The following is a 57,671-nucleotide window of genomic DNA, read 5'->3' on the forward strand; positions in this document are numbered from 1 at the left end:
CGATCTTGTTCTCGGTGGTCGTCATCAGATGTCCTTCCCGTTCTTACGGGAAATCCGAACGCGCTTGCCGTTGTCGTCGGTGCGGTAGCCCACGCGGGTGGGGTTGCCGTCCGAGTCGATGACCGCGACGTTGGAAACGTGAATGGGGGCTTCCTGCGTGACGATGCCGCCCGAGGAGGCGCCGCGCTCGTTGGCCGAGACAGCGGTGTGCTTCTTGATGCGGTTGACGCCCTCGACGAGGACCTTGGAGGTCTCGGGGTAGGCCGTGATGACCTTGCCCTTTGCTCCCTTGTCCTTACCGGAGATGACGAGAACCGTGTCGCCCTTGTGCACCTTCATCTCACAACACCTCCGGAGCCAGCGACACGATGCGCATGAACTTCTTCTCACGCAGCTCGCGGCCGACCGGGCCGAAGATGCGGGTACCGCGGGGATCGTTGTCAGGCTTGATGAGAACGGCAGCGTTCTCGTCGAACTTGATGTACGAACCGTCGGCGCGGCGACGCTCCTTCGTGGTGCGGACGATGACGGCCTTGACGACCTCGCCCTTCTTGATGTTTCCACCGGGGATCGCGTCCTTGACGGTGGCGACGATGACGTCGCCGATCCCGGCGTAACGGCGTGACGAGCCACCGAGAACGCGAATGCACAAGATTTCCTTGGCACCCGTGTTGTCGGCGACGCGAAGCCGCGACTCCTGCTGAATCATGGGTCTCCTAGTGACCTGGATGTACGTACGCGGCGGATACCGACCCGACGCGCGCGGTCTGTGGCCCTGGCCGACGCATGCATCTACCACGGGCAACCGCTCTAGTGTAGGGAACACGCGGACGGGATCCAAATCCCCACCACGCGCGACGGCACAGGGCTCTGTCAGGCGCCGGTGGCACACTGATGTCCGTGGACAGCCTCGCACGGGGGGAGAATCGCCCCGCACCCTCGGACAGCCTCGACATCTCCGTGTCCGGCGCCGCCGTGGACGTCTCGGCACTCCTGCTGAACTCCGCGGGCCGGGTTCGATCGGACGCGGACCTGGTCTTCTTCAACAACCCGGTCGGCCCCGGCGTGACGTACGGCAGCAGCGGGATCCGCGTGGACACCCGTGCGGTGCCCCGCGACGTCGACATCGTGGCCGTCACCGCCAGCCTGGACGGATCGGGCCCCACCACGTTCGGCGGCCTGGAGCCGACCATCTCCATCGGACCGGACCTGTCGTTCCGGATGAGCGGACTCACGAGCGAGACCGCCGTCGTGTGCGTCGAGATCTACCGACGCGGCGACGCCTGGAAAGTCCGTGCCGTGGGCCAGGGCTTCGACGACGGGCTCGCGGGCATCGCGACGAACTTCGGCATCACCGTCGACGACGAGCCCGCGCTGGCCACGACACCGGCACCGACACCGACACCGACCGTCGTCTCCACCACAGCAGCACCACCACCCGTACCGACGCAGGGAGCACTGGCCGTGAGAAGTGAACTGTTCGCCCCCACCCACGCCGAGGTCCAGGGCGTCGGCATCCAGAAGCAGGGCAGCAAGATGGCCCGCGTCGCGATGAACGGCGAGATCATGGCGCGCTCGGGATCGATGGTGGCCTACCAGGGCGACCTGAAGTTCGAGGCACAGGGATCCGGCGGCATCGGCAACATGATCCGTCGCACGGTGACGGGCGAGGGCGTGCCGCTGATGAAGGTGTCCGGTCGCGGCGACCTCTTCCTCGCGAACGCCGCCCAGGACGTGCACATCATCGACCTCGACGGCAGTGACGGTCTCACCATCAACGGCGCCAACGTGCTCGCGTTCGACTCGTCGCTGTCGTACCGCATCGGCCGGGTCCAGGGTGCGGCCGCCAGCAGCAACGCGGGCCTGTTCAACTGCATCTTCACCGGGCAGGGGCGCATCGCCATCACCACCGACGGGCAACCCGTCGTGCTGAACGTCGACCAGCCCACCTTCGCGGATCCGCAGGCTGCGGTCGCGTGGTCGTCGAGCCTGCAGACCTCGGTGAAGAGCAACGATCAACTCAACTTCGGCACCCTCATCGGCCGCAGCACCGGCGAGCGCTTCACCCTGCAGTTCTCCGGGCAGGGGTTCGTCGTCGTGCAGCCGTCGGAGCAGCCGCCCGGCGGGTTCGTCGGCGGCACGGGCGGCGGGCAGCAGGCCGGTGTCGGCGGCGCGCTGGGTGGCCTGCTCGGACGGTGACCCGCGCGACACGGGTTCCCGTCCCCGGGTACGGTTTCGGGGATGGTAACCGACAGGGCAGGCCTGAAGTCGGCCGAAATCGGCCGCGGGGCGGTGGCCGGTCCGGTCGGCCTCGACACCAGGGCGGGGGTGATGACGTGACGACACGCGTCGACACCGCGACGCCCTGGTGGCACGACGCCCCGCTCGACCGGGTCGTACGACTGTCCGGCGCCGCGATGCGCGATCTCGCCGAGTCGGTGGACCCGCTGCCGTCCGATGCTCCGGCCGCACTCTTCTTCACCCTGTCGAACGGCTCCGCGTCGGAGATGGTGGACGCCGTCGTCGCCGCGATCGAGCAGGCCGCGCTCGACCTCGTCCCCTTCCTGCTGCCCGGCGACGTCGGCGACCGCTCGTCGCTGGCCCGCGACGCCGCTCGGGCACGAGCTCACGAGCACGCGTCTTCGAGCGAACACTTCGGCCCGTACCTCGCCCATCTCGCGGGCGCGTCGACGTCGGGACGCCCCCTGCGTGTCGACGCCTTCGCTCGCGAGACCCGAGCCGCCGGTGCCGCCCGCGTGATCGCCGACGTCCACGGGCGAGAGCGCGCCGTCCTCGTCGTGGACGTCCCCGCCGACGCCGACCCGGCAGCGGTGGCGACCGCCGCGGAATGGTGGTGCAGCACCGGGACGGGCGTGTGGTTGACCGGGGCCGGTGCACCCGCCGTGGACAGGTTCCCGGTGCTGACCGTGCGCACTCCGTCGACCCCGGACGACGTCGACACCATCGTCGACCGCTTCCGGCCGCTGAGCTACCCGCCCGTCGAGGGGCGTCCGCACGCGGCCAGCGCAGCGGAGATCCTGCTGGACCGCGTCCTCTCCACCCGCGAGTGGGCGGCGGGCCGACGCCACAACCGGTCCGTCCGGCCGACGACGTTGAGCAGACCGTTCACGCTGGACGTGTCGTGGGTCGATGAGAGGGTCGCCATCGAGATCGACGGCCACGAGCACCGTGCGCGTGCTCAGTTCGCCGACGACCGGTCCCGCGACAACCTGCTGCAGACGCACGGCTGGATCGTGCTGCGCTTCACCAACGAGGACGTGCTCGCGGACCACGAGAGCGTGATGACGATGATCGAACAGGCACTGCACCGACGACGATCGAAGGGGACTCCCACGTGAGCGCGAACGAGTTGACCGGCACCGAGGTGTCCGTGCTGATGGTGCTGATGGCCGAGGCACGCGCGGTGCGCAACCCCGAACTGTCGACACTCGGGCCCGAGTTGAAGAAGCCCCACCGGGACCACCTCGCGTCGCTCGGCCTGATCGAGGTGGGCAAGCAGGGTCGGACGATGACCGTCGAGCTCACCGACAAGGGCTGGAAGCACTGCTCCGACCTGATGGGCACGCAGGCGCCGAAGGGTGCGGCCGGCCCCGGCAAGGCCCTGTTCACCGTCATGGCAGGCCTCGGCCGGTGGTTCCACCGCGACGACGTACGTCCCGCCGAGGTCTTCTTCCCGCGCGACACTCCGACGTCGATCACGGCGCCGCCGACGCCACCCAACGCCATCGTCGCCCCCGCGGTCCGCAGTGAACTGTCCGCCGCGGACGTCGAACAGCGGATCCGGTCGACGTACACGGACCTTGCTCGTGAGCCCGGGGCCTGGGTGCGGCTGTCGCGGCTGCGGCCCGCCCTGTCCGACATCTCGCGCACGGATCTCGACGAGGCGCTCGCCCGGCTGCGACGCGCCCCCGACGTCTCCCTCATCCCCGAGGAGAACCAGAAGACACTGACCGACGAGGACCGCGCCGCGGCCGTCGATGTCGGCAACCAGCAGAACCACCTCTTGGCGATCGAACAGTGATGGGCGGCTCCACGATGACGACCACGAAGTCCGAACAGATCCGCGCTCTCGAGTCGGTGCGGCTGAGCTGGGCCCCCACACCCGACGACGTGTGGCGGTCCCAGTCGGACGTCCACGTGCCCGGGATGCACGAGCGGGTGTTCACCGAGGTCATGAGTGCGTACACCGACGCCGAGAACTCGGACGACGCCAGTCCGCTCGGCGTCGTCGTGCAGGGCCCCGCGGGTTCCGGCAAGACGCACCTTCTCGGGCAGGTCCGCGAGGAGGTGCAGTCGCGCGGCGGCTACTTCTTCCTCATCCGGCTCCTCGACGCCGCGGGTTTCTGGCGCTCGACACTGATGGGCATGCTCGACGATCTCAACCGCCCATCGGGTCGCGGTGACGACAGTCAGCTCCGCCTGGTCCTGCGGCGGCTCTGCGACATCGCCGGCGTGAGCGAGGACCAGCGGCGACAGGTCATGGGGGAGACCATGATCGACGCCGACACGCTGAACGAGTTCGTCACCGGCGTCTACAAGGCCCATCCCCGCCATCGTCGGACCTCCCAGCACACCCTGCGTGCCCTGGTCCTCTCGATCGCACCCGACGCGGCCGTGCAGGACATCGGCGACGCCTACCTGCAGTCGATCGACGACGTGGACGCCGACGAGTTCGAGTCGTGGGGCATCCGCCGCGCGGAGCTCGGTCACCAGGGCATCGCGGAGAACATCTCCCGACTGCTCGCGATCACGGGTCCCACCATCCTCGCCATCGATCAGATCGACACCCTCGTCGCGCAGGCGCGCACCGGCGCCGACAAGGACTACGCGGACGAGCAGGAGGACAAGGTGGTCGAGCAGCTCGCCCACGGTCTGATGACTCTCCGTGAGACGTTGCCGCGCACCGCCTCCGTGTTGTCGGCGCTGTCGAGCGCGTGGGATCTGATCGCCGCTCGCGGGGTCGCACCGATGCGTGACCGGTTCCGGGTGACGCAGCGGCTCAAGCCGATTCCGTCGTCGGACGTCGGCCGCCTGCTGCTCGAGCGTCGCCTCGAGGCGTGCTTCCGCGAGGTCGGCTTCGCCACCCCGCACCCGACATGGCCGGTGGCCGTCGACGCGTTCGACAAGGCGCCGGACTTCACTCCCCGCCAGCTGCTCATCGCCGTCGACAAGCACATCCGCCACTGCCTCGAGACGGGGGTCGCGACGGAACTGACCGACTTCGCCTCCAGCGGAGGGGGATCCGACACACCGTCGCTCCCCACGGCCAAGCGATCCGAACTCGAGGCGCTCGACGAGCGGTACGCGCAGTTGCGCAGCGCCGCGGACGTGTCGACACCGCTCGAGCCCGGCACCGAGGACAGCCTCGTCCCGGCACTGCTCTCCGCCGGTCTCGACGCGTGGATCCACGAACACCAGTCGTCCGACGACAGCCTCGCGCAGGATCCTCCGCCGAGCGGCCGCCCGGCACTGCATGCACGGCTCCGCCACACCGTCGACAGCGACACCGACGACGAGGAACACTGGTGCTTCCGCGCCGTCTCCTCCACCAATGCCCGTGCGGCACTGGCCCGTATCGAGCGGGCCGTCACCGCGGCGGGTCTCCACATCGACATGCCGCGCCGTCGGTTGATCCTCATCCGCAACGCACCGTGGCCCAAGGGCGCGAAGACGGAACAGACCGTGGCGGCGCTGCACCGCGCCGGTGGTGTCGAGGTGCCGCTGAGCGAGGACGATCGCCGCTCGCTGCACGCCCTGGGTGCTCTCCGGTCGGAGAACTCGCCGGCCCTCACGTCGTGGCTGCTCGCTCGCAAGCCGGCGCACGAGATCGCGTTGTTCCGCGAGGTGCTACCCGACGCGAGCGTCGTCGACGACGATCAGGCACTCATCGAACCCGAGGTGTCGCAGGCTCCCGCGGCAACTCCGCGCCGGGAGCAGATCGAGATGGGGACGGAGCTCAGCACCAACGCCGAGGTCCGCATTCCGCTCGAGGCGCTGCGCAAGCACACGGCGATCTTCGCCGGATCGGGTAGCGGCAAGACCGTGCTCATCCGTCGGCTGGTCGAGGAGTGTGCCCTGCACGGTGTCTCGTCGATCGTGCTCGACATCAACAACGATCTCGCCCGCCTCGGGACACCGTGGCCGGAGGACGAACGCACGTGGCCGCCGGGCGACGAGGCGAAAGCTGCTGCGTATCTGCGGGACACGGACGTCGTCATCTGGACTCCGCGCAAGTCGTCGGGGCGGCCGCTCAGTTTCCAGCCGCTCCCCGACTTCGCCAGCGTCGTCAACGACAAGGACGAGTTCGACGCGTCCGTCGAGTCGGGTCTCGCGGCGCTGGCTCCCGCCGCACTGGCGACGGGCACCACGGAGAAGGCGAAGCACCGCCAGGCGGTGCTGCGCGCGGCACTCGACGGGTTCGGGCGGCGCTCGGCCGGCGACATGTCGGACTTCATCGACCTGCTGGAGAATCTCCCCGCCGACGCCAGCGATCTGCGCGACGCCGTGCGCATCGCGGCCGATCTCGCCGAGAACCTCAAGGCCGCGATGACCAACGACCCGATGTTCGCCGGGTCCGGCACTCCCGTCGATCCGGGTGTGCTGCTCACCCCGGCCGAGGGGAAGAAGGCGCGCGTGTCCGTCATCAACCTCTCGGGGCTCACCACCGAGGAGCAGAAGCAGAGCTTCGTCAATCAGCTGCAGATGGGTCTCTTCGCCTGGATCAAGAAGAACCCGGCGGGTGATCGACCGCTCGGCGGACTCTTCGTCATGGACGAGGCGCAGAACTACGCGCCCTCGGACAAAGCGACACCGGCCACGCACAGCACGCTCGCACTCGCGTCGCAGGCCCGGAAGTACGGCCTGGGCCTCGTCTTTGCGACCCAAGCCCCCAAGGGGCTGCACAATCGCATCGCCGGGAACGCGGCCACCCAGTTCTACGGCCTGCTGAACAGCCCCGCCCAGATCCAGGCGGCGCAGGAGATGGCGCGCGCCAAGGGCGGCTCCGTGCCCGACGTCGGACGTCTCCCCGCAGGTCAGTTCTACGCGGCCGTCGAGGGTTCGGAGTTCCGGCGTACGGCCACTCCCCTGTGCCTCACCTTCCACCCGAAGAGTCCCCCCACCGAAGAGGAGGTCCTCGCGCTGGCGCGCGAGTGAGAGGAGAAGTCCTGGCGCCGGCGCGCGAGTAGCGTTGTTCGCATGGCTTACAGATTTCTGGGCAACAGCGGACTCAAGGTTTCCGAGATCACCTACGGCAACTGGCTCACCCACGGGTCGCAGGTGGAGAACGACGTCGCGACCGCCTGCGTGAAGGCGGCTCTCGACGCCGGCATCACGACGTTCGACACCGCGGACGTCTACGCCAACGGCGCGGCCGAGACCGTGCTGGGCAAGGCGGTGGCGGGCGAGCGTCGTGAAGGTCTGGAGATCTTCACCAAGGTGTATTTCCCGGTCGGCGAGAAGGGCCCGAACGACACGGGGCTCTCGCGCAAACACATCTTCGAGGGCATCGAGAACTCGCTGCGACGCCTGGGCACCGACTACGTCGACCTCTACCAGGCGCACCGATACGACCACGAGACGCCGCTCGAGGAGACCATCGCCGCCTTCGGTGACGTCGTCCAGCAGGGCAAGGCGTTGTACATCGGTGTGTCCGAGTGGACCGCGGACCAGCTCCGCGAAGCGCAGACACTGGCCCGGCAGCGCGGTTTCTCCATCGTCTCCAATCAGCCTCAGTACTCCGCACTCTGGCGCGTCATCGAGTCCGACGTGGTCCCGGCGTCCAAGGAACTCGGTATCTCGCAGGTCGTCTGGTCACCGCTGGCTCAGGGCGTCCTCACGGGCAAGTACGTTCCCGGACAGCCGCTTCCCGAGGGCTCGCGCGCGACCGACGACAAGGGCGGCGCGGACATGATCTCGCGCTACATGAACGACGAGACGCTGACGCGCGTGCAGAAGCTGAAGCCGATCGCCGACGACCTGGGCATCACGATGTCCCAGCTCGCCATCGCCTGGGTGCTGGCCAACGACAACATCGCGGCCGCTCTCGTCGGCGCGTCTCGTCCCGAGCAGATCGCCGACAACGTCAAGGCGCAGGACGTCACCCTCGACGCCGACGTGCTCGCCAAGATCGACGAGGCGCTGGGCGACATCGTCGAGAAGGATCCGTCGAAGACGGTGAGTCCCGAGAAGCGTCTGGTCTGAGGTCAAGATCAGGTAAAGGATCGGTCAGATACGTCTGAAGGCGTGCAGGATCCGGGATGCCGGGGTCGAATGAGACATGACTTCCGTACCCCGGATCCTCGCGGCCGACGGTGGCACCCTCACCACCATCGAGAATGCCATCAATTCCACCTTCGAACCCGTCACCGAGGCGGTCACCACCGTCGTCTTCTTCTCCGTCGACATCGGCGGTGCATCGGTACCACTGGTCGTGCTCTGGCTCCTGGCCGCCGCGATCATCTTCACGGTCACCTTCAAGTTCCTGCAGGTACGCGGCGCCACACACGCGGTGGAACTGGTCCGCGGGAAGCACGACGACCCCACCGCACCCGGCGAGGTGAGCCACTTCCGCGCCCTGACCGCCGCCGTGTCCGGCACCGTCGGGCTCGGCAACATCGCCGGTGTCGCGGTCGCGGTCACCCTGGGCGGACCCGGTGCCACGCTGTGGATGATCCTCGCCGGCTTCCTCGGTATGGCCACCAAGTTCGTCGAGTGCACGCTGGGTGTGAAGTACCGCGACGTCCACGAGGATGGCACCGTCTCCGGTGGTCCCATGAAGTACTTGACCAAGGGGCTCGCGGAACGCGGGATGAGCCGGGTCGGAAAGATCATGGCCACCGTCTACGCGGTGATCATCATCTTCTTCGGCATCTCCGGCGGAAACATGTTCCAGGCGAACCAGACCTACGCTCAGGTGCGCAGTGTCACCGGTGGCGACGACGGCTTCCTCGGCTCGGACGGCGCGAAGTTCGGTTTCGGGCTCGTCGTCGCCGTGGTGATCGGGCTGGTCATCATCGGCGGGATGAAGTCCATCTCCGCCGTGACGGCCAAGCTGGTTCCCGCCATGGCCATCGTCTACGTGCTGGGATGCGCCGTGGTGATCGCCGTCAACATCGAGCAGGTCCCCGGCGCCATGAGTGCGATCGTGACGGGCGCCTTCTCCCCCACGGGCGTGGCGGGTGGCGTACTGGGCGTCATGATCATCGGCATCCAGCGCGCCGCGTTCTCGAACGAGGCGGGACTGGGATCGGCCTCCATCGCGCACTCGGCAGTCAAGACGCGTCATCCGGTCACCGAGGGATTCGTGGCCATGCTCGAACCGTTCATCGACACGGTCGTGATCTGCACGGCCACCGCTCTGACGATCGTCATCGCGAACACGCAGTCCTGGCAGGACCAGCGCGCCATCGTCGCGGAGACCGGCGCTCTTCCTGCCGGCGGCGTCACACTCACCTCGGACGCGTTCGAGACGGTGCTCCCCTGGTTCCCGTACATTCTGACCGTCGCGGTGGCGCTCTTCGCGCTGTCCACCGCCATCACGTGGGCCTACTACGGGTCGCAGGCGTGGACGTCCCTCTTCGGCCGCAGCGCCCTCGCCAAGCACAGCTTCAACGTCATCTTCTGCCTCTTCACCGTCGTCGGCACGGTGCTGTCGCTCGGATCCGTACTGGACTTCGCGGATGCGGCGCTGTTCGCCCTGGCCTTCGTCAACATCATCGGCCTGTACCTGCTGCTCCCCGTCGTGAAGCGGGAGTTGCGCGACTACATGGCGCATCGCCGGGGCGAGACGGTGGCGGTCGACGACGTGGACGTCACGGGCTGACCGCGCCTACGCCTCCAACGCCCCCGCGATCCGCTGTTCGATCTGTGCGTACGCAGTCGTCGGCAGCGTCACCAGACCCTCGAGCTCGGTGCGCGCCTTGCGGTACGCCGCCTGTCGCTCGGCGGGGGTCGAGGCGCCGTCCAAGGCCATGCGCAGCAGCGACTGCGCGCGAGTGAGTCGGTTCTGCTCCGCCTCACTGAAGTTCCCGCGGCGGCGACGCTTGGCCTCGGACTCGGCGGCGGTGAACGCCACGGCGTAGTCGTGCACGGCCGAGCGGTAGAGCCGCTGCGCCTCGACATCGCCGACCAGTTCGTCCGCCGCCGACGGCCGGAGGGAGTCGGCTTCGAGCTTGGCTCGGTGGAAGGCCACCGTCATCGGGTCGCGCATGTTCGTCATCATCGGAAACTCGAGCAGGTTGATGACGTCGGTCTCGTAGGCGAACCACCGAGCGTTCACGTCGTCGTGCTCGGCGAGCGCCTTCTCGACGGATCGACGTTGTGTCTCCGCGTCCTGCTTCGTGGACTTCGAGAGTTCGAGCGCTGCGACCTTGGCCTGCTGCTTGATGCGGTACCGCTCGAGGCGACGGTCGGCCCGCCGCTCGTTGGCAGCACCGATCCCCTTCACCGCACCGGCGATGGATCCGCCGAAGACGAACACCAGCCACCAGTACTGCCCGGCGAACTGCATCACACTGTCCATGCCGATCCCCTCTCGTCCGGCCATCGTAGCGAGGACCGGAGAACGCAGAACGACCCCGCACTCACGAGGAGTGCGGGGTCGTCCATGGGTGCTGCAGGTGTTACTTGGCCTTCTCGAGGACCTCGACCAGTCGCCAGTGCTTCGTGGCGGACAGGGGGCGGGTCTCCATGAGCTGAACGCGGTCGCCGACGCCGGCGACTCCGTTCTCGTCATGGGCCTTGACCTTGGTGGTGCGTCGGATGATCTTGCCGTAGAGGGCGTGCTTCACACGGTCCTCCAACTCGACGACGATCGTCTTCTGCATCTTGTCGGAGACGACGTATCCGATACGCGTCTTCCGGCTGTTGCGGGTGGTCTCTTCAGTCACTGTTTCCTCGCTCATGCTGCGTCACCTGCCGTGTCCTCGGAAGGTCCGGCGGCAAGCCCGAGCTCGCGCTCGCGCATCACGGTGTAGATGCGCGCGATCTCGTGGCGGACGACGCGCAGCCGACGGTTGTTGTCCAGCTGGCCGGTGGCCATCTGGAAGCGGAGGTTGAACAGCTCCTCCTTCGACTCACGAAGGCGGGTGATCAGTTCTTCGTCGCCGAGCTCGCGGAGCTCGGCAGCCGGGGTACCGGTAGCCATCAGAACTGAACCTCCCTCGTGATGATGCGTGCCTTGATCGGCAGCTTGTGAATCGCACGCGTCAGAGCTTCACGAGCGATCTGCTCGTCCGGGTAGCTGAGCTCGAAGAGCACGCGGCCGGGCTTGACGTTGGCGACCCACCACTCCGGCGAACCCTTACCGGAACCCATGCGGGTCTCGGCAGGCTTCTTCGTGAGCGGACGGTCCGGGTAGATGTTGATCCAGACCTTGCCACCACGCTTGATGTGGCGGGTGACGGCGATACGGGCTGCCTCGATCTGACGGTTGGTGATGTAGGCGGGCTCGAGAGCCTGGATGCCGTATTCACCGAAGGTCACCTGAGTTCCGCCCTTGGCGGCACCCGAACGCTTGGGGTGGTGCTGCTTGCGGTGCTTGACCCGACGGGGGATCAACATGCGTCAGCCCTCCTTCTGCTCGGTCGTAGCGGGTGCATCAGCGGTTGCGGTCGCTGCGCGGCCGGCCTCGGTGCTGGTCGCCGTGGTGCCCGAGGCACCGCTGCGACGCGGACGAGACGGACGCTCGCGACGGGGACGATCGCCTGCCGGAGCAGCGGCGGCGACAGCTTCACGCTTGCCACCGACGATGTCGCCCTTGTAGATCCAGACCTTCACGCCGATGCGACCGAAGGTGGTCTTCGCCTCGTAGAGGCCGTAGTCGATGTCCGCACGCAGTGTGTGCAGCGGAACGCGACCTTCGCGGTAGAACTCGGAACGGCTCATCTCCGCGCCGCCGAGGCGACCGGAGCACTGAACGCGGATGCCCTTGACGTTCGGCTGACGCATGGCCGACTGGATGGCCTTGCGCATCGCACGACGGAAAGCGACTCGGTTCGAGAGCTGCTCGGCCACACCCTGTGCGACGAGCTGTGCCTCGGACTCGGCGTTCTTGACCTCGAGGATATTCAGCTGGACCTGCTTGCCGGTCAGCTTCTCGAGCTCGGAACGGATGCGATCCGCCTCGGCGCCGCGGCGACCGATGACGATGCCCGGACGCGCCGTGTGGATGTCGACGCGAACCCGATCACGGGTGCGCTCGATCTCCACCTTGGCGATGCCGGCGCGCTCCATGCCCGTGGCGAGGAGCTTGCGGATCTGCACGTCTTCCTTGACGTACTCCGCGTACTGCTTGTCTGCGTACCAGCGGGACTTCCAGTCGGTCGTGATGCCGAGGCGGAAGCCGTGCGGGTTGATCTTCTGGCCCACTACTGAGCTCCCTTCCGGCGACCACGTGTCGAGCCGCCGGTCTTGGGCAGGCTCTCCACGATGACCGTGATGTGAGATGTGCGCTTACGAATGCGGAACGCACGACCCTGGGCACGAGGCTGGAAACGCTTGAGGGTCGCGCCCTCGTCGACGAATGCAGCCGAGACGATCAACGTGCTCGGATCGAGATCCAGGTTGTTCTCCGCGTTGGCCGCTGCCGAGGCAACGACCTTGGCGACGGGCTCGCTGGCAGCCTGCGGTGCGAACTTGAGGATGTTCAGGGCATCCTCGACGCTCTTTCCGCGGACCAGGTCCACGACGCGACGGGCCTTCATCGGCGTCACGCGAACGTGCTTGGCCGTGGCCCGGGCGATCGGGTTGTCGGTGGGGGTGAAGTTGGTCATCGCCGCTTCGCCTTCCGGTCGTCCTTGATGTGACCCTTGAAGGTCCTCGTCGGCGCGAATTCACCGAGCTTGTGTCCGACCATCGCATCCGAGACGAACACCGGGACGTGCTTGCGACCGTCGTGGACGGCGAAGGTGTGACCGATGAAGTCGGGGGTGATGGTCGAGCGGCGTGACCAGGTCTTGATGACCTGCTTCGTGCCCTTGTCGTTCTGAACGTCCACCTTTTTCAGGAGGTGGTCGTCGACGAACGGGCCTTTCTTCAGACTGCGTGGCATCTGCTACTCCCTCCTGATTATCGCTTGTTCTTGCCGGTGCGGCGGCGGCGGACGATGAGCTGATCGCTCGGCTTGTTCTTGCGGGTACGGCCTTCCGGCTGCCCCCACGGGCTGACCGGGTGGCGACCACCGGAGGTCTTGCCCTCGCCACCACCGTGCGGGTGGTCGACCGGGTTCATGACGACACCACGGACGGTCGGGCGCTTGCCCTTCCAGCGCATACGGCCGGCCTTGCCCCAGTTGATGTTGGACTGCTCGGCGTTGCCCACCTCGCCGACGGTGGCGCGGCAGCGCACGTCGACTCGACGGATCTCACCGGACGGCATACGCAGCGTGGCGTAGGCGCCTTCCTTACCGAGGAGCTGAGCACCGGCACCGGCGGAGCGGACCATCTTGGCGCCGCCACCCGGACGAAGCTCCACCGCGTGGATGGTGGTACCCGTCGGGATGTTGCGGAGCGGGAGGTTGTTGCCGGGCTTGATGTCGGCCGTGGCACCCGACTCGATGGGCGAACCCTGCGAGATGCCCTTCGGCGCGATGATGTAGCGCTTCTCACCGTCTGCGAAGTGCAGCAGCGCGATGTTGGCGGTGCGGTTGGGGTCGTACTCGATGTGAGCGACCTTGGCCGGCACGCCGTCCTTGTCGTTGCGGCGGAAGTCGATGAGCCGGTAGGCGCGCTTGTGACCGCCACCCTTGTGACGGGTGGTGATGCGGCCGTGTGCGTTGCGGCCACCGCGGCCGTGCAGCGGGCGGATGAGCGACTTCTCCGGTGTCGAGCGCGTGATCTCCGCGAAATCGGAGACACTCGCGCCACGACGACCGGGAGTGGTCGGCTTGTACTTACGAATTGCCATGTTTGTCTCGTCCCTTGATCCTCGAGGACCCTCTGAGCTCCGGCCGCTTACGCGACCGGGCCTCCGAAGATCTCGATGGGCTTGCTGTCGGCCGAGAGGGTCACGAGCGCGCGCTTGGTGCTCTTACGCGTGCCGTAGCCGAATCGGGTCCGCTTGCGCTTGCCCTGCCGGTTGGCGGTGTTCACGCTGGTCACAGTCACGCCGAAGACCTTCTCGACAGCGATCTTGATCTGCGTCTTGTTCGAGTCGGGGTGCACGATGAACGTGTAGGTCCCCTGCTCGATGAGCCCGTACGACTTCTCCGAGATGACCGGGGCCAGCAGGATGTCGCGGGGATCGGCAATGGTGCTCACTTGTCCTCCTCCTGTGAATCCGTTGCTGCCTTGGCCGGTCCTGCGATGAACGTGTTCAGTGCCTCGACACTGAAGATCACGTCGTCTGCCTCGAGGACGTCGTAGGTGTTGAGCTGATCGGGCGCGATGGGGTGAACGCCGTCGAGGTTCTGGACGGACTTCCATGCGGCCAGGTCTGCGCGGCCGATGACCAGCAGAACCTTCTTGCGATCGGTGAGCTCCGCGAGGAACGTGCGAGCACCCTTGGTGGAGGGCACCTGTCCCGCGACGAGCTCGGTGATCACGTGGATGCGCTCGCTGCGCGCCCGGTCGGAGAGGGCACCGCGGAGAGCTGCAGCGATCATCTTCTTGGGGGTGCGCTGGCTGTAGTCGCGCGGCTGCGGGCCGTGGACGGTGCCACCGCCGACGAACTGCGGTGCGCGGGTCGAGCCCTGACGTGCGCGGCCGGTGCCCTTCTGGCGGTACGGCTTCTTGCCGCCACCGCGGACCTCGCCACGCGTCTTCGTCGAGTGCGTTCCCTGACGTGCCGCAGCGAGCTGCGCGACGACGACCTGGTGCATCAGCGCGATGTTCGCGGTGCGATCGAAGATCTCGGCGGGGAGATCGACGGTGCCGTTGGTCTTGCCACCGAGCTCCTTGACGTCGAGCGTCAGGTTGGCTTCGGTCTTCTTCTCGAGACTGGTCATGCTCGCGCACCACCCTTCACTGCGCTCTTGACGATCACGACGCCGCCCTTGCGGCCCGGGATCGCACCCTTGATCAGCAGCAGACCGTTCTCGGCATCGACCTTGTGCACCGAGAGGTTCTGCGTGGTGATGCGGTCGCTACCCATGCGGCCCGACATGCGCATGCCCTTGAAGACACGGCCGGGGGTCGCGCAGCCACCGATGGAACCGGGGCGGCGGTGGACAGCCTGCGCACCGTGGCTCGCGCCCTGGCCCTTGAAGCCGTGGCGCTTCATCGTTCCCGCGAAGCCCTTGCCCTTGCTGACTCCGGTGACGTCGACGAAGGCGCCGTCCTCGAACTCGGCTGCGGTGAGCTCCTGGCCGATCTCGTAGCCTGCGGCGTCGGCGACGCGCAGCTCCGCGAGATGGCGGCGAGGCGTGACGCCTGCCTTGGCGAACTGGCCGGTGACCGGCTTGTTCACCTTGCGGGGATCGATGGCACCGAAGGCGACCTGGACGGCGCTGTAGCCGTCGCGCTCCTCGGTACGGATCGCGGTCACGACGTTCGGGTCAGCCTTCACGACGGTGACCGGGACGACGCGGTTGTTCTCGTCGAAGACCTGGGTCATGCCGAGCTTGGTGCCCAGAATGCCCTTGGCCGGACGCTTGATGTTGTCAGTCATGGTTGTCTCCGCGCTCACTGAATGTTGACGTCGACGCTTGCCGGCAGGTCGATGCGCATGAGCGCGTCGACCGTCTTCGGCGTCGGGTCGAGAATGTCGATGAGTCGCTTGTGCGTGCGCATCTCGAAGTGCTCGCGAGAGTCCTTGTACTTGTGCGGCGAACGGATGACGCAGTACACGTTCTTCTCGGTGGGCAACGGCACAGGTCCGACCACGCGTGCCCCGGTGCGGGTCACGGTCTCGACGATCTTGCGCGCGGACGCGTCGATCGCCTCGTGGTCGTAGGCCTTGAGCCTGATGCGGATCTTTTGTCCCGCCACGCTTATGTCCTCTTCCTTGCCCTGGTTAACCGTTGGTCAGGTCTCTCGTCTCCGGATGTCGATCCGGAGAACCCGGCAGTGTGCTGACCCGACGCCGGCATGAAGCCGAGCGCGAGGCGCATCCATGAGGACGAACGTGGCGGACTCTCGCATCCACGCACACGCGTGGCCAGGAGGAATCCGTTGCCGCTGTTCATCTGTCATGGTTCTCCGGTCCACGCGGTCGGGCGTGTCGCATTCCCGCACATAATTCTCCCTCGGCCCGAACTCGACCGGCGGGAGAACGCGGACCGGATGCGCCCATCGTGCCGGCGCAATCACTGCATGTCGTTCTCGTCGCATACCTCGACCGCGAGATCACGTCGCAACACGCACGACAGGGATCACCTTGGTCAAGGCAACCCGAACAGTATGACCCACGCCGGGGGTCGAGTTCAAATCGAGGCGGTAGCGCGGCCGGAGCGCACGGTCGATCGCTGCGATCCGTGCAGAATTTACCCATCCGCACGTGATGCAACCAGCGCGGACGACCGGTCAGCGCGCGGATCTACCGCGCCCGACCAACTTACCGCCGAGTAAGGTGCAGCCATGGCAACGGTCACCAGCACCTACGCGCTCTGGCAGCGACTCCCCGGCGGGATCACCCGCTCCCTGGCGTTCTCCGCGGGAATGTGTGTCCGCGTGCCCTTCTTCGCCACGGTCCTCCCCCGCGTACGGGAGCTCGCCCCCGGGCGGTGCGTGGTCTCCGGGCCCACGTGGTTCGGAGTGCACAACCACCTGGGCACCTTCCACGCCATCGCGGCCTGCAATCTGGCCGAGGTGGCGATGGGGATGCTCGCCGAGGCGACGATCCCCACGACCCACCGATGGATCCCCAAGGGCATGAACGTCCAGTACCTGGCCCCCGGCAGATCCGGGCTCACCGCCACCGCGCTGCTCGACGATCGGCCGGACTGGCAATCGGTGACCAGCGGCGTGGAACTCGTGATCCCGGTCAGCCTGCGCGACGCCGGCGGCACCGAGGTCGTCCACGCCGACATCACCGTGTGGGTCAGCCCGCGGTGACTTCCGACCGGCCTCCGGCCTGCCCGCGGTGACTTCCGACCGGCCTCCGGCCTGCCCGCGGTGACGTCCGGTGCTCTGCTGTCGGTCAGCTCCCGGGAGGTGCTTCCGACAGCGCTGCCGGCCGGAACTCCTGGCGACTGACGAGCCGGCGCACCGAGAAGCGCCGCGTGGTCGGATCGTATGCGCGGTAGGGGAACCAGAAGACCGCGTGCGAGAGCCACGTCACAGGCGCGACCAACCAACGCAACGTCCAGTGTCCTCGACCATGGATCTCGAAGCTGGTGATGCCGGCCCGAACGAACGAGGTGTACTGCAAGGGGGGAGTCAACGCTCGCCGAGGAGACACGTCGGCCCACATGTCGGCCGGCTGAATGATCGCGAAACCTGCCTCCCTGAGGCACAAGGCGAAGTCGATGTCCTCGTGTACATCCGCACGCGGGGTGAGTTGGTCCTCGACCGCGTCCCACGCCTCGCGACTGACTGCCATGTTGGCACCGTGCATGTTGGCGATCGTCTTGCCGGTTCCGATGGCTTTCGTGCGCACGAGTACCTCGACCAGCAGCTTCTTCGATCTGCTGAACGGAGAATCGTAAGGAGCGCTGAGCCCCGTCACGCCACCCAACCTCCGAGCCGGATCGGTGGTCTCGAACGCGCGTCGAACGGCGGCGACCCAGTCGGGCGCGATACGCGTGTCCGCGTCGATCCGACCGACGATGTCGGTCGTGGCGGCCCGGAAACCTGCTGCGCGCGAGTGGAAGAGTCCCTTACGGGGCTCGTGCACCAAGCGGATTCGAGGGTCTCGCGCAATGTATGCCTCGACGATCTCGACAGTGCGATCGCTCGACCCGTTGTCGACGACGATCACTTCCGTCACCTCGTCGATCTGGGGCAGCACATGGTCCAGACACGGAGCGATGAAAAGCTCCTCGTTCAGCACGGGCACGACGATCGAGACGGTGGGTCGTCTGTCGGTGTTCACGCTGTCATCACTCCCGTTCTCCGACTGTCTGCTCACTTGTCGAGGCCCAGGGATCCGGCCACCATCGGCCAGGACTCGTGCAGATCGTCCTGCCAGTAGGCCCACGAGTGCGTGCCACCGTTGCGGAAGTTGACAGTTGCCGGAATACCCAGATCGAAGAGCTTTCCAGCGAACGCACGCGTGCAGGAGTCCGTGATGGACTCGATACCGCCGCCGACGAGAACCCTGTTGACCAACGCCGGGACGTCGCCGGCTATGCGCGCACTCGCCAAGGTGTCGTCGAAGCCGGGCAGACCGTTGCCCGTCGACAAGTACAGGGGGGTACCCCGCAGCTTCTCGGCATTGAGAAGCGCGTCGTTGGCGATCCACTCGGGTCCGCCGTCAGGGCCCCACATGTTGGTGGTGTCGCCGCCACCGCGGGCCTCCACCACCAGTTTCACCCACGCACGGCCGAGGTCGTCGGACGTGCTCGCGCAACCACTGAACGACGCCACCGAGGCGTACAGACCGGGGGCGTCGGCCGCGAGCATGAGAACGGCACTGGCTGCCATCGAGATGCCCCCGATCGCTTGGGTACCGGTGGTCCCGAGAGACGAATTGATCACCGGGGGCAACTCTTCCGTCAGGAACGTCTTCCACTTGTTGCGTCCCAGTTCCGGGTCATCTGCGATCCAGTCGGTGTAGTAACTGAATGCTCCGTCCCTCGGAATGACGACATTGACGTTCTTGTCGGCGAAGAAGGATTCGACGTCGGTCTGATCGGGCCAGTTGCTGGAGGGATCCTCTCCGCCACTCGCACCGTTCAGGAGGTAGTACGTCGGTCGGGGCGCGGATGTGTCGGCTGGACGAAAGATCTGCAGCGGGACCACCGTGTCCATCGACGGTGAGTAGACGTCGACGAGGTATCGCAGCCCGCCCACGTGCTCGACATCGACGACGCGTGCTCCGCCAGGCGTCCCGGCGACCACCGCCGGGGACCTCGACGGTCCGTTCTGCGCGCCCGCGACCCCGGCGTTGCCGATGGTCACGAGAGACGCGATGAGAACCCCCGCGATGGACAACCGCGTCGTTCTGGTCAGTTTCGACATCATTTCCCTGTGGTCGTGAGCGCGTGCGTTCATCGGAGTGTAAGGCGCACGACGGCGACCCGTCCTCTCATCCTCCGAGTACCCGTATCAGTCCTCGTTCGAGCCCGCCGTAAAAGGTGTATGGTTTGTTTCGGTTCGGGAAAAAGTCGACAAGCTAGGAGCCGTCGTGTCGAACGGTGCAGGTGGATCGATCGGTGAACCGCTCACCTCGCGGGACGCCTTGAACTATTACTTCGAATCGGCTCGTACGCCGGGCAGCATCGTCCACGGCTACGTGCTCGGAGAAAGATCGCACCGCGGTCACGAAGTCTCGATCGGGGAGGCAGTGTCCTTTGCCGAGTCGGTGACGAGCTTCCACCCGTTGTTCACCCGTCGACTGGTGCCCACTCCCCTCGACCTGACCATGCCGCACTGGGTTTCGTGCGACGTCGACATCGAGCGCCACGTGTTCCTGCATCGGGCCCCCACGGACTCCGGCGGCAGTTACCTCGCGGAGTGTGTCGCAGGGGTCTCGTCCCAGCCTTTCGACTACTCACGACCCACGTGGGAGATCCATTTCGTCACTGGACTGAACGGTGCCGAGGGTGTTCCCGACAATGGCACCGTCATGCTGTTCAAGGTCCACCACTGCGCGATCGACGGTATGGGAACCTCGGCGCTCGCCCACCGCATGCTGGCGCCGTCGGACGCGGATGTCAGCAGATTCCACGACGACGACTTCGTGCGACGGATACGACCGATACCCACGACAGCGGCGGCAGTGGCGCGACTACCGCGGGAGCTGGCTGTCTTCGCGAAGGCGGTGATGGTGCGCCACAGAGCACAGCGGAGAGCTGAGCTCGAGGGCACGATCCCGTCGCGCTCCACCACGACTTTCCCGGCCACCAGATTCAATCGACGGGTCACGCCGGACATGATCTTCGGCTACTTCGTCGCCGATGTCGACGATCTGCGGACAGTGCGCTCCTGTGTCCCCGGTGCCACCGTGAACGACGTGCTGCTGTCGGTTGTCGGTCTCGGTCTGTCGTCCTACCTCGCCACTGTCGACGAAACACCTGACGAGACACTCGGCGTCTCCTTCCCGGTCAACGTGCGCTCCGGAAGCGGGTCCACCACGGCGAATCAGCTGGCGTTCGCCGTGGTGCCCATGCACACCCACATACCGGACCCACTGGACCGTGTCCGTGCCGTCGCCTCGTCGACGTCACGGGCGAAGTCCGAAATCACCACGAGGGTGGGAGCCCTGCCACCGAACGCTGCGTCGGTGGCGCCGGCGGTGTTCCAGCGCATCGCGGCGCGTCTGCAACCGTCCGCGCCTCCTGACCCTGTTCGAGTGAGTATGAACACCATGGTCAGCAACATCCCGTACGGTGCAGCGCCGATGGAGGTGTGTGGTGCACCGGTCACCGGAGTCTTCGCGCCTCTGCCCACCGTCGACGGCGTCAACCTGGCCCATGTCGCCGTCAGTCACGGCTCGCGGATGATCGTGACCGTGTCTTCCCACGTCCAGTTGCTACCGGACCCGGAACACTACGTCGAATGCCTTCGCGCAGCCCTCGACACGTTGCTCGACGCGGCGCAGGGTTTCCGGCGAACACGCATGCTTCCTGCTACCGGCTGAGGTACGCGGAGTCACGATGTCCTGAAGGGACAGCGAGTGCGCCGGGTAACGTTCGAACCGCTGACGAAGATGTCATAGTCAGTGATCGACACCCGAGCGCCGACAATGGAGACCGAATGCCGCAAGTGGACACCGCCGTATCCGTGGAGGACGTACACAAGTCCTTCGGATCGGTCAATGCCCTCCAAGGCATCGATTTCTCCGTCCCCGAGGGTTCGATCCTCGGCATACTCGGCCCCAACGGCGCCGGTAAGACCACCATGGTGAAGATCTTGTCCACTCTGACCCGCATCGACAGCGGGCGAGCGATGGTGGCCGGTCACGACGTGTCTCGCGACCCGGCGGCAGTCCGTCGGTCCATTCTCATGACCGGTCAGTACGCGGCGCTCGACGATTCGCTGACCGGTCGCGAGAACCTCCATCTGTTCGGCCGCCTCATGGGCCTCACGCGCAGGTCAGCGCGTAGCCGTGCCGTGGACCTGCTCGTGGACTTCGACCTCGAGGACGCCGCGGACCGTCGGGTCTCCGAGTACTCGGGGGGCATGCGCCGACGGATCGACATCGCGTGCGGACTCGTCGTGAGGCCCAAGGTCGTGTTCCTCGACGAGCCCACCACCGGCCTGGATCCTCGCAGCCGCAAAGCCGTGTGGTCCCTCGTGTCCTCGCTGCGCGACCAGGGGATCACGACGTTGCTCACCACTCAGTATCTCGAAGAGGCGGACCTGTTGAGCGACGACATCATCGTCATCGACACCGGCCGCGTCATCGCCCAGGGAAGCGCTGATCAGCTCAAGAGTCGCATCGGAGCGAAGACGGTCGAGATCACACTGGACAGCGTCGCCGACCTCGACAGCGCTGTCCGCTCGTTCCAGGGGCTCAATCCGACGATCGCGGCGGCCAATTCTTCCGACGCTCCGGTCGTGTCCCTGCCGGCCGACGACGGGCCGGCCGTCTTGAGCGAAGCGCTTCGTCGACTCGAGATCGCTGGGATCGCCGTCGAGGACATCGCATTCCGTAAACCCTCCCTCGACGACGTCTTCCTCTCACTCACCGGTACCGGTGCGTCCGAGACCACCCAACAGCCTCCTGTCGAACATCAGGCGGGATCTCGGTGACCGGCGTCCTGTCGGCGCGCGACGAGACGCGCGCGTCTCATCGCGCGGTGGAGCCCACGGCGTTCAACCAGTGGGCGAGTCTCTCCGAGCGCAACCTGCGGCACATGGTCAAATCCGGACATCTTCTGGTCGCGATCATTGCTCCCGCGGTCTACACCGCTGGGTTCTACCTGCCGCTCAAATTCGTCATGCAGCTTCAGGGCATCGATTACGCCCAATTCCTCATGCCGATCATCTGCTTGCAGACAATGGCTTTCACCGCGATCTCCGCCGCACAGCGCGCCGCGATGGAGGGCACCTCGGGAATGACCTCGCGTCTACAGACGATGCCCATCAAACTCTGGGTACCGCTCCTCGCGCGGTCCACGGCGAACTTCGTCCACGCTTTCGTGTCACTGGTGGCAGCAATCCTCTACGGCACGCTCATCGGCTTCCGTTTCTCGGGCGGCCTCGCATCCGCGGCGGCGTTCTTCGCCTTCGCGCTCCTCGTCGGATTCGCACTGTCGACGGGTGGCGACGCCATCGGATCGCTGTCGCGCAGCCCAGAGGCCACCAGCCAGGCCCTGACGCTGCCGCAATTGATTCTGGGCATGTTGTCGTCCGGGTTCGTTCCCGAAACAGGCTTTCCGGAGTGGATCAGGCCGTTCGTACGCAACCAACCCATATCCATCTTCGCCGGCGCGATGCGCGACCTCGCCGACACGGGTGTGGTGTGGGCGACCTTGCTGCCCGCCGTGATCTGGGCTCTGGGTCTGATCGCCGTTCTGATTCCTCTGGCAGTGTGGGCGAGCGTGAGACGGTCATGACGGACGCGAGAACGACCGATTCGGCACTGACCCTCCGCCATCTTCCGGAACCCGACGCTGCCCCCAGCGAACGCAGCATTGCTGCGTTGCTGCTGCAGAGCGGTCTTCACTGCGGACGCCTCCTGACACGCTGGCGGCGTGATCCGGGCACGATCATCCAGGCGGTCATCTATCCGGTGCTCTTCCTGCTCATGCTGCGTACGGTGCTCGGAAATTCTGTGACACAGGCCACTGGAGTCGACGCCATTTTCGGCACCGTTCCCTTGATCGCTCTCGTCGCCGCCATGAGCGGTTCTCTCGCCAGCGCCATCGGACTGCGACGCGAGCGCAAGGCCGGTCTCTTGGGACGTTTCTACACTTTGCCGACACATCGAGCCGCGGGCCTGGTCGGACGCCTGATGGCCGAGGCGCTTCGCGTCGTACTGACGACCTGCCTCATCTACGCAGTGGGATTCGCTCTCGGCTTCCGGTTCGATCAAGGAATTGCTGCCGGAATTCTCTCGATGGGTGTTCCGCTCATGTTCGGAACTGCATTCGCGGTGTTCGTCACCTTCCTGGCCATCTCGTCGAGCACGCTCCCCCTCGTGGAAGTGGTCGGAATGACGTTCACCATATTGATGTTCTTCAATTCCGGCTTCGTGCCCACCAATGCTTATCCACCGTCCCTTCGGCCGGTCGTGGAGCACAATCCGATATCGACGTCGGTCGACACCATGAAGGCGCTGACACTCGGCGGCCCACTGCAGTCTCCCGCGATCCAGAGTGTGGTATTCGCCGTAGCGCTGCTCGTGCTGTTCCTCGGACCTGCAATTCGCGGCTATCGAAAGGCCGCAGGGAGCCCCACCTGACTCGGCACGTCTGATGTGATGTGTGTCACTTTTTTCACGAGCTGGACGTTTTTTTCGAGCCGGTTCTCGTGGTCTGCGACCGGTGAAGCGCGGGTTCACGACTCGTCGGACACCCGGACGGCCCTCTTTCCAGTGACCGGCACCGGACCCGCGATCGTGTCGCGGCCTCGCTCCGCACCCGGTCGATCTCTGCCTGAACGGCGAATGATCGACACTCGGTAGGGTCGACAAGTAACGGGTGACGCCGTGCCCGATGGTGCAGAACGCCACGCGACGTCGCCCCGCCCTTGCGGCGTCACCGAACGTGCGGCACCTGAAAGGACGGTCGATTCCGTCGATGACCTCATTGATCTCTCGCCCTCGTGGCGTTCGTCTGCATCCCCGAGACGCTGTGAACATTCTCGCGGAGAGCGAACGAATGGTTGCCAATCTCGTCGAGGTCGTGGTCTTTCATCCCCATCCGGGCACCGAGGCCGACACGCTCGACCTCGGAACGATCGCCGAGTGGCTGGTTCCTCGCATCGAGACCGTTCCCCAATTCCGACGCGTCCTGCGTCGATCGCGGTGGGACCTGGGAGATTCGTTCTGGATCGACTCGCCGAGGCCTGACCACGCGGCAGGGTTGTCCGTGACGCAGGTGAGCGAACCCGGTTGGGCGCCCGTCGAGAACGCTGTCACGTCGATGATGAACGAGCGTATGAACCTCTCGGAGCGCACGTGGGAGATCAGGTTCCTGACCGGCACATCCCACATCCAGGGTGTCCCGGACGGCGCGTGCTTCGCCCTGGTCAAGGTTCACCACTCGATCATGGACGGCCTGGGTCTGGCGGACGCTCTGAAGACGATCTTCGGTGACGACGTCTCGCTCCCCCGTCGTGAGGACGAGACGTGGGGACATCATGCCGCGGAGCGGGTACCGACCTCTCTCCAGAACGCGGTCACGTTGCCTTACGGACTGCTCAAGTACGTGCGCCGCTACCTTCTCGAACGCAAGGACGGTGACGCGTCGGACGAAGGACGCCCGACGCACCCGGCGACACGCTTCGACGGCCGTACCGATCGCGGCACCGTGTGCCGCGTGATGTGGTTCGACGTCGACGACATCAAACGGTCCAGAGCCGCCGTGCCCGGCAGCACGATCAACGACGTTCTCCTGGGCATGGTGTCAGATGCGATGCATCGCTATCTCGAGGAGATCGGGGAGCGTCCTGAGGGTTCGCTGGGCTCCACTGTGCCGATCGCGCTCGACGGGACCGAGTCGGCCAACCGCGCGTCGTTCCTCACGGTGTCTCTGCATTCGGACGTGTCCGATGTGCGAAAACGCCTCGCTGCCATTCAGCGGTCGACGGCCATGGCGAAAGCCGGCATCGCGAAGAAGACGCAGTCTGCGCGGAGGCGTTCCATCGACGTGATCCCGCCGATCGTCGTCAAAGTTTTCATGTCATTGCAATCTCGCAACTGCGCCACGCCCGTCAGTGTCGCGTCGAACACCGTTCTGTCGAACATGATGCACGGCGACAGCCGGCTCGAACTGCTCGGCAGGCCGGCGTTCGGAATCTTCACACCCATGCCGATCGTGGACGGATTCGGCTTGTGCCACCACGCGGGCACCCTCGGTGACACGTTGGCACTGACCATCACGGCCGATGCCTCCATGCTGACCGACCCCGACCGCTACTGCGCGCTGATCGAGGATGCGCAGCACTCGCTGAACTCGCTGGCCAGCTGACCTAGGGCTCGACCTGGTCACGCCGTTCGTCGGCCTCCGCACGCGGACCGACGAACGGCGTCTTCGTCACCGGCGGACGAACACGTCCCTGAGTGCGGGGCCGATGATCGTCAGGGCTCGGTCGCTCGTCATCTGCCAGTGGCTCACATCGACGGGTATGTCCGTGACCACGTCCGCGAACGGCTCCCACGATGCAGCCGGACCCGCTTCGTCCCCACGCCCTTCCACTGCTGAGAACATCACGATCTCACCGTGGTACCTACCCGGATGATGCTCGGCACCCAGCGCACCGTTGACGGTCGCCGTCGTGATCACATTCCGAATGATCTGCGGATCCACCTGTCCCGCGAGAGCTGTGCTCGTCGAGAGATAGTCGACCAGGGCATCGGCCGACTCGGACGCGGACGCGACATCGTCGGGTGCTGTCAGGGACCCGTCGACGAGCCCGGATGCAGCCAGGAAATCGGTCAGATGATCCGCGTCCTCGGCGTCGTTCGTCGTGTCCAGCGAGTGGGCGTAGGAGTCCAGCATCACCAACGACTCGACGACCGCGCCACGCTGTTGCAGCTGAACAGCCATCTCGTGGGCGATCCTGCCACCGAGTGACCACCCGAGCAGACGGTACGGGCCCTCGGTCTGCACGGAGAGCATGGCGTCGACGTAGGTCCGGGCCAAGGCCGCGACAGACGTTGCCTGAGCGTCGACGTCGAGGAGGCCGGGCGGCTGCAGTCCGTACAGCGGAACCTCGTCGAGGTGGGGTGCGAGAGCCCCGAAGCTCCAGGACAGACCGGACACAGGGTGCACGCAGAAGACCGGTCGCCCTTCCCCGCCGGCAAGTGGCAGCACGACTCCCAACATGTCCTGCAGCCCCGTGGTCGACGCGGTGGTCGAGCCGTCGCCGACGCTGCGGATGTGATCGGCGATGTCGGCCGGAGTCGGACCCAGGAAGATCTGCCGCAGCGGAACCTCCACGCCGAGGTCGCGTCGGAGTGCTGCGGTGAGCTCCATGACGCCCAGCGAGTTTCCTCCCAAGCCGAAGAAGCTGTCGTCCGGACCGACGGCGTCGGATTCGAGCACATCGGCCATCGCAGCGCAGATCTGGCGCTCGAGCTCGTCGCGTGGCTCCCGCGACACGAACCTCTGCGTGGTCGGCTCCGGGAGTGCTCGCCTGTCGACCTTGCCACTGGCGTTCAGCGGCAATGCCTCGAGCGCGACTATCCGGGCAGGGACCAGGAAGTCCGGGACCGTCTCCGACAACCGTCGTCTCATCTCGGTCTCGTCCGGGTTCGGCTCACTGGACACGACGTAGCCCAGTAGACGACTGCGCCCACCGGTTCTCCGCACCAAGACCGCGGCGTCGGTGATGCCGTCGAGACCGCGCAGAGCAGACTCCACCTCACCCAGCTCCACCCTGACACCGTTGACCTTGACCTGATCGTCGGTTCGGCCCGAGTAGATCAGTTCACCCTCACCGTCCCACCGCACGACATCGCCCGTGCGGTACATGCGCGAGCCCGGAGTGCCGCTCGGATCGGCAACGAACCTGGTGGCGGTGTCGCCGGGCCGCGAGGCGTATCCACGTGCGAGCTGAGGTCCCGCGAGGTACAGCTCGCCGTGCACCGACGGTCCGACCAGTCGGAGTGTCGTGTTCCTCACCGTCGCCGCGGTCGATCCCATGGGAGGACCGATCGGGACAGCACCGGATTCGGAGCCCGTCGAGCGGTGCCGAGCAACGGACAGTGTCGTCTCCGTGGGTCCGTACTCGTTGGTCGGCCGCACGATCCCGAGCGCCGCGACCGAGGCCACCAGATCGGTCGGGAGTCGCTCGCCTCCACTGACGAGCAGGCGAAGTGAACTGCACCTCCCCGGCGCGATCGCGTCGACGAAGAGACGCAGCACCGAGGGAACGAAGTGCATCACCGTGACCTGTCGTTCGTCCACGACGTCAGCGAGATACCGCATGTCGAGGTGGCCACCGGGTCGTGCGATCACCAGCCGGGCGCCGACCAGCAGCGGCCACCACAATTCCCTGACCGATGCGTCGAAGGTCATCGGCGTCTTGTGGAACACGACGTCGCTCGCGTCGAGCGAGTACTCGTTCTGACGCCATTCCATACTGGTCGACACAGCATCGTGAGGCACGACGACGCCTTTGGGACGACCGGTGGACCCGGAGGTGAACATGACGTAGGCGGGCGTCGAGGGGTGGATCTCGCGCTGGCGCCGGAGGACCTGAGCAAGCGCGGTGTCATCGTCCGTACCGGACATGGCGTCGAGATCGAGACGGGTTCGCCCGTCCGCGACGGAATCCAGTCCGGACTCGTTCATCGATTCTCGGTCCGAGAGAAGGTAGCGCGCGCCACTGTCCTGCACCAGGACCTCGTTGCGGTCCACTGCGTGACTCGGGTCCACCGGAACGTACGCAGCACCGGCCGCCACCACGGCGTGGAACGCGACGAGCTGTCGTGCCGATCGTGGGAGCACGACCGCGACCGTCGATTCCGGGCCTACTCCCGCAGCCATCAGTTCGGACGCCACCGAGACGATCTCCTCGGAGAGCTGTCCGTAGGTCAGTGTGGTCTCGGAGGCGTCGCAGAAGACTGCGACGTCGTCAGGCGCGGCGAGCACGGTCCGACGGAACTGTTCGAACAGAGTCTCGGTACCGCCCGATCCTCGACGATCGAGCCCGCCGAACGCGGTGACCGTTCGGATGTCCTCCTCGGACGGAGCAATGAGGGAATCGATGCGGGCAGTGGGATCGCCGACCGCAGCGTCGAGGACGCTCGTGAACTCGTCCGCGATGCGCCTGACCGTTCCCTCGTCGAACAGGTCGACGGCGTAGATGAACCGTGCGAGATATCCACCGTTTCCGTCGGGATCGTCCGCCATGGTCAATTGCAGGTCGAACTTGGCGATGCCAGGGTCGATCTCGAGGCCCTCGACCGACAGCTCGGGGAGCGTCAGACGCTCGTTCCTCAGGTTCTGGAACGCGAGCATGACCTGGAAGAGAGGGTGCCGCGACGTGGCCCTGGGCAGGTCCATCATCTCGACCACCTGCTCGAACGGGACGTCGGCATGAGCGAACGCACCGAGTGCACGCTCCTTCGCGTGACCGAGAACGTCCGCGAAGGTGGCCGACGGTGCCATCTCGGTTCGCAGAACGAGAGTGTTCACGAACATGCCGATCATCTGATCCAGCTCGGCGAGGCCTCGTCCCGCGTACGGAGTGCCGATCGCCACGTCGTTCTCCCCGGTGAGACGGTGGAGAGTCACAGCGAGGGCTGCGTGCACGACCATGAACGGGGTGGCATTGGCGGCCCGCGCCAGATCCCGCACTCGCGATCCCGTGCCGGCGTCCACTCGCACGTCCACGGTCGAGCCGCGGTTCGACGGTGTGACAGTGCGAGGACGATCGAAGGGCAATCCGATCTCGTCCACGAGGCCCTCGAGCACAGATGTCCAGTAGACACCCTGCGAGGCCAACAACGAGGACGGGTCGTCGGGCGCCCCCAACACAGCACGCTGCCACAGCGTGTAGTCGACGTACTGCACATCGAGCGGTTGCCACGTCGGCCTGTTCCCCAGCGCCCTCGAGACGTAGGCGACAGCGATGTCACGAGCGAGCGGACCGGCACTGAATCCGTCCGCAGCGATGTGGTGCACCACGACCAACAGGACGTGCGACCTCGAGTCGACGGTGAGCACCGCCACCCGCAACGGCGGAGCTGTCGTGACGTCGAAGGGTGTCGAGGCCATCGACGTGACCATTCGAACGACCGCACTCTCGGCGTCGTCCTCGGTCCGCAGGTCGATCTCCGTCACGTCGACGCCTCGACCTGCAGGCAGCACGACCTGTTCGGGCGCCCCACTGTCGGCGGGATACACGGTCCTGAGGCTCTCGTGTCGGTCGACGACGTCGTCGATGGCATCGCGAAGTGCGTCCACGTTCAGATCGCCTGTGAAGCGCACCGCGATCGGAATGTTGTACGAGGACGACTCCGGCTCCAGACGGTTGAGGAACCACATGCGCGACTGCGCGAGCGAGAGTGGCACGTGGGCAGGACGTTCCACGGGCACCAGCGGTGCGCGGGTGTCCGACGTCGACGCCGACTCGGCGCGCGCAGCGAATGTCGCGACGTCGGCCGACTCGAACATCTCGCGGATGCCGATGCGGGTGTTCAGCCGGGCGTTGACCCGCGCCACCACCTGCGTCGCCGACAGCGAGTTGCCACCGAGCTCGAAGAAGTTGTCGTCCATGCCGACTCGCTCGACACCGAGCACCGCGGCGTACGCGGCGGCGACGATCTCCTCGACCGGGGTGGACGGCGCGCGGTACTCCCGCGCCACGTCCAGATCGATCGACGGCAACCGGCGACGGTCGAGCTTGCCGTTGACGCTCAGCGGCAACTCCTCGATCACCACGATGCGCGCGGGAACCATGTAGCCCGGAACCGCTTCGGCCGCAGCGGATCGCACCGAGTCGACGTCGAGGGTGACGTCCTTCTCGGGCACCACGTAGCCCACCAGCAGCTCGCCGCCGGCGGTACGAGCGACGGTGGCGGCCGATGCGGCGACACCGTCGGCGGTGGTCAGCGCGGCCTCGACCTCGCCGAGTTCGATACGGAAACCGCGCACCTTGACCTGGTCGTCGGTGCGGGCGACGAACTCGAGAATCCGTGCGTCACCGCGGGTGACCCAGCGGACCGCGTCACCGGTGCGGTAGAGCCTGCCGGACCCGAACGGATCGGCGACGAAGCGCTCCGCCGTCAGGGTGGTGTTGCCGAAGTAGCCGAGCGCCAGCTGATCGCCCGCGAGGTAGAGCTCACCCGCGACACCGACGGGTACCGGCCGCAGTCGCGAATCGAGAACGTAGACCTGCACGTTCGCCTCGGGTCCACCGATGGACACCGGACCCGTCTCGTCGGACGCGATGTGGTGCACGGTGACCGAGACCGCAGCCTCCGTCGGTCCGTAGAGGTTCACCACCGGAGCGTCGGACAGTCGGCCGAACGCGGTGACCACATCGCGCGGCAGCGCCTCGCCGATGCACAGGACCGTTCGCAGTGACGCGACGTCCTCGGCCGTCGCCACCGAGGCGAACGCACCGAGGAGCGACGGCACGAAGTCGGCGACGGTGACGTTCTGCTCGCGCATCAGTCGCGCGAGTTCAGCGGGGTCCCGGTTCGCCTCGGGCGAACCGATCACCAACCGGGCGCCCGCGGTCAGCGGCCACCACAGCTCCCACACCGACAGGTCGAACGTGGACGGTGTCTTCTGCACCATCGCGTCGTCCGCCGTGAGTTCGAACTCGTTCTGGATCCACCAGAGCTGGTTCGCCACAGCGCGATGCGGCAGCGCGACGCCCTTGGGACGTCCGGTCGACCCCGAGGTGTAGATGACGTACACGGGGTCCTCGGCCGACAGCGGGCGGGTGCGCTCGTCGTCGATGACGGGGGCGTCGGAGAAGTCCGAGAGCTCCGCCGTGAGCACGTCGAGCGTCGGGACGTCGGAGGGCGCGGACAGAGTTCGCCCACCCAGCAGGATCAGCGACGGTCGGGCATCACCCAGCACGTACTCCGTGCGCTCGGCCGGGTGGTCGAGGTCGATCGGGAGGTAGGCCGCACCGGCCTGGACCACTGCGTACATCGCGACCATCGACTCGGTCGACCGCGGCATCGCCACGGCGACGAGATCACCGGTCCGCACGCCGTCGGCGAGCAACCTGCGCGCCAGCCGTGCGACGCGAGAGCCGAACTCGCCGTACGTGAGTGAGACGTCACCCTCGGTCAGGGCCGCGACGTCGGGACGCTCGGCGACCCGATCGGCGAACATCCGTGCGACGGAGGTGGGCGCACCCGCGACACGAGTATCGTTGGTGTCCACCAGGATCGACCGACGCTCGTCCGCGCTCAGGACGTCCGCGGTGTGCACCGGTGCGTCCGGACGGGCGATCAGCGCGTCGACCACGCGGGAGAAGCGCTCGGTGAACGACTCGGCCGTGGCACGGTCGAACAGCGCCTCGGCGAAGGTGAGCACCGACTGCAGCGAGCCGTCCTCGGCTCCCTCACTGACGATGAGGTGCAGATCGAACTGCGAGACCGCTGCCTCGAGCCCGACGTCCCCGACGGTGAGGTCGGGGAGCTCGAACGTCACCGGCGCGAGGTTCTGGAACGAGAAGCCCACCTGGAAGATCGGGTGGTACGCGGTCGACCGACGCGGGTCGACGGCCTCGACGAGCTGCTCGAACGGCACATCCGCGTGACCGAACGCGGCCAGGTCGACCGAGCGGGCGTCCGCGACCAGATCGGCGAACGAGGCATCCGGATCGACGTCGAGACGCAGTGCCAGCGTGTTGACGAACATGCCGACCATGTCGTCGAGTTCGCGCTCGCCACGTCCGGCGATCGGGGTTCCGACGGCGATGTCGCGCGAGCCCGACAGGGCACCGAGCAGCACGGACCACGCCGCGTGCACGGCCATGAACAGCGTGCCCTGACGCGACGCGGCGACGGCGCGCAGTCCGGCCGTCTGCTCGGGGGTCAGCGCGAACTGCACCGAGTGGCCGAGCATGGACTGAACCGCCGGGCGCGGCCTGTCGGTCGGCAGCTCGATCGGATCGTCCAGACCGGCGAGCTGCTGCTTCCAGTACGCGATCTGCTGGGCGGTCAACGACTCCGGGTCGCTCTCCGATCCCAGCACCTCGCGCTGCCACAGCGCGTAGTCGGCGTACTGCACGGGCAGGGGTGCCCACTCCGGGATCGCTCCGGCGACGCGCGCCGAGTAGGCCACCATGACGTCGCGTGCCAGCGGCCCGAGCGAGAATCCGTCCGCGGAGATGTGGTGCACGACGATGGACAGCACGTACTCCGCCGCGTCGCCGGCCGGGTCGACGACCTCGAGCAGCAGACCGCGCACGGGCACGGCGGCCGTGACGTCGAACCCGGACGCGATGAACTCGAACAACGCGCCGGGCACACCGGGGGTCTCGACCGGACGTGGCGCCAGGTCGAAGGGAACGTCGTCCACACCCAGGATGACCTGGTACGGACCCTCTTCCGACCCGGGGTACACCGTGCGCAGCGTCTCGTGCCGGGCGAGGACGTCGCGGACGGCCTCCTCCAGCGCGGCGACGTCGAGCGTGCCGGTGAGGCGCACCGCCAGCGGGATGTTGTACGCGGGCGAGCTGGTGTCGAACTGGTTGAGGAACCACATGCGGCGCTGTGCGAGCGACAGCGGCACCGGATCGGGCCGCTCCCCCGCGACGAGCGCGGGGCGACGACCGACTCCACCCGAGAGTGCGCGCGCCGCGAGTTCGCCCACGGTCGACGCATCGAAGATGTCGCGCACGCCGATGTGGCTGTCCAGTGCCGCGTTGATACGCGCGACGGCCTGCGTGGCCACGAGCGAGTTGCCGCCGAGATCGAAGAAGCTGTCGTCGACACCGACCCGCTCCACGCCGAGAAGATCGGCGAACACCTCGGCGACGGCCTGATCCTCGGGCGTCTCCGGGGCGCGGTACTCGGCCTGCTGCCGCACCAGGGTGGGCTCCGGCAACGCGGCACGGTCGAGCTTGCCGACCGGGTTCAGCGGCACGGAGGTGAGCGGCATGATCACCGCGGGCACCATGTGCGCGGGCAGGCTCTCCTTGACGGAGTCGTGCACGGCCGCGACGTCCAGGGTCGCGCCCGCCTCGAGCAGGGACGCCGCCGGCAGGACGTAGGACACGAGATCGGTGACGCCACCGACGGATCGGTGGCCGACCGTCACGGCGAAGTCCACGTCCGGGTGCGCCGCGAGCGCGGCGTCGATCTCGCCGAGCTCGATGCGCTGGCCCCGGATCTTGACCTGGAAGTCGCTGCGGCCGATGTACTCGACGGTGCCGGCCTCGGTCCAGCGGACCACGTCGCCGGTGCGGTACAGACGGCTGCCCGCGGGACCGTACGGATCGGCGACGAACCGCTCGGAGGTGAGCGTCGGGCGGCCGAAGTAGCCGCGCGCGACACCGGGACCTCCGGCGTAGAGCTCACCGGGAACGCCGACGGGCACGGGCCGCAGCCGACCGTCGAGCACGTACTCGCGGGTGCCCTTGCTGGGACCGCCCACCGTGATCGGATCGCCTGCGGAGAGTGGCACCGACGCGTTGATCATGATCGTCGTCTCGGCGGGTCCGTACCCGTTGACGACGGTGCGGCCGGACGTCGCCCACGCTGCCATCAGATCCGGCGGAAGCGCCTCGCCGACGGGCATGACGGCGCGCACGGACGGCACCGCGTCCGGCTCGACGGTCGCCAGCGCGGACGGCGTGATCACCATGTGCGTGACACTCTCGTCGGTGACGAAGCGCGCCAGATCGGGTCCGCCGTAGAAACCGGCGGGCGCCGGTGCCAGCGGCACGGCATTGCCGGCGGCCAGCAGGATCTCGAAGATCGACGCGTCGAAACTCGTCGACGCCACGGCCAGGATGATCGACGCGTGGTCGATACCCAGCGAGTCCGTCTGCGCCGCCACCAGATTGGCGAGACCGGTGTGCGGGACGACGACACCCTTGGGGCGACCGGTCGATCCGGACGTGTAGATCATGTACGCCGCGTTGCTCATGCGTACGGTGCCGAGACGCTCACCGTCGGTGAGGCGCTCGGGCGAGCGGGAGTCGACGTCGGCCGCGAACTGCTCGTCGTCGAGGACGAGCCACCGCAGCCCGTCGACGTCGGATGGGCGGTCGGCGACCGTCGTGATGCCGAGCGCCGCCGTCGAGTCGTGCACCATGTAGTCGATGCGCTCGGCAGGGTGTGCCGGGTCGACGGGCACGACATAACCGCCCGCCTTGGCGACCGCCCAGACGCAGAGCACGAACTCGGGCGACCGCGGAACCGCCACGGCCACCACGACGTCCGGTCCGACACCCGCGTCGACGAGGACGCGCGCGAGTCGCGCGGCACGAGCGTCGAGCTCCTCGTACGTCCACTGCACCGATCCCTGGCGGACGGCGAGTCTGCTGGGAGCGTGATCCGCGGCGTCCTCGAGGATCCGGACGAGCGTGCGCTCGTCGACGTCGGCGGATCCGTGGCGCGACAGCAGGTCGGCGCGCTCGTCGGCGAGCAGCGTCTCGATGCGGCCGACGGGTGCACCCGGTGACGTGGCGAACGCCGCGAACACGGCCTGCAGGCGACTGCCCAGTGCGGACACGTACTCGTCGGAGAACAGGTCGCGCAGGTAGCGCAGCGTCATGCGGATCTGCGTGTCCGCGAACGTGACCACGTTGATCGGGTAGTGCGTCGCGTCGAGCACCTGAGCGCCGGTGACGGCCATGCCGTCGATGGACGCGGCGGCCTTCAGGCCCTCCTCGTCCACCGGGTAGGACTCGAGAACGGTGATCGAGTCGAACACCGCGCCCGGGCCGACAGCGGTGGTGATGTCCGCCAGCCCCAGGTAGTGGTGGTCGAGCAACGCCGTCTGCTCCTCCTGCAACCGGAGCAGGAAGGATTCGATGCTGTCGGACTCGTCGATGCGCACGCGGACGGGCAACGTGTTGATGAACAGGCCGACCATGGTCTCGACGCCCTCGAGGTCGGCGGGGCGACCGGAGACCGTCCCACCGAACGCGACGTCGTCGCGGCCCAGCTGGCGCGCGAGCACCAGGCCCCACGCCGCCTGCACGATCGTGCTGAGCGTGACACCGAGACGCGACCCCAGATCGGACAGCTCGGACGTGACCTTCTCGTCCATGACGACCTCGACCCGACCCGTGTCGGTCGAGACCCCGGACGTATCAGTGATTCCCGACAACAGCGTCGGCTCCTCAGCGCCGGCGAAAGCGGTGGTCCACGCCTTGACCGAGACAGCGCGGTCGCGGACCGACAGCCACTCCAGGAAGGAACGGTAGGAGCGGACCTCGGGAAGCAGCGACGCATCTCCGCGCAGGGCGTACAGCGTGAGGAGATCTTTGAGCACCAGCGGCATCGACCATCCGTCGATGACGATGTGGTGCGCCATGAACGACAGCGTGACCGCGTCGTCGGCGGTGCGGATCATCCGGAAGCGCACCAGCGGCGCGCTGTCCATCGCGAACCGGCGGTCCCGCTCGGTCTCGAGCTCGAGGCGCAGGTCGCCCTCGATGTCGTCGTGGCCGCGCAGGTCGACATCGACCCACGGGACCTCGGCGGAACTCGGAACCAGTTGCACCGCACGACCGTCCGCGGTGGTGCGGAACGAGGTCCGCAACCCGTCGTAGCGCGCGAGCAGCGCACCGGCCGCGGCGACGAACCGGTCCCGGTCGACGTCGCCGGTCAGATCCATCACGACCTGCATGACGTAGACGTCGGGAGCGCCGGCCGGCTGCATCGACGAGTGGAACAGCAGACCCGCCTGCAGCGGAGCAAGGGACCAGACGTCCTCGAGATGGGACCCGGCATCGGACATCTCGTTCTCGAAGACCTCGATGTCCTTCTGCGACACCGGCACCAGCGGTACGTCCGACGGCGTGAGGCCGCCGGCATCGCCGCTGCCGACGTGCTGAGCGAGTGCCGTGAGTGCCTCGACCCAGTAGGTGCCCAGCGCGGACACGTCCTCCGACGGCAGGATGCCGCGGGGGAACGCGAACGTGGCACCGAGCTGCTCGTCCGCGAGGACTGCGTTGATGTCGAGCACGGCGATCGCCGGCATGTCGGCGTCGAGAGGCACGTCCGCGAGGGTGGTGATGTCGGACGACGGGAGGAAGCCCAGACCCTCCGCACCCTCGGGCAGCTCGCCCGCGGACAGGCGGCCCAGGTAGTTGAAGCTGATCTGGCCGACGGATCGCGCGAGAACCGAGCGTCCCGTCTCGTCGAGGTAACGCAGCATGCCGTAGCCCATACCGCGATCGGGCACCGCGAGCAGCTGTTCCTTGACGGCCTTGACAGCTCGGCCGGCCGCGGCGCCACCGGCGAACGCGTCGTCGAGATCGACGTCGGTGAGGTCGAGCAGCACGGGGAAGATCGACGTGAACCAGCCGACGGTCCGCGACAGATCCGCGAGTCCGGCGTCACCGAGCACGTCCTCCTCGCGGCCGTGGCCCTCGAGGCGCAGCAGCAGCGACGACGTCTCGGTGCCGCGCTCGCGGCGCCACTTCGCCACGGCCAGAGCCAGTGCGGACAACAGTCCGTCGTTCACGCCGCCCCGGAACATCTGCGGCAGAGCGGTGACGACGGCGGTCGTGACGTCCGCCGGGACGGTGACGCGCACCTTGTCGAGCGTGGCCTGCACGTCGATCGACGGGTCCAGATCCCGGTCACCCAGAAGGATGTCCTCGGACCGGACGACGGACGTCCAGAACGGCAGTTCGCCGCGACGCGACGCAGCCTGATCGGTCAGGGCGTGCGCCCAGGTACGCATCGACGTGCCCACCGGTTGCAGAGTCGGCTCGGTCCCGGAGGACACGGCGAACCACGCGGTGACCAGGTCCGGCACGATGATGCGCCACGAGACTCCGTCGACGGCCAGGTGATGGCCGGCGACGACGAGGTGGCCGCCGGTCGACGGCCCCCGGTCCAGCCAGACGAACTGCACGAGACGACCCTCGGCCGTCGACAGGCGATCCAGCGCCGAGTCGAGTGCCGCGCGGGCCACCTTCTCGAGGTCGTCGCCCGTGACGTCGGCATCGACGTCGACTCGGGTGAGCAGCGACGCGGCGTCCACCGAACCCGGTGCTGCGGTGACGACCTCGAAGCCGTCGTCGAGCGACCCGGTGAGGCGCGCGCGGAACATGTCGTGACGGTCCAGCACGGCCTGCAGTGTCGCGGTCATGCCGGGCTCGTCGATACCCGCCGGCAGGTCCAGCACGACGCTCTGCGAGAAGCGCTCGTAGGCGCCGCCGCGGCGGGTCATGAAGTGCTCCACCGGGGTCAGCGGACGCGATCCGACGCCGCCACCCTCGAGCTCGGGCAGCATGCGGACGGCGTTCTCCCCCGACGACACGACAGCCGCCAGCGCGGCGACCGTGCGGCGCTCGAAGACGTCACGCGGGCTGAGGGAGAGTCCGGCGGCGCGAGCACGCGACACCAACTGGATGGAGACGATGGAGTCGCCGCCCAGGGCGAAGAAGTCGTCGTCGGCGCCCACTCGCGGCGCACCGAGGACGTCGGCGAACACGGCAGCGAGGGCGCGCTCGGTCTCGGTGGCCGGCTCGCGGTAGGTGTCGGTGTCGGTACCGAACTCGGGCGTCGGCAGAGCCCGTCGGTCAACCTTGCCCGTGGCACCCAGCGGCACCTCGTCCATGACGACCACGGCGGACGGGACCATGTGCGCGGGAAGTGATTCCGCTGCCCACCCGGTGACGTCCGACTCGCGCAGCAACGATCCCGCGGTGAGCGTGACGTACGTGACCAGCACTTTCGCCCCCGCTGCCGTGGTGAACGGCGTGGTCAGCGCGAACTGCACCTCGGGGTGCGAGGACACGACGGCGTCGATCTCGCCGGGCTCGATGCGGAACCCGCGGATCTTGATCTGCGAGTCGCCACGGCCGACGTACTCGAGTTCGAGGTCACCCGTCTCGGGGCGGCGCCACCAGCGCACGACGTCGCCCGTGCGGTACATGCGAGTACCGGGCTCGCCGTACGGATCGGCGACGAAGCGCTCGGACGAGAGTGCCCGGCGCTCGTGGTAGTGCTGCGCCACACCGGGTCCCGCGGTGTAGAGCTCACCCGGCACACCGACGGGAACGGGACCCAGTCGGCTGTCGAGCACCATGGCGCGACCCCCGCGGATCGGGCCACCGAAGGGCATGGGGCCACCCGGCACCATGGGCTTGCCGATGTGCGAGACGATCGTGGTCTCGGTCGGTCCGTACACGTTGAGCGTGCGACGACCCGGCGCGAACCTGGCGACCAGGTCCTGCGAGTACGCTTCGCCGCCGACCGAGATGGTCTGCAGCGCACCGAGACCCGAGTGGTCGACCGAGGCCAGCGCGGCCGGGGTGATGAACGCGTGCGTCACCGCGTGACGGCGCAGGAACTGCGCCAGCTCCTCACCGCCGTACACGGTGGTGGGAACGATGACCAGCGCGGCGGCAGCGGGCACCGCGAGAAGCAGCTCGAGCAGTGAGGCATCGAAGCTCGGCGACGCGAAGTGCATGACGCGCGAGTCGCTCTCGACGCGGTACTGCTCGCGCTGGGAGACCCCGAGGTGGTTCAGACCACGATGGGACACCGAGACGCCCTTGGGCAGACCGGTGGAACCGGAGGTGTAGATGATGTACGCGCGGTCGGCCGGCGTGACGGCCGTCGGGCGGTCGGCGTCGGTGATCGGATTCGCCGACGCGGCCGAGACCTGTGCCCGGATCTCGTCGGAATCGACGACGAGCCAGTCGATCTCGTCGGGCAGGGACGCCCGGTGCACGCCGAGCGTCAGGCCGACACGGACGCCCGAGTCGGTCACCATGTGCTCGATGCGATCGGCCGGGTAGTTGGGGTCGATCGGGACGAAGGCCGCACCCGTACGGGTCACCGCCCACATCAACGCGACCGACTCCGCGGAGCGCGGGACGGACAGCGCCACGGCGGATCCGGCTCCGATGCCCCGGTCGATGAGCACGCGGCCGAGTCGAGCCGAGAACTCGCCGAGTTCGCGGTAGGACACCGACGTCCCGTCGAACAGGACCGCCGAGTCGAAGACCAGCGCCGGGCCGTCGGAGTTGGTCTCGACAGCATCGACGAGGAGGTCGCCGAGCGTCCGCTCCGCCACCGCGTCGTCCCCGGTGACGGGCGCCAACGCCGCCGCCTCCTCGGAGTCGAGCAGTGGGATGTCGCCGACGGCGCGGTCGGGCGTCTCGATCGCCGCGGCCAGCACGCGCTCGAAGCGCTCGCAGAACAGCGTGACGGTCTCCGCATCGAACAGGTCGGTGGAGTACGTCACCTCCATCGTCATGCCCGCGGCCTGTACGTCACCCGACCGGCCTCCGGCCTGCCCGCCGTCCTCCACCGTCTCGGTGATCTCGATGGACAGGTCGAACTTCGCGGAGTGGATGCCGGCGTCGTACCGGGCGACCTCGAGGCCACCGAGCTCGAACGTCGTGCGCTCGAGGTTCTGGAACGCCAACGCCACCTGGAAGAGCGGGTTGTGCGATGTCGAGCGCTCCGGAGCGAGGACCTCGACGAGCCGCTCGAAGGGGATGTCCGCGTTGCCGAAGGCGCCGAGGTCCACGGTCTTCGTCTCGGCGAGCAGCTCGGTGAACGTGGCGTGCGGCGAGACCTGCGTGCGCAGCACGAGCGTGTTGACGAACATGCCGACGAGGTCGTCGAGCGCTTCCTCGCCGCGACCGGCGATGGGGGCACCGACGGCGATGTCGGTGGTGTTCGACAGTCGGGCGAGTACGACGGCGAGCGCACTGTGCACGACCATGAAGAGGCTCGCGTCGTGGGCGCGTGCGAAGTCTGCCGCGCGAGTGTGGATCTCGGCATCGATCGTGTGGTGGACCGCGGACCCGGACCCGGTGGACACCGCGGGACGCGGGCGGTCCGACGGGAGCGTGAGCACCTCCGGCAGATCGTCGAGCTGCGTCACCCAGTACGACTCCTGCTGCGACGCCAGTGATTCCGGGTCGGACTCGGAGCCCAGCATCTCGCGCTGCCACAGGGAGAAATCCGCGTACTGCACGGTCAGCGGACGCAGCGGGCCGTTCTCGGACCACGCCGGCGTGCCGACCTGACGTGCCGCGTAGGCGGTCATGACGTCGCGGGCGAGCGGGCCCATCGAGAATCCGTCGGCACTGACGTGGTGCACGACGAACGCCAGCACGGCCTCGGTGTCCGACGTCCGCAGCAGTGCGCCGCGCAGCGGCACCTCCGCGGTGACGTCGAAGCCGGAGGTCACCATGTCGAGGACGCGCGCCTGCACGTCGTCCGCGGCGACCTCGGTCACGGCGAATTGTCCGGCGACCCGGTCGGCGGGCAGGATCACCTGGTACGGCGTGCCGTCCACCTGCGGGTAGAGCGTACGCAGAGACTCGTGGCGCTCGAGCACGTCGCCGACGGCCGCGCGCAGCACGTCCACGTCGAGCGCACCGCGCAGCGTGATGACGAGCGGGATGTTGTAGGCCGCCGACTCGGTGTCGAACTGGTTGACGAACCACATGCGGGACTGCGCGAGCGACAGCGGAATTCGCTCCGGGCGCTCCCTCGGCGCCAGCACGGGCCGGGTACGGCCGGTGTGTGCCGCGGCGTCGATCCGGGCGGCGAGCGCGGCCACCGTGGGCTTCTCGAACAGATCGCGGACGCCGATGGAGCTGGACAGCGCCTCGTTGACCCGCGCGACGGCGCGCATGCCGACCAGCGAGTTGCCGCCGAGTTCGAAGAACGAGTCGTCGATGCCGACGCGCGGGGTGTCGAGTAGTGCGGAGAAGACGTCCGCGACGACCTTCTCGGACACCGTCTCCGGAGCCCGGTACTCCCGCGGTCCCGACACGTCGACGGGCTCGGGCAGAGCGCGGCGGTCGAGCTTGCCGCTGGGGCTGAGCGGGATCTCGTCGAGCACCGTCAGGTGCGACGGCACCATGTACGCGGGGACGCGCTCGGCGACCAGGTCGAGGACACTCGCCAGTTCCGGTGCGCGCCCGGCCTCCGGCACGATGTACGCCACCAGAGCTTCGCCGGTGCGCTCGTCGGAGTGGACGATGGCCACGGCGCGGGCCACGTCCGGGTGTGCGGTGAGAGCGGACTCGATCTCGCCGAGCTCGATGCGCAGACCACGGAGCTTGACCTGGAAGTCGGTGCGGCCGAGGAACTCCAGCTCACCGGACGCGGTGACCGAGACGAGGTCGCCGGTCCGGTACATCCGCTCACCGGTCGTGCGGGGATCGGCGACGAAGCGATCGGCGGTGAGGTCGGGCCGACCGAAGTACCCACGAGCCAGCTGCGCGCCCGTGAGATAGAGCTCTCCCGGGACACCGACCGGAACGTCGTGCAGACGCGAGTCCAGCACGCGCGCACCGGTGTTGCGGATCGGGCGACCGATGGGCACGGTACGGACGTCGGCGTCGGTGGTCCGGTGCAGCGTGGACGTGACCGTCGCCTCGGTGGGGCCGTACGTGTTGTCGAGCTCGGCGGCCGACGAGGCCGCGAACCGACGCACCAGATCGGCGGACAGCGCCTCACCGCCCACGGACAGGTAGCGCAGAGATCCCGGCAGGGCCAGACCGGCATCGGACATGAAGAGCTCGAGCATGGACGGCACGAACTCGAGGATCGCGATGCCGTGCGAGCGCGCCTGGTCGAGCAGGTACTGCACGTCGAGGTGGCCGTCCGGACGCGCGACGACGAGGGTGGCGCCGAGCTGCAGCGGGAGGAAGAGCTCCCACACCGACGCGTCGAAGGTGACGGGCGTCTTCTGCAGCATCGTGTCGCCGACCGTGAGGTCGTACGTCTCGTGCATCCAGAGCATCTGGTTCAGGACGGAGCGGTGCGAGACCGCCACCCCCTTGGGGCGGCCGGTCGAGCCCGACGTGTAGATGATGTAGGCGATGTTGGACGGCACGAGCGTGCCCGCCCGCTCCGCGTCCGTCAGCGGCTCCGCGGACACGTCGGCGAGATCGACCGTGTCGACGTCGATCACGTTGTGGTGCTCGGGCAGGTCGCGGTGATCGCGCGTGGTGGTCAGCACGACGACGGGTGCGGCGCTGGACAGGACGTACTCGGTGCGCTCGTGCGGGTGGTCCGGATCCACCGGCACGTAGGCGCCACCGGCCTCGAGCACCGCGTAGATGCCGATCATCATCTCGAGCGAGCGGCGCATGCCGACGGCCACGCGGGCGTCGGGACCGACCCCCAGTGCGACGAGGTGCCGTGCCAACCGGTTCACCCGCGTGGAGAACTCGGCATACGTGAGAGAGGTCCCCTCGTACACGAGCGCGGTCCGACTCGGATCCTGTGCGGCGCCGCGGCGGAACGCGTCGACGAGGGTCTCGGCGGGCAGCGGAGCGTCGATGCCGCGCAGCGCGGCGAGCTGCGTCTGCTCGCCGGAGGTGGTCAGCGGGAGATCGCCGACGGCGGTGGAGGAATCGGCCACGACGGCGGCGAGGATGCCGACGTAACGTTCCGCGATGGTGCGTGCGGTGGGTTCGTCGAACAGATCCGTCGCGTACAGCAGCGACCCGTCGATGGGACCGGGCGACCCGTCGGGGTTCACCTGCTCCATGAGCGTCAGCGTCAGGTCGAGCTTCGCGACCGGCACGTCCGAGTCGAGGAGACCGATGGTGACGTCGGGCAGCTCGATCTCGGTGCGTTCGAAGTTCTGCAGCATGAGCAGCACCTGGAACAGCGGCGCGTAGGCGAGCGAGCGCTGGGGTCGCAGGATCTCGACCAGCCGGTCCAGCGGCAGGTCCGAGTTGCCCAGCGCATCGAGGTCCGCGGTGCGGGTGCGGAGCAGGAAGTCCTCGAACGACTCCCCCGGCTCCAGATGCGATCGCAGGACCAGCGTGTTGCCGAACATGCCGACGAGCGGATCGAGCGCCTGCTCGCCGCGGCCCGCGATCTGCGTGCCGACGGACACGTCGTCGGTGGCGGCCATGCGCGAGAGCAGCACGGCCAGGGCGGCGTGCACCACCATGAACAGCGTCGAGTTGGTGCGTCGCGCGAGGTCGTTCAGACCCTCGACGACATCCGTCTCGAGTCGGAACGGCACCGTCGCACCGCGGGACGACGGCTGCGCCGGTCGCGGCCGGTCGGTGGGGAGTTCGATGACCTCGGGAGTGCCGGCGAGGGCGCGCGTCCAGAAGTCGATCTGCTTGGCGCTCAGCGACTCCGGGTCACTCTCGTCGCCGAGGAGCTCGCGGTGCCACATCGCGTAGTCCGCGTACTGCACCTCGAGCTCGGGCAGCTCGGGAGCCGCACCGGCGCTGCGCGCCACGTAGGCCGTGGTGAGATCGCGTACCAGCGGGGCGAGCGATCCACCGTCACTGGCGATGTGGTGCATGACCACGGCGAGGACGTAGTCCTGGTCCGCGATCTGGAAGAGCTTGGCACGGAAGGGCACCGAGGACGACACGTCGAAGCCGTCGAGCACCACCGGGGTCAGTCGCTCGTACACCGAGCTCTCGTCGATCCGCTCCGGATCGAGCACCACCGACACCGACGACGCGGGCTCGATGCGCTGCACCGGACCACTGTCGGTCTGCGGGTAGACGGTGCGCAGCGTCTCGTGCCGCGTGATGAGATCCTCGAACGCGTGGCTGAGCGCCTCGAGATCCAGCGCACCCGTCATCCGCAGCACGACAGGCTGGTTGTACGCGGGCGACGCCACGTCGTACTGGTTGGTGAGCCACATCCGCTGCTGGGCGTAGGACAGCGGCAGGTCACCCGAGCGATCACGACGCACGAGCGGCGGCCGCTCCGGGGCACCGAGCGAGAGATCGACCCGCGCAGCGAGATCCGCGACGGAGGTCGCCTCGAACACGTCCCGCACCGCGATGCGGGACTGCGCCGCCTGGTTGACCCGGGCGACCACCTGGGTCGCGAGCAGCGAGTTGCCACCGAGTTCGAAGAAGGTGTCGTCCAGACCCACGCGCTCGGCCGACAACAGGTCCGCCAGCACCTCGGACACCGTGATCTCGGTCCGCGTCTCGGGAGCCCGGTACTCCTTCGTCGACGTGCCGATGGTCGGCTGCGGCAGCGCCGCGCGATCGAGCTTGCCGACGGGTGTGAGGGGCACGGCGTCGATGACGATGATCTCGGACGGCACCATGTACGCGGTGAGGCTGCGGCCGACGAAGGCCGTGACGTCGTCGACGTCGATCTCGTGGCCCGGCTCGGGCTGCACGTAGGCCACGAGCACCGTCGAGCCGTCGGGCAGCTGATGTCCGGCCGCCGCGGCGAAGCGGACGTCCGGGTGCGCGGTCAGGGCGGCGTCGATCTCGCCGAGTTCGATGCGGAACCCACGGACCTTCACCTGGAAGTCGGAGCGACCCAGGTAGTCGACCGCGCCGCCGCTGCGCACGCGGGCGAGGTCGCCCGTGCGGTACACGCGCGAGCCGGGTTCACCGAAGGGGTCCGCGACGAAACGCTCCGCCGTGAGCGACGGCCGACCGTGATACCCGCGGGCCAGACCGGGACCCGCCGCGTACAGCTCACCGGCGACACCGGCCGGGACGTCGCGCAGGCGGCCGTCGAGCACGGGCGTGCGGAAGTCGCGGATCGCGCCGCCGATGGAGACGGGCGCGTCCGGGAACAGCTCCGCGCAGTTGGTCATGATGGTGGCTTCGGTCGGACCGAAGCCGTTGAACATGCGGCGGGTGTCGGTCACGAAGCGCGACACCAGTTCCGGCGGGCACGCCTCACCGGCGGTGACCACGACCCGCAGATCGGGCAACTCCGACGGCGTGACCGAGGCCAGCACGGACGGGGTGATGACGGCATGGGTCACCCGCTGCTCGCGCAGCAGAGCCGTCAGATCGTCGCCACCGAAGACGTCGGGCGGCGACACGACCATCGTCGCTCCGGACCCCACGGCCATGAGCAGTTCGAAGACCGAGGCGTCGAAGCTCGGGGACGCGACGGCGAGGGTGCGGGCGGACGCGTCGATGCCGAAGCGCTCACGCTGCTCGGCGACCAGGCTCGAGAGGCCGGCGTGCGTCACCTCGACGCCCTTGGGTCGACCCGTCGATCCGGACGTGTAGATCATGTAGGCCGTGTTCGCGGGGCCGAGCACCCGCACGCGATCGGCGTAGGTGACCGGCTCGGCGGACCGTGTGTCGACGGCGGCGTCCAGGTCGGCGTCGCCCAGGACGAGCCAGCTGGGGCCCACTCCCTCGGGCAGGGTCTCGCGGTGCTCCGAGGTGGTGATTCCGAGAGTGGCCCCCGAATCGGTGAGCATGTACTCGATGCGGTCCGCGGGGTACTTCGGATCGACCGGCACGTATGCCGCCCCGGTCTTGGCGACCGCCCAGATCGACAGGATCGACGCGGCGGACCGCGTGACGGCCAGCGCCACCACGTCCTCGGCACCGATGCCGCGCGCGATCAGCTCACGCGCCAGCTTCGACGACGCCGCGTCGAGCTCGCGGTAGGTCCACTCGGTGGTCGCGCCGGACTCGTCGCGGAACACGAGGGCCACACCGTCGGCGTTCGCCTCCACGGCGGCCGCGAGGATCTGGGGCAGGGTGGCCGCGCGGGGACGCTGTCGGCGACGCGGGCGTTCCCTGGTCGGACGCTCGCGGCGGGGTGCACCCGCGCGTCCCGGACGTTCCGCCCGCGACCGGTCCTGGTTCGAGGTCTCGTCGGGAGTGCCATCCGTCATCGTCGTGCTCCTCGTGAATCGATACCGAGCCTCGCCCGTGGTTGCCCACCGACGATCCCGCTGCGTACTCGCGACACTCCCCGCGGATGCGCGCACGCGTGCTTCATGGGGCAACGCCCCATCTGATCCACCCTATCGAGCAGGGCGGCGCGCGCGCCGCTCACCCGGGTGGTGTGAACGGCGCCCGTCACCGTGGTGTGGACGGATCCCGTCATGAGCTCCGCATGGCGAGCCCGATACCCGTCGAGGTCAACGGCACGACGTCGATCTCGGTGCCGTCGGCGAAGCCGTCACACGACTCGCTGTCGCCCCGGCCCGCGTCGGTGACCACCACGGCGAGATCCTCGAACTCCCCGGCGTCCACCGCCGACAGGTCCGACGGGGTGGCGAACAGGTGCGTCACCCACTGATCGAGCAGCACGTCCGTCAGCGACTCCGCCGCACCGTCCTGCACCAGCACAGCGGCGCCCGCGACACCGGCGACCAGCGCCCGCAGCGCCTGCGACACGGTCGAGACCGCCGCCGTCGCGAACAACCGGGACTCGTAGTCCACGGCGAGTCGATCGAGTTCGGCGGACACGATGCCGGAGAGCTCGTCGAACGTGAGCACGCCGACCGAGCCCGTCCCGGTCGGCAGGACCAGCGCCGGGTCGGCTCCGTTCTGCGGGCGTGCCCGATCCGCGTACGTGACGGGACGCGCGGAGAACTGCGCGACGTCGTCGACGGCGTCGTCCACCGACAGGATCAGCGGCGCCCGACTCCCGTTACGGGAGGCGCCGGACAGCACGATCACGTCGGGTTCCACTAGGCCAATGTCCAGCGCCGCGCCCGCCTTGAGGATCCCCCACCACAGGGCCAGGGTGTCCGTGTCGAGGCCGGAGTCGCCGGATCGGACGGCGACCGTCGACCCGGCGCCGACGCCTGCCCCCGCGAGCCAACGCGCCAGGCGGTTGGAGCGAGCGTCGAGGTCGGCGTAGCTGATCTCACTCTCGCCGATCACGACGGCGGGTGCGTCCGGATCCGATTCCACCGCCGACGCGAACGACGCGACCACCGACGGCCCGGAGTACGCCGCGGGAGTCGTGGGCTCCACCACGGGCGCCGCGGTGACCACCTCGGCGAGCGGCAGATCGGCGACGACGCGCGTGGGTTCGGTGACCCCGGCCCGCAGCACCGACGCCAGATGCCGGCCGAAGGTCTCCACCGTCTCCTCGTCGAACAGCTCGGTCGAGTACGTGAACATCATCGTCATGTCGCCGCCCGGCTTCCGCGAGCCGTCGTCGTCGACCGTGAGCAACAGATCGAAGTTGGCGGGCTCGAACGGATTCTCCAGTTCTGACACGGTGATCTCGGGCAGCTCCACCCGCGCCGGCGTGATGTTGCGGAACGCCAGTGCGGTCTGGAAGAGCGGCGGCACCGATCCCGTGCGCTGCGGCGCGACGGCGTCGACGACGGTCTCGAACGGCACCTCCGAGTGCGCGAACGCGTCGACGTCCACGCGACGGGCTGCGGCCACCAGTTCGGCGAAGCTCAGATCCTCGTCGACCCGCAGACGCAGGGCCACCGTGTTGACGAGCATGCCGACCAGGTTGTCGAGCGCCGGATCTCCGCGGCCCGCGAGAGCGGTGCCGATCGCGATGTCCGTCGATCCGGACAGGCGGGAGAGGACGACGGCGAGTGCCGCGTGCACCACCATGAATCGCGTCGCGTTGTGGTCGCGCGCCAGTGCCTCCACCCGGTCCGCCGCGAACCCGTCCACGGCGAAGTGGACGGACGCACCCTCGCGGGTGGGCGACGCCGGCCGCTCCCGGTCACGCGGCAGGTCCAGCTCCGGGGGCAGGCCGTCGAGAGCCTGCTTCCAGTAGGCGATCTGGGCGGACGCGACCGACTCGGCGTCGCGGGGCGAGCCGATGACGTCGCGCTGCCACACCGCGTAGTCCGCGTACTGGACGGGGAGCGGAGCCCACGCGGGGTCGACGCCCTCGGTGCGTGCGAGGTAGGCGGTGACGAGGTCGCGGGTCAGCGCCACGCGGCTCACGCCGTCCGCGGCGATGTGGTGCACGACGATCGCGAGCACGGCCTCGGTGGAGACCTCCGGGTCACGGAAGACCGCGAGCCGCAGCGGGACCGCCGTGGTGACGTCGAAGCCGCTCGTCGCGAGAGCGACGAACTCGTCGATCCAGCGCGCGGACGGAACATCCTGGACGGCGAGCTCGACGCCCGCCTCGTCGACCGTCAGGATCTCCTGCCGCGGTACGCCGTCCGTCTGCGGGTACACGGTGCGGAGGATCTCGTGTCTCGTGACGAGGTCACGAACAGCACGACGCAGTGCCATGAGATCGAGACGGCCTTCGAGCCGGATACCCAACGGCAGGTTGTACATCGGCGACGACGGGTCGAGCCGGTTGCTCAGCCACATGCGCTGCTGTGCGAGTGCCAGCGGAATCACATCGGGACGGGGACCCGCGACGAGCGCGGGTCGATCGGACGCACCGAGCTCGGCGACGACCGCCGCGAGACGCGAGACGGTGGTCGCATCGAACACGGCGCGGACCGGAACGTGCACGCCCAGTTCGGTACCGATGCGGGACGCGACCTGGGTCGCGACGAGCGAGTTGCCGCCGAGTCCGAAGAAATCGTCGTCCAGGCCGACGGGTGTGACGTCGAGGATGTCCTCGAAGACACCCGCGATCGCCTTCTCCACCCGCGTCTCGGGTGCGCGGTACGTGCGATCGGAGTCCTCGGTGACCTCGGGCAGCGCCTTGCGGTCGAGCTTGCCGTTCACGGTCAGCGGCAGACGGTCCAGCTCGACGATGCGCGCGGGAACCATGTACGCCGGCAACAGCGAGGCGACGTGTTCGGTGACTGCCACCGCGTCGACCGTGGAGCCCGATTCGGGCACCACGAACGCGACCAGGACGTCGCCGGCCGGGCGCCGCACCACCGACGCGGCGGCGCCCGCGACACCGGGCGTGGACGCCACGACGGTCTCGATCTCGCCCAGTTCGACGCGGAATCCGCGGATCTGCACCTGGGCGTCCGCACGTGCGAGGTACTCCAGCGCGCCGTCGCGGTTCCACCGCACGACGTCGCCGGAGCGGTACATCCGCTGACCGGCCAGGTACGGGTTGGCCACGAAACGCGTCGCGTTCAGGTCGGGGCGACCGACGTAGCCCTGCGCCAACTGATCACCCAGGACGTAGAGCTCACCTGGAACCCCGACGGGTACGGGCCGCAGGGCGTCGTCGAGCACAATGCCGCCGAGACCCGGGACGGGAACGCCGATGACGCTGCCCTGGGCCGCGGCCGCGAATGCCGCCGTCAACTCCTGGTAGGTGACGTGCACCGTCGTCTCGGTGATGCCGTACATGTTCACGAGCCGGGGACTGTCGTCCGCGTGCCGCGCGTACCAGCGCTGCAGCTGCGACAGATCCAGCGCCTCACCGCCGAAGACGACGTGCCGCAGGGACAGCTCGGTGCCCGCACGGTCGCGCTCGGCCTCGGCGAGTTGATAGAACGCCGACGGTGTCTGGTTGAGCACCGTCACGCCCCGGTCGGCGAGCATGTCGAGGAAGTCGCCCGGCGAGCGAGCGGTCCAGTGGTCCACCACGACGACGCTGCCGCCCGTGGTGAGCGCGCCCCACAACTCCCACACCGAGAAGTCGAAGGCGTAGGAGTGGAACATCGTCCAGACGTCGTCGGGTCCGAAGCCGAAGTACTGCTCGGTGTTCGTCAGCAACGTCACCACGTTGGTGTGCGGGATCGCCACACCCTTGGGGTTACCGGTGGATCCGGAGGTGTAGATGATGTACGCGACGTCGTCCGGCCGCGCCACGGGCAGCAGCGCGGTGGACCCCGACTCCGAATCCGATTCCGCCGCTACGACATCGGTGTCCACGACGACGGTCAGGCCGTCGCGCCGCACCTGGTCCTCGAGCCGAGCGGAGACCACGGCGAAGCGCGCACCGGAGTCGGCCACGACGTAGTCGACCCGGTCGCCCGGATACTCGGGGTCGATCGGCACGTAGGTCGCGCCTGCCCTCATGACGGAGAACAGCACGGCGACCAGATCCACCGACCGGTCGCACACCACCGCGACCCGATCGCCGGACCGCACCCCCAGCGCGTACAGCCTCGCTGCAGCGGCGCGCGAACGAGAGTCCAACTCGCCGTAAGTGATCGACACCTCGCCGAACCGCACTGCACTCGCTTCGGGGTGGCTCGCCGCGTGATCGAGCACCCGCGAGACGATGGTGTCGTCGCCCACGGGACGGCCCTCGGACACTCGCTGGATCGACCTCTCGGCGACCACGCGGTCACTGGCGTCGAGCACGTCGATGTCGGCGACAGACACACTGGGATCGTCGACGATCGTGGTCAGCACCTGCACGAACCGGCGCGTGATCGCCTCGATGGTCGAGGCGTCGAACAGTGTCGACGCGTACGAGAAGGTGGCCGGCATACCGGCGGGACGGCCCGCGTCGTCGGTGCGATCGGTCATGGTCAGCTGCAGATCGAACTTGACCACCTGCAGGTCGAGATCGACCGTGGACAGGCGCAGTCCGGTGAGTTCCACCGTCGAGTGACCCATGTTCTCGAACGCCAGCATCACCTGGAAGATCGGGTGACGCGACTCCGACCGCGCCGGGGACAGCACCTCCACGAGACGCTCGAACGGCACGTCGCTGTTGGCGAACGCCTGCAGGTCGCGTTCGCGGACGTGGTCCAGCAGCGCGTCGAACGGCTGGCGACTGCCCACGGTGGTGCGCAGCGCCAAGGTGTTCACGAACATGCCGACGAGGTCGTCGATCGCCGCGTCGCCGCGTCCCGCGACCGGGGTGCCGATGACGATGTCGTCGGTAGAGCTGATCTTGGCGAGCGTCACGGCCAGCGCCGCGTGCACCACCATGAAGAGCGTGGTGCGGTGGCGCCCGGCCAGGTCGATCATCTTCGCGTGGAGCTCGGCGTCGATCTCGAACGCGTGCGCTCCGCCGCTGAGCGACGACCGGGACGGACGGGCCCGGTCGATCGGGAGCGGCAGCAGATCCGGTGCGTCGCGCAGGGTCTCGACCCAGTAGCGCTCCTGCTGCGCGATGAGCGACGTGGGATCGTCCTCGGACCCCAGCACCTCCCGCTGCCACAACGTGTAGTCGACGTACTGCACGGGCAGTGGGGTCCACGTGGGCGCGTAGAACGCGATGCGGGCGCTGTAGGCCGCCATCAGGTCGCGCGCGAGGGGTGTCAGAGACGCACCGTCTGCGGAGATGTGGTGCACCACGATCGCGAGCACGTGATCGGTCTCGCTGATCTGGAACAAACGACCGACCAGCGGGACGTGCTCCGTGACCTGGAAGGTGGTCATCGCGAAGGAGATCAGCACGCCGTGCAGGTCGTCCGCGTCGACCGGTACGGGTGTCAGATCCGGTACCACGGCCTCGGGCTCGTGGGTGACCTGGACCGGTCCGTTCTCGGTGTCCGGGTAGGACGTCCGGAGCGCTTCGTGGCGGTCGACCACGTCCATGATCGCGACCTGCAGCGCGGCGATGTCGAGATCGCCCTCCAGACGCAGGGCCAGCGGGATGTTGTAGGCGACGGACGAGGGGTCGAACTGATTGAGGAACCACATACGCCGCTGTGCGAGCGACAAGGGCACAGGACCGGTCCGTTCACGGCGCACGAGCGGCATGCGGGTCTCGCCGCGCGCACCCTGCTGCAACCGGGACGCGAGCGACTCGACGGTGGGCGCTTCGAAGAGGGTGCGCACCGAGACCTGGGTTCCCAGAGCGGCGCCGAGGCGGGAGACGGCGCGCGTCGCGATGAGCGAGTTGCCGCCGAGAGCGAAGAAGTCGTCGTCGAGTCCGACCCGCTCGACGCCCATCAACTGCGTGAACACTGTCGCGACGATCTCCTCCACGACAGTCGTCGGCGCGCGAAATTCGCGTGTCGCCAGCACCGGCTCGGGCAGACGGCGGTGATCGATCTTGCCGTTGACGGTGACCGGCAGATGATCGAGCACCACCACCGCGGCGGGGATCATGTGCGACGGTAGATGCTGCGCGGCGTGGCGGAGCAGTTCCGAGTGCTCGAGCGTGATGTCCGGGCGCAGCACGATGTACGCCGCGAGCACCGTGGCCCCGGACGACTGCTTGTGCGCCACGGTGACGGCGGTACGGACACTGGGATGCTCCGCGAGCACCGCGTCGATCTCGCCCAGTTCGATGCGGAAGCCGCGAATCTTCACCTGCGAGTCGGCGCGACCGACGTAGATCAGGTCCCGATCCTCGGTCCACCGGACCAGGTCGCCCGTGCGGTACATGCGCCCGCCCGACTCGGCCCACGGCCCGGCCACGAAGCGCGTGGCGGTGAGGGCGAATCGGTTGGCGTAGCCGCGGGCGAGATCCACGCCGGCGAGATACAGTTCGCCCACCACACCCACGGGTACTGGCCGAAGTCGGTTGTCCAACACCACCTGTCGCGTTCCACGGATAGGGGAACCGATGGTCACGGGCGCACCGGGCTCCAGTGGGTCAGAGATCGACCCGATCATGGTGGTCTCGGTGGGGCCGTAGGCGTTCCGCAGCGCGGTGCGGGAAGCCCAGCGTGCCGCCACCTCGGACGGCAGTGCCTCACCGGCGCTGATGATGGACTCGATCTGCTCCAGCCCCTCCGGCTCGAGTGATCCCAGTGCCGCAGGCGTGATCACGACGTGCGTGACTCTCTTCTCGCGGATGTAGTCCGCCAGGTCCTCGCCGCCGAACACTCCCGACGGAGCCAACGCCAGCGTCGTGCCGGCGGACAGAGCCATCAACTGCTCGAAGATCGACGCATCGAAGCTCGGGGAGGCGACACCGAGGACGACGGACTTCGTCGACACACCGTACGTCACCGTCATCTCGCCGATGATGTTCGACAGACCGTCGTGACCGACCGTCACGCCCTTCGGCAGACCGGTGGAACCCGAGGTGTAGATCATCCATGCTGCCGTGAACGATCGCACCGGCGCCGTGCGGTCGGCGTCGGTCAGCCGTGCGGGCGAGCAGACGGCCAGATCGTCGCCGAACTCCGGATCGTCCACGACGAGCCACTCGATCGTGTCCGGGAGGTCCTTCACGTGTCTGCGTGTGGTCAGCCCGATCCGTGCGCCGGAATCACCCAACATGTGCGCGATGCGTTCGACGGGATAGGCCGGGTCGATCGGGAGGAACGCGCCACCGGATGCCACGATCGACCACGTCGCGTGGATCATCTCGACCGATCGACCGAGTGCGACCGCGACGACGCTCTCCGGTCCGACGCCCCGCGAGATCAGCAACCGGGCCAGGCGGTTGGAGCGCGCGTCGAGTTCGGCGTACGTGACCGATTCCGACCCGCACGTGACGGCCACCGTGTCGGGGGCGGCGTCGACGGCGCGGGCGATGATGGCGCCGAAGGTGACCTGCGGGAAGCTTTCGCCGCCCAGCGCGGGAACGAAACGCTGCCGCTCGTCGTCGGTCAGCACCTCGAGTGATCCGAGCGGAGCATCGGGTTCGGCACCGATCAGGGCGTCGAGGAAGCGCACGAAGCGGGCACGATGCGCGTTCAGCTGGTCCTGCGTGTACCGCAGCGGGTTCGCCTCGAAGTCGATCCGCAGCTCCCGACTGTCCGCGCCGGGATAGATGTTCAGCGCCAGATCCTCCACCGGACCGGTGGTCAGCACGTTGTACGAACCGTTGACGGCGCCGAGCCGCAATTCGTCGTGGAACAGCATGATGTTGATCGACGGACCGAACAGTCCACGCTGGGTGGCCGACTCACCGCTGTCTCGGCGGATGTCCTCGTGGCGGTATCGCTGACGACGCAGGGCGCCGGTGAGTTCGAGTTGCGCCTGGGATGCGGACTCGGCGACCGTGCAGTTCGGCGGCAGTGCCAGACGCAGCGGCACGACGTTGGAGACCATGCCACCCGACCGGCGCATGACCGCGGTCGTGCGCGCTGACACCGGGAGGCTCAGGACCGTGTCCTCGGCTCCGGTCATGCGGGAGACGAACGCTGCGAAGGCAGCGACGACGAAGGGAGCCGAGGCGGTCCCGAGCGAGGTCACGCGCGCGTCGAGCCGTTCGGCCAGATCGGTGGACACGAAACCACCGGCGATCAACGCGGGCGACGTCGGCGGCGCTGTGACGGATGACAGCGACGGCGGGTCCGGGAGGCTGCGTACCTTCTCGGCCCAATACGCGGCGTCCTTCTCGAAGCGGTCCGACGATCGGTACTTGGCGTCGTCGACGTACAGGTTGTGAAGATCGACGGCCTTGGACGGTTCGGGCTCCTCGCCGTCCATCGCAGCCGTGTACAGCGCAGCCGTACGTTGGATCATCGTCATCGCGCCGAAACCGTCCAGCGCGACGTGATGGATGCGGGAGTACCAGAACCAGCGCTCATCGCTCAACCGAAGGACGTGGGAGACCACCAGTCGGTCGACCAGCATGTCCACGGGTGCGCTGTACTCGCGTGTCATCCACTCCATCGCCGCTGCTTCCGGATCGGACTCGGAGCGCAGATCGAAATAGGAGATGTGGTCGCGCATGCTCAGATCGACGTACTGGTACGGCTCGCCGTCCACCTCGGTGAGACGCAGGTAGCCCGATCCGAACTCGCGCCCGGCCCGGTCGAGAGCGTACTCGAGAACGTCCAGGTCGAGGCTTCCGTTCAGTTCGACATAGTGCGCGATGGAAATCGGGACGTCACCGGCGAGTTGCTGGGAGAACCAGATACCGCGCTGCGCTCCGGACAGCGGGAACGCACCGTCCGGAAGCACCGTTCCATCACTCGTCAGGGGACCTTCGCCGGCCGGTCCGCCATCGAACCGTGCACCGTCATCCACTCGTCTACTCCCCGTGATCTCTCGTGGCCCCGTGTTGACACACGGCACCCCGGCAGACCGAGTCCGCCTTCATGGCCGTCCAGACGACGATTCCCCCGTTTCGTCGTCCGCACTCGACGTCGTGCCCGTCGCTCTCACCCGGTCGTTCGTTACACATCAGAGGTGCCGTCACGACCCCGCCAGCTGCCACGGCTGTGAACAGCGGCGATGAAAATGCGTGATCGATGACGATCCTCTCGTTGTCGGGCAGCCTTTCATGTTAGTTGACGGTGACGAGTCCCACCCAATCACTCGCGGCGATGGGCTCTGCTGTCCACGCCGCCGTGAACGACATCGCGGCGTACTCATACCTCACACATCGACACTACCGCCGGGTAGCGACACGGGTCGGGTTGCTCGGCCACCGCGTGTGTCTCCGACACGATGGCGAAGGCTCAGGACACGTGGGTCGCGCGCCCACCGCTGATCGTGGCGATCACCGGAACGGACCGCAGGTCGGCGTTCGACAGGACGTACGGGGACTCGGCGAGCACGACGAGGTCGGCGGCGGATCCGACGTCGACACCTGCGCGCCCACCCGATGCCGCCCGCAGTGCGACGTCCATCGGCACCGCCTCGCCCGGATGCCAGGACGGTCGCTCGTCGTCGGTGCGGAACACGGCGTCGGCGACGGCCGACCGCGGATCGGGCGGGGAGACGGGAGCGTCGGACCCGAACTGCAGCAGCGCGCCGTGGCGGTGCAGCGAGTGGTAGCCGTACGCGATCGATCGTCGGCCGGACCACAACACGTCGGCGACGTCGCGGTCGGTCACCGCGTGCTGAGGCTGGACAGAGGCGACGACGCCCAGCGCCGCGAACCGGTCCAGGTCTTCCGGGCGGACCTGCTGCGCGTGCTCGACGCGTCCACCGACGACGGGGAGAGCACCCGAGTCCATGAGCGCGCGCACGGTCTCGAAGGCGTCGAGCACGACGGTGTTGGCGCGGTCACCGATGGCGTGCACCGCGGCGGCGATCCCACCGCCCGCCGCGCGCGAGATCAATCGCACCAGCTCCGGATGGTCGACGAGCAGCAGCCCGTGTGCCTCGGCGTCGTGCGTCGCCGGCGCCGCGTGCCCCGCGTCGGGATAGGGGTCGTGGCAGCAGGCCGTCCGCGTGTTGAGCGACCCGTCGGCCATGATCTTCAGCGGCCCCATGCGGAGCATGCGGCCCGTGTCCGCGGCGACGTCGCCGGTCCGGTGTCCGGCCGCCAGAGTCTCGTCGAGCCACGTCGGCCACGTCGACGCGCTCACCCGCACCGCCGGACGACCGGAGGCGAAGCGCCGCGTCCACGCGGTGAGGTTGTCGTCGAACTCGAAGTCGAGGACCTCGGTCACGCCCCGCGCGGCGAGATCCTCGGTGGCCTCGCACACGTACTCGTCGAGCACGCCCGTACCGACACGCGCGTCGACGGCACTCGCGATCGCGATGGCGTCGTGATCACGGAAGACACCGGTGGGGTGATCGACCGCGAGCTCGCGCAGCAACGCCGGGGAGAGCCAGACGGTGTGCAGATCCATGCTCGTCACCGCGACGGACACACCCGGCAGCGCGGCCTCGAGCATGTCCTTGTGCGGTGCGTCCGGCCAGAGGGCACCCCGGAAGCCCTGTGCACGAACGTCGCCGGTGAGGCCCGACGCCACCAGCAGGTCGACGAGGTGCCGTGCACTGGTGGCCGCGCCGACGTCCAGTCGGCGGCGCGCGAGTGCCCACTGCGCCATGTGCAGGTGCCCGTCGACGAACCCGGGCAGCACCACTCCCCCGCGCCCGTCGACGACGGTCTCGGCGGAGGCGGGAGTCAGGCGCTCCCCGGGTGCCGAGGTCTCGCTCACCAGGTCGTCGACGATGCGGACGTCCGAGAGGTCGTCCCGCGCGGGATCGACGCGCACACGTTGCAGCAGCACGATGTCAGACCCTAACGGTGCGCGGGTCAGGTCAGTTCGCGAGAGGAGTCCTTGAGATCGACGCCGGACCGCCCGAGCGTGCGCGCACCCGCGACCAACGATGCCGTCACCCGCGCCGCATGGTCGTAGTGCATGCCGCCGGGCGGGTGGATGTTCGAGATGCAGTTGCGCTCGGAGTCGTTGCGGCCCGGCTTCGGACCGTGCGTCAGATAGATGCCGAGGCTGTCCGCCACCGAGAGACCGGGACGCTCGCCGATGACGACGATCAGCGTGGACACCCCGAGCGCCGCGCCGACGTGGTCTCCCAGCGCCACCCTGGCCTGGGTCGCGATCACCGGAGGCGCGATCGTGAACGTACCCAGCGACTCCTTCAGCGCAGCGAGCAGACCCGCACCGTGATCCATCAGTGCCCGCGGGGACAGACCGTCGCACAACACGATTCCGATGTCCGCGTCGACCGTGTCGACGCCGGACAGGTCCTCGGGCTGCCGTCCCAGATCGGGACGACGCAGATACTCGCTGCGGGTGGACGCCTTGCTGGACACGACCACCGGATCACCGAGTCCGACGGCGGCGATCTCCCGAGCGAAGCTGTCGGTGTCGAGCGGCATGTGGACCGCGTCCCGCGCCGCGGCGTGGGCGGCCCGGAACTCGAGCACCCGAGTCGTCGGCAGGGCGTCCCCCGCCCGGCCGAGCCCGATGCGCGCCTGCGTCGTCACGCGCAGGTCGGTCCAGAAGTCCGGTGTGCTCATGCCGGCGTCGTCAGTGCTCGCAGCGGCGACGACGCGGCGTCGACGGGCAGGACCCGCCCCGCGTCGTCGGTCATCCCCAGCCGGTGCATCCACGCCTCGAACTCGGGAGCGGGCTTGAGGCCCAACACCTGCCGGACGTAGAGGGCATCGTGGAAGGACAGGCTCTGGTAGCCGAGCATGATGTCGTCGGCACCCGGCACGGCGATGACGAAGGCAGCGCCCGCGGCACCGAGCAGCGTCAACAACGTGTCCATGTCGTCCTGGTCCGCTTCGGCATGGTTGGTGTAGCAGACGTCGACACCCATGGGCAGGCCCAGGATCTTGCCGCAGAAGTGATCCTCGAGGCCGGCACGGATGATCTGCTTGCCGTCGTACAGGTACTCGGGTCCGATGAAGCCCACGACGGTGTTGACCAACAGCGGATCCAGAGCGCGGGCCAACCCGTACGCGCGGGTCTCGAGCGTCTGCTGATCGACCGGCTTGCCCCCGGTCCCGAAGTGCGAGTTCGCGGACAGCGCCGAACCCTGGCCCGTTTCCAGGTACATGACGTTGTTCCCGACGGTGCCGCGGTGCAACGACTTTCCCGCCTCGTTCGCCTCGAGGAGCATCGGCACCGTCACCCCGAAACTGGAGTTCGCCCCCTCCGTTCCGGCGATGGACTG

At 68.0% G+C, this 57,671-nt stretch carries 34 protein-coding genes (2 of these 34 cut by a window edge); 12 read left to right on the forward strand and 22 right to left on the reverse strand.

Translation table 11 applies throughout. From position 1 onward, the window contains the following. The 3 genes in view from rplE to rplN are tightly spaced (at most 1 nt apart) and all read right to left on the reverse strand, a layout consistent with a single transcriptional unit that may run on beyond the window. On the reverse strand, window positions 1-25 hold the 5' end (the start) of the coding sequence (gene rplE / locus HQ314_RS07310) for a 50S ribosomal protein L5 (protein WP_027504664.1). Its footprint begins 542 nt before the window's first position; 25 of the gene's 567 nt are visible here — the first part of the coding sequence; the start codon lies at window positions 23-25; the stop codon falls past the left edge of the window. Then, window positions 25-339, reverse strand: a complete 315-nt coding sequence (gene rplX / locus HQ314_RS07315; RefSeq protein ID WP_027504663.1) for a 50S ribosomal protein L24 — start codon at window positions 337-339, stop codon at window positions 25-27. Before rplX ends, rplE begins: the two co-directional genes overlap by 1 nt. Before the next feature lies 1 nt (window position 340). Then, the gene (gene rplN, locus HQ314_RS07320) at window positions 341-709 is read right to left on the reverse strand and encodes a 50S ribosomal protein L14 (protein WP_027504662.1); all 369 of its coding nucleotides are present in this window, start codon (window positions 707-709) and stop codon (window positions 341-343) included. 185 nt (window positions 710-894) lie between these two features. Between rplN and HQ314_RS07325 the strand changes: the two genes are divergently transcribed. From HQ314_RS07325 to HQ314_RS07350, 6 genes are all read left to right on the forward strand, one after another. Further along, on the forward strand, window positions 895-2,199 hold the full coding sequence (locus HQ314_RS07325) for an AIM24 family protein (RefSeq protein ID WP_374197821.1): 1,305 nt from the start codon (window positions 895-897) through the stop codon (window positions 2,197-2,199). 137 nt (window positions 2,200-2,336) lie between these two features. After that, window positions 2,337-3,359, forward strand: coding sequence for a DUF559 domain-containing protein (locus HQ314_RS07330; RefSeq protein ID WP_308119297.1), 1,023 nt, complete (start codon window positions 2,337-2,339; stop codon window positions 3,357-3,359). Continuing rightward, window positions 3,356-4,042 carry a hypothetical protein gene (locus HQ314_RS07335; RefSeq protein WP_222649727.1) on the forward strand — a complete coding sequence of 229 codons (687 nt, stop codon included), beginning with the start codon at window positions 3,356-3,358 and terminating at the stop codon, window positions 4,040-4,042. Before HQ314_RS07330 ends, HQ314_RS07335 begins: the two co-directional genes overlap by 4 nt. 14 nt (window positions 4,043-4,056) lie before the next feature. Then, on the forward strand, window positions 4,057-7,176 hold the full coding sequence (locus HQ314_RS07340; RefSeq protein ID WP_222649728.1) for a helicase HerA domain-containing protein: 3,120 nt from the start codon (window positions 4,057-4,059) through the stop codon (window positions 7,174-7,176). Window positions 7,177-7,218: 42 nt separating this feature from the next. Next, the gene (locus HQ314_RS07345) at window positions 7,219-8,223 is read left to right on the forward strand and encodes an aldo/keto reductase family protein (RefSeq protein ID WP_222631698.1); all 1,005 of its coding nucleotides are present in this window, start codon (window positions 7,219-7,221) and stop codon (window positions 8,221-8,223) included. 76 nt (window positions 8,224-8,299) lie between these two features. Beyond that, window positions 8,300-9,844, forward strand: coding sequence for a sodium:alanine symporter family protein (locus HQ314_RS07350; protein ID WP_222649729.1), 1,545 nt, complete (start codon window positions 8,300-8,302; stop codon window positions 9,842-9,844). A gap of 6 nt (window positions 9,845-9,850) precedes the next feature. Here HQ314_RS07350 and HQ314_RS07355 read toward each other — a convergent pair whose 3' ends face one another. From HQ314_RS07355 to rpsJ, 12 genes are all read right to left on the reverse strand, one after another. Continuing rightward, a complete protein-coding gene (locus HQ314_RS07355) occupies window positions 9,851-10,543 on the reverse strand; it encodes a hypothetical protein (RefSeq protein ID WP_222645519.1) in 693 nt (230 codons plus the stop codon). 100 nt (window positions 10,544-10,643) lie between these two features. After that, window positions 10,644-10,925 carry a 30S ribosomal protein S17 gene (gene rpsQ / locus HQ314_RS07360; RefSeq protein WP_027504655.1) on the reverse strand — a complete coding sequence of 94 codons (282 nt, stop codon included), beginning with the start codon at window positions 10,923-10,925 and terminating at the stop codon, window positions 10,644-10,646. Next, window positions 10,922-11,167 carry a 50S ribosomal protein L29 gene (gene rpmC, locus HQ314_RS07365; RefSeq protein WP_027504654.1) on the reverse strand — a complete coding sequence of 82 codons (246 nt, stop codon included), beginning with the start codon at window positions 11,165-11,167 and terminating at the stop codon, window positions 10,922-10,924. The genes rpsQ and rpmC overlap by 4 nt, the downstream gene beginning before the upstream one ends. Continuing rightward, window positions 11,167-11,583: a 50S ribosomal protein L16 gene (gene rplP, locus HQ314_RS07370; RefSeq protein WP_027504653.1), complete on the reverse strand. Its 417-nt coding sequence runs from the start codon at window positions 11,581-11,583 to the stop codon at window positions 11,167-11,169. Before rplP ends, rpmC begins: the two co-directional genes overlap by 1 nt. Before the next feature lie 3 nt (window positions 11,584-11,586). After that, window positions 11,587-12,390: a 30S ribosomal protein S3 gene (gene rpsC / locus HQ314_RS07375; RefSeq protein WP_027504652.1), complete on the reverse strand. Its 804-nt coding sequence runs from the start codon at window positions 12,388-12,390 to the stop codon at window positions 11,587-11,589. Further along, entirely contained in the window at window positions 12,390-12,794 is a 405-nt protein-coding gene (gene rplV / locus HQ314_RS07380) for a 50S ribosomal protein L22 (protein WP_027504651.1), read from the reverse strand. The genes rpsC and rplV overlap by 1 nt, the downstream gene beginning before the upstream one ends. Beyond that, a complete protein-coding gene (rpsS, locus tag HQ314_RS07385; protein WP_027504650.1) occupies window positions 12,791-13,072 on the reverse strand; it encodes a 30S ribosomal protein S19 in 282 nt (93 codons plus the stop codon). The genes rplV and rpsS overlap by 4 nt, the downstream gene beginning before the upstream one ends. A gap of 17 nt (window positions 13,073-13,089) precedes the next feature. Beyond that, window positions 13,090-13,926: a 50S ribosomal protein L2 gene (rplB, locus tag HQ314_RS07390; RefSeq protein ID WP_027504649.1), complete on the reverse strand. Its 837-nt coding sequence runs from the start codon at window positions 13,924-13,926 to the stop codon at window positions 13,090-13,092. A 47-nt stretch (window positions 13,927-13,973) separates the two neighbouring features. After that, a complete protein-coding gene (rplW, locus tag HQ314_RS07395) occupies window positions 13,974-14,279 on the reverse strand; it encodes a 50S ribosomal protein L23 (RefSeq protein WP_027504648.1) in 306 nt (101 codons plus the stop codon). Beyond that, entirely contained in the window at window positions 14,276-14,965 is a 690-nt protein-coding gene (gene rplD / locus HQ314_RS07400; RefSeq protein WP_027504647.1) for a 50S ribosomal protein L4, read from the reverse strand. The genes rplW and rplD overlap by 4 nt, the downstream gene beginning before the upstream one ends. Beyond that, window positions 14,962-15,627, reverse strand: a complete 666-nt coding sequence (rplC, locus tag HQ314_RS07405) for a 50S ribosomal protein L3 (RefSeq protein WP_027504646.1) — start codon at window positions 15,625-15,627, stop codon at window positions 14,962-14,964. The genes rplD and rplC overlap by 4 nt, the downstream gene beginning before the upstream one ends. A 14-nt stretch (window positions 15,628-15,641) precedes the next feature. Continuing rightward, the gene (gene rpsJ, locus HQ314_RS07410; RefSeq protein ID WP_003938093.1) at window positions 15,642-15,947 is read right to left on the reverse strand and encodes a 30S ribosomal protein S10; all 306 of its coding nucleotides are present in this window, start codon (window positions 15,945-15,947) and stop codon (window positions 15,642-15,644) included. A 588-nt stretch (window positions 15,948-16,535) separates the two neighbouring features. Here rpsJ and HQ314_RS07415 point away from each other — a divergent pair. Then, entirely contained in the window at window positions 16,536-17,012 is a 477-nt protein-coding gene (locus HQ314_RS07415) for a hotdog fold domain-containing protein (RefSeq protein WP_222649730.1), read from the forward strand. 85 nt (window positions 17,013-17,097) lie between these two features. Here the strand turns inward: HQ314_RS07415 and HQ314_RS07420 are convergent, their stop codons facing one another. Further along, window positions 17,098-17,991 (reverse strand): glycosyltransferase, encoded by an 894-nt coding sequence (locus tag HQ314_RS07420; protein WP_222649731.1) that lies wholly within the window; start codon window positions 17,989-17,991, stop codon window positions 17,098-17,100. 32 nt (window positions 17,992-18,023) lie between these two features. Continuing rightward, window positions 18,024-19,082: an alpha/beta hydrolase family protein gene (locus HQ314_RS07425; protein WP_222649732.1), complete on the reverse strand. Its 1,059-nt coding sequence runs from the start codon at window positions 19,080-19,082 to the stop codon at window positions 18,024-18,026. Window positions 19,083-19,245: 163 nt separating this feature from the next. Between HQ314_RS07425 and HQ314_RS21700 the strand changes: the two genes are divergently transcribed. The 5 genes from HQ314_RS21700 to HQ314_RS07450 all read left to right on the forward strand — a co-directional run bounded on the left by HQ314_RS21700 (window position 19,246) and on the right by HQ314_RS07450 (window position 25,198). Beyond that, window positions 19,246-20,700, forward strand: coding sequence for a wax ester/triacylglycerol synthase domain-containing protein (locus HQ314_RS21700; protein WP_222649733.1), 1,455 nt, complete (start codon window positions 19,246-19,248; stop codon window positions 20,698-20,700). 116 nt (window positions 20,701-20,816) lie between these two features. Continuing rightward, window positions 20,817-21,815, forward strand: coding sequence for an ATP-binding cassette domain-containing protein (locus HQ314_RS07435; RefSeq protein WP_222649734.1), 999 nt, complete (start codon window positions 20,817-20,819; stop codon window positions 21,813-21,815). Beyond that, entirely contained in the window at window positions 21,806-22,621 is an 816-nt protein-coding gene (locus tag HQ314_RS07440) for an ABC transporter permease (RefSeq protein WP_374197830.1), read from the forward strand. The genes HQ314_RS07435 and HQ314_RS07440 overlap by 10 nt, the downstream gene beginning before the upstream one ends. Continuing rightward, window positions 22,618-23,469 carry an ABC transporter permease gene (locus HQ314_RS07445; protein ID WP_222639575.1) on the forward strand — a complete coding sequence of 284 codons (852 nt, stop codon included), beginning with the start codon at window positions 22,618-22,620 and terminating at the stop codon, window positions 23,467-23,469. Before HQ314_RS07440 ends, HQ314_RS07445 begins: the two co-directional genes overlap by 4 nt. Window positions 23,470-23,806: 337 nt before the next feature. Continuing rightward, the gene (locus tag HQ314_RS07450) at window positions 23,807-25,198 is read left to right on the forward strand and encodes a wax ester/triacylglycerol synthase domain-containing protein (protein ID WP_222649735.1); all 1,392 of its coding nucleotides are present in this window, start codon (window positions 23,807-23,809) and stop codon (window positions 25,196-25,198) included. A 66-nt stretch (window positions 25,199-25,264) separates the two neighbouring features. Here the strand turns inward: HQ314_RS07450 and HQ314_RS07455 are convergent, their stop codons facing one another. The 5 genes from HQ314_RS07455 to HQ314_RS07475 form a co-directional block, all read right to left on the reverse strand. Next, complete coding sequence (locus HQ314_RS07455) at window positions 25,265-45,457, reverse strand: non-ribosomal peptide synthetase (RefSeq protein ID WP_222649736.1); 20,193 nt, start codon at window positions 45,455-45,457, stop codon at window positions 25,265-25,267. 211 nt (window positions 45,458-45,668) lie between these two features. Then, a complete protein-coding gene (locus tag HQ314_RS07460) occupies window positions 45,669-54,251 on the reverse strand; it encodes an amino acid adenylation domain-containing protein (protein ID WP_222649737.1) in 8,583 nt (2,860 codons plus the stop codon). Between the two features lie 500 nt (window positions 54,252-54,751). Beyond that, window positions 54,752-56,257: an amidohydrolase gene (locus tag HQ314_RS07465; protein WP_222649738.1), complete on the reverse strand. Its 1,506-nt coding sequence runs from the start codon at window positions 56,255-56,257 to the stop codon at window positions 54,752-54,754. Window positions 56,258-56,283: 26 nt separating this feature from the next. Continuing rightward, window positions 56,284-57,009, reverse strand: coding sequence for an ethanolamine ammonia-lyase subunit EutC (gene eutC / locus HQ314_RS07470; RefSeq protein ID WP_056441804.1), 726 nt, complete (start codon window positions 57,007-57,009; stop codon window positions 56,284-56,286). Further along, window positions 57,006-57,671, reverse strand: the 3' end of a protein-coding gene (locus tag HQ314_RS07475) for an ethanolamine ammonia-lyase subunit EutB (protein WP_222649739.1). The gene runs 747 nt beyond the window's last position; 666 of the gene's 1,413 nt are visible here — the last part of the coding sequence; its start codon lies off the right edge, out of view; its stop codon occupies window positions 57,006-57,008. The genes eutC and HQ314_RS07475 overlap by 4 nt, the downstream gene beginning before the upstream one ends.

The organism is Rhodococcus sp. BP-332, assembly GCF_019836065.1.
Classification (GTDB): domain Bacteria; phylum Actinomycetota; class Actinomycetes; order Mycobacteriales; family Mycobacteriaceae; genus Rhodococcoides.

What these genes read in the sequence shown, in the direction of transcription:
- rplB (WP_027504649.1), bottom strand. Translation starts at nt 13,926, where the DNA reads ATGGCAATTCGTAAGTACAAGCCGACCACTCCCGGTCGTCGTGGCGCG.
- rplD (WP_027504647.1), bottom strand. Translation starts at nt 14,965, where the DNA reads ATGACCAGTCTCGAGAAGAAGACCGAAGCCAACCTGACGCTCGACGTC.
- rpmC (WP_027504654.1), bottom strand. Translation starts at nt 11,167, where the DNA reads ATGGCTACCGGTACCCCGGCTGCCGAGCTCCGCGAGCTCGGCGACGAA.
- HQ314_RS07450 (WP_222649735.1), top strand. Translation starts at nt 23,807, where the DNA reads ATGACCTCATTGATCTCTCGCCCTCGTGGCGTTCGTCTGCATCCCCGA.
- rplC (WP_027504646.1), bottom strand. Translation starts at nt 15,627, where the DNA reads ATGACTGACAACATCAAGCGTCCGGCCAAGGGCATTCTGGGCACCAAG.
- rplN (WP_027504662.1), bottom strand. Translation starts at nt 709, where the DNA reads ATGATTCAGCAGGAGTCGCGGCTTCGCGTCGCCGACAACACGGGTGCC.
- HQ314_RS07355 (WP_222645519.1), bottom strand. Translation starts at nt 10,543, where the DNA reads ATGGACAGTGTGATGCAGTTCGCCGGGCAGTACTGGTGGCTGGTGTTC.
- HQ314_RS07435 (WP_222649734.1), top strand. Translation starts at nt 20,817, where the DNA reads ATGCCGCAAGTGGACACCGCCGTATCCGTGGAGGACGTACACAAGTCC.
- HQ314_RS07345 (WP_222631698.1), top strand. Translation starts at nt 7,219, where the DNA reads ATGGCTTACAGATTTCTGGGCAACAGCGGACTCAAGGTTTCCGAGATC.
- HQ314_RS07340 (WP_222649728.1), top strand. Translation starts at nt 4,057, where the DNA reads ATGACGACCACGAAGTCCGAACAGATCCGCGCTCTCGAGTCGGTGCGG.
- rpsS (WP_027504650.1), bottom strand. Translation starts at nt 13,072, where the DNA reads ATGCCACGCAGTCTGAAGAAAGGCCCGTTCGTCGACGACCACCTCCTG.
- rplX (WP_027504663.1), bottom strand. Translation starts at nt 339, where the DNA reads ATGAAGGTGCACAAGGGCGACACGGTTCTCGTCATCTCCGGTAAGGAC.
- HQ314_RS07350 (WP_222649729.1), top strand. Translation starts at nt 8,300, where the DNA reads ATGACTTCCGTACCCCGGATCCTCGCGGCCGACGGTGGCACCCTCACC.
- HQ314_RS07455 (WP_222649736.1), bottom strand. Translation starts at nt 45,457, where the DNA reads ATGACGGATGGCACTCCCGACGAGACCTCGAACCAGGACCGGTCGCGG.
- rplV (WP_027504651.1), bottom strand. Translation starts at nt 12,794, where the DNA reads ATGACCAACTTCACCCCCACCGACAACCCGATCGCCCGGGCCACGGCC.
- rpsQ (WP_027504655.1), bottom strand. Translation starts at nt 10,925, where the DNA reads ATGAGCGAGGAAACAGTGACTGAAGAGACCACCCGCAACAGCCGGAAG.
- rplP (WP_027504653.1), bottom strand. Translation starts at nt 11,583, where the DNA reads ATGTTGATCCCCCGTCGGGTCAAGCACCGCAAGCAGCACCACCCCAAG.
- HQ314_RS07425 (WP_222649732.1), bottom strand. Translation starts at nt 19,082, where the DNA reads ATGATGTCGAAACTGACCAGAACGACGCGGTTGTCCATCGCGGGGGTT.
- eutC (WP_056441804.1), bottom strand. Translation starts at nt 57,009, where the DNA reads ATGAGCACACCGGACTTCTGGACCGACCTGCGCGTGACGACGCAGGCG.
- HQ314_RS07445 (WP_222639575.1), top strand. Translation starts at nt 22,618, where the DNA reads ATGACGGACGCGAGAACGACCGATTCGGCACTGACCCTCCGCCATCTT.
- HQ314_RS07325 (WP_374197821.1), top strand. Translation starts at nt 895, where the DNA reads ATGTCCGTGGACAGCCTCGCACGGGGGGAGAATCGCCCCGCACCCTCG.
- HQ314_RS07415 (WP_222649730.1), top strand. Translation starts at nt 16,536, where the DNA reads ATGGCAACGGTCACCAGCACCTACGCGCTCTGGCAGCGACTCCCCGGC.